The following is a 56,876-nucleotide window of genomic DNA, read 5'->3' on the forward strand; positions in this document are numbered from 1 at the left end:
TGCATTCAGACCAAGGATTTCAATACACAACCCATCACTATAACAAGCGCTTAGAGGAATATGGGATGATTGCGAGCCATTCCAGACGTGGAAATTGCCATGATAACGCCTGTATAGAATCTTTCTTTTCACATCTGAAGACAGAGAAAATTCATCTTACTCGCCCCAAAACGGCTGAGTCGCTTTACACGGCGATTGAAGAATACATCGCATTTTACAACTACAACAGATTTCAGAAAAAATTAAATAACCGTCCCCCAGTTGATTACCGGGAGACGGCCGTTGCATAGTTCGTTTTTTTCACTGTCTACTTGACGGGGGTAAGACCAGGTCCGGGGCTTTTTTTTCGCGCGGGAGCCGGCGGCGCGCATTCGCGCGCGGATCGCGGGGCGGCGCGGATCGCGGGGCTACGGACGTCGGTTCAATTTGCGGTAGCGGGTCGGCGAGGCGCCGGTGAGCTTCTTGAACGTCCGGTTGAAATGCGCGAATTGCTCGAAGCCGACGGCGACGGCGATGTCCGCGATTTTGGCGTCCGTCGCGGCGAGGAGCGATTGCGCTTCGCGGACGCGCATCAGGTGCTGGTAGCCGACGATCGTGAAGCCCGTGATTTTTTTGAACGTTCGGCTGAGATAAGCGGGGCTGAGCCCGAAGGCGGCGGACAGCTCGGGCAGCGGAAGCTTCTGGCTGAAGTGGGCGTTCAGATGCTTGACGACCTGCCCGATCTTGCGGTGAACGGGACTGAGCGGATCCTCGGCGGCGTCGGCGGGCTCGGCCTTCAGCCGGGCCGCGAGCAGCAGCAGCTCCGTCAGCAGCAGCCGCAGGGACAGCTCGAAGCCTTCTTCCCGCCGCCGCGCTTCCTCGGCCATGCGGCCCAGCAAGCGTTCGACGTGCCACTGCTCCTGCGGCTTCAGCCGGAATTGATGCGGCTCGCGCACGAACATCCGCAGCAGCTCGGGCCGGAAGAGCGGGTGGTCCTTGCCGAGGAAATCGTCGCTGAAATTCATGACGATCCGCGCGTGCTGCGGGGAGCCGAGCACGGACGTCTTGTGCACGTCGTATTTGTTGATGAAGATCAGATCCCCGGCCGCGACGGAATACGAGGCGTCCTTGATGAAGTAGTACCGCCTGCCCGCAAGCAAATAGTAGATCTCGTACGTGCCGTGATAGTGGTTGTTCCGCTCGAACGGCTCCGTCCGCTGCACCTGGCTGAGGTAGAATTCCCCTTCCTCGTGTCCGTACTCGACGATAACCTGCTCTCTTGCGCTCATGTGCTCACCCCGGGACAAAATCGATCATAAATCCGGACCATTGAACAAAATCGGCCATTCCGCCGGATGTATTTTGTCTTATGATACCATAAGAACACGATAAGAATGGAGGATTCGCGCATGAAGCCGTTCCTGGACGAACAATTTTTGCTGCATAACGAAACCGCTGTCAACCTGTATCACGACTACGCGGCATCGCTGCCGATCATCGATTACCACTGCCACCTGGACCCGAAGGAAATCGCGGAAAACAAGCGGTTCGCCAATTTGGCCGAAGCGTGGCTGTACGGCGACCATTACAAATGGCGCGCCATGCGGGCGAACGGCGTCGAGGAGCCGCTCGTGACCGGCGGGCCGGGCATCGGCGACTACGACCGGTTCGCGGCTTGGGCGCGCACGGTGCCGCAGACGATCGGCAACCCGCTCTATCATTGGTCGCATCTGGAGCTTCGCCGGCTGTTCGGCGTGCATGAGCTGCTGAACGAAGCGAACGCCCGCGCCATTTGGGAGCAGACCGGCGCCTGCTTCGCCGGCGAAGGCTATGCCGTCCGCGACCTGATCCGCAAGAGCCGCGTGGCGGTCATCTGCACGACCGACGATCCGGCCGACCGGCTCGAGCACCATCGGGCGATCCGGGCGGACGGGACCGTCGAGGCACGGGTGCTGCCGTCCTTCCGCCCGGACAAGGCGCTGAACATTCGCAAGGAGACGTTCCGGCCGTGGCTGCGGCGGCTCGAGGAGACGACCGGCCGGGCGATTTTGGATTACGGCGATCTGCTCGCCGCGCTGGAATCGCGGGTCGACTACTTCCATGAGCACGGCTGCCGGGTGTCCGATCATGCGCTGGACGAAGTCCCGCATGCGGCCGCTTCCTACGAAGACGCCGCCGCGGCGTTCAAGAAGGCGCTGGGCGGCGAGCCGTTGTCCAAGGAAGAAGAGGAGCGCTACAAAACCTTTACCCTGCTTCGGCTGGGCGCATGGTACGCGAAGCGGGAATGGGCCATGCAGCTCCATCTGCACGCCCACCGGAACAACAACGGGCGGATGTTCGCGGCGCTCGGCCCGGACACCGGGTACGATTCGATGTACGACGGTCCGCTGGCGAAGGCGGTCGTCGGGCTGCTGGACGCGTGGGAGCGGGAAGGCGCGCTGCCGCGCACGATTTTCTACTCGCTGAACGCGCGGGACAACGACGTGCTGGCGTCGATCATCGGCTCGTTCCAGGGCGGCGGCATCCCGGGCAAGTTGCAGCTCGGCTCGGCGTGGTGGTTCAACGATACGAAGGACGGCATGCTCGCCCAGCTGACCTCGCTCGCGAACATCGGCCTGCTCGGCCGGTTCGTCGGCATGCTGACCGATTCGCGCAGCTTCCTGTCGTTCACGCGCCACGAATACTTCCGCCGCATCCTGTGCAATCTGCTCGGCGGCTGGGCGGAGAACGGGGAAGCGCCGCATGATATGGCCTACCTCGGCGGCATCGTGCAGGACATCTCGTACCGCAACGCGGCGAACTATTTCCGCTTCGACGGCGTGGAAGCGGCGGGAGGGACCGCGCTATGACGGCGCCGGTCAATCCCGGCGGCGCCGTCCCCGGCTTGGCGCAGCTGCCGGAAGGGCAGGCCGGCTGCCGGCTGCCCGTGAAAGTGCTGCAGTTCGGCGAAGGCAATTTCCTGCGCGGCTTCGTCGATTGGATGGTGCAGCGCTGCAACGCGCAGGGGCTGTTCGGCGGAGGCGTCGCCGTGACCCAGCCGCGTCCGGCCGGAAAGCCGAACCTGGAGAAGCTGAAGGCGCAGCAGGGCGCGTATACCTTGCTCGTGCGCGGGCTGCAGGACGGCCGGAAGGTTGAAGAACGGGAAATCGTCTCCGTGTTCGCCCGGATGATCGATCCGTACGAGGAATGGGACGCCTTCCTGGCGCTGGCCGATTCGCCGGAGCTGGAGTTCGTCGTCTCCAACACGACGGAGGCGGGGCTTGCGTATCAGCATGCCGAATGGAATCCCGGCGCGCCCGCGGCCTCGTTCCCGGGCAAGCTGACCGTGTTCCTCTACCGCCGGTTCGTGACCTTCGCCGGCGATCCCGAGCGGGGACTGGTTCATCTGCCGTGCGAGCTGCTCGAGCGGAACGGCGACCGCCTGCTGGACATCGTGCTCCGCCATGCGGACGATTGGCGGCTCTCGGAGGCGTTCAAGCGGTGGGTGCGGGCGTCCAACCGGTTCGTGAACACGCTCGTCGACCGGATCGTCACCGGGTATCCCCGCGAGGAAGCGGACGGCTTGTTCGCGGCTTGGGGTTACTCCGATCCGCTGCTCGCGACGGCGGAGCCGTACCACCTGTGGGCGATCCAGGCGACGGACGGCCTGGAATCGCGGCTGCCCTTGGCGCAGGCGGGGCTGAACGTGCGCTGGGTCGAGGACCTGACGCCGTACCAGCTGCTCAAGGTGCGCATCCTGAACGGCGCGCACACGATGATGGCGACGCTGGGGCTTGCGGACGGGCTGTCGGAGGTGCGGGAAGCGATGGAGCATCCGGCGTGGGGCGAGGTCTGGGAGCGGGCGCTGCGGGACGAGGTGCTGCCGGGCCTGCCGCTGCCGCGCGCGGAGGCGGACGCTTACGTGAGCGGGACGCTGGACCGGTTCCGCAATCCGTACATCCGGCACCGGCTGACGGACATCGCGATGAACAGCCTGTCGAAATGGCGGGCGCGGCTGCTGCCTTCCTTGAAAGCGTACGCGCAGGCCGAAGGGAGCGTCCCGGTCGTCATCGCGCGGTCGCTGGCCGCGCTGATCTGGCTGTACCGCCCGCGGGACGCTTACGCCGCGGGCGGCGCGCCGGCCGAGCCGCGGGACGACGAGGCGCTGGTCGAAGCGATTCGCGGCGCGTGGGCGCCGGAGCCGGCCGGCGACGGGTACGATCCGGCGCGCACGGCGGCGAACATCCTGCGCCTGGAGGCGGCATGGGGCGAGGATTTGACGGCGCTGGACGGACTCGCCGAGGCGGTCGCCGCTTGGCTGGCCGAGCGTTTCGGCCGGGGGGACGAGCGCACCCGGAGCGGAGATTGACGAATGCGGATTTCAACTCAAACACCAGGCCGGCGAACCTGACTAAAGGAGCGTACGAACGAATGGCTAAGAAAAGATACGTGCAGGTCGGCATCGGCGGGCGGGCGGAATTTTTCTATTCCGCGATCGCGAACCATTACCGCGAGACGTCGGAGCTGGTCGCATTTTGCGATATCAACCAAACGCGCATGGACTACGCGAACAAGCTGCTGACCGAGAAATACGATTATCCGGCGGCGCGCACCTATAAGCACGACGAGTTCGCGCGCATGATCGGGGCCGAGAAGCCGGACGCGGTCATCGTCACGAGCGTGGACCGGACGCATCATACGTACATCATTCAAGCGCTGGAGCTGGGCTGCGACGTCATTACCGAGAAGCCGATGACCGTGGACGAGGCCAAGTGCCAGCAGATTCTCGACGCCGTCCACCGCACGGGACGCCAGGTGCGCGTCACGTTCAACTACCGCTACGCGCCGCATCACACCAAGGCGCGCGAGCTGATCGCCAAGGGCACGATCGGCGACGTGACGTCGGTGCATTTCGAGTGGCTGCTCAACACGCAGCACGGCGCGGACTATTTCCGGCGCTGGCACCGCGACAAGCGCAACGGCGGCGGCCTGCTCGTGCACAAGTCGACGCATCATTTCGATCTCGTCAACTTCTGGATCGGCTCGGAGCCGGACACCGTATTCGCGATGGGCGACCTGCTCTTCTACGGCCGCGAGAACGCGGAGAACCGGGGCGTGACGAAGTTCTACGACCGCGCGACGGGCAACCCGAACGCGAAGGACGATCCGTTCGCGCTGCATCTGGACGAGAACGAGCATCTGAAGGCGATGTACCTCGACGCGGAAGCGGAGGACGGCTACCGGCGCGACCAGAGCGTTTTCGGCGACGGCATCTCGATCGAGGACACGATGAGCGTGTTGGTCAAGTACAAGAACAAGGCGCAGCTGTCGTACTCGCTTAACGCCTATCTGCCGTGGGAGGGCTACCGCATCGCGTTCAACGGCACGAAAGGCCGCATCGAAATGCAGGTCGTCGAGCAGTCGTACGTCAACGCCGGCGGCGACAAAGCGCTGGAGGGCGCGGTGCAGGGCGTATCGATCCTCGTCTTCCCGATGTTCGGCGAGCCGTACAAAGCCGAATTCGAGCGGGGCGACGGCGGGCACGGCGGGGGCGACCCGGTGCTGCTGAACGATATTTTCGGCGTTCCGGTCGCGGACGAATTCAACCGCGCGGCCGACCACGTCGACGGCGCGCGGTCCATCCTGACGGGCATCGCGGCCAACAAGTCGATCCGCACGGGGCAGGCCGTGAAGGTCGACGAGCTGGTCAAGTTTTACGACGGCAAGTAAGCCGGGGGAAGACGGCATTGGTTTGCGGGGAGAAACGGTCCTGCGGAAACCGAGCGCAGCTAGTTGAGCGGAAACGGAAACGGAAACGGACAAAAAGCCAGTTGAGCGGAAACGGACAAAAAGCCGGCTCCCGCGTCGCGTGACGCCGGAGTCGGCTTTTTTGTGCTGGTTATGCATGGCGGAGTCGCGCGCGGACCTAGGCCCGCTCGCCGACGAGGCCGCGCAGCATGGCCAGGGAGCGGCGCACGTCCTCTTCCATGGAGCGCGCGGGCATCGTTTCCCGCGGATGCCACAGCTCGAGCGCGAGCCAGCCTTCGTAGTTGGCGTCGGCCATTGCGTCCGCCAGGGCGCGGAAATCGATGTCGCCCTCGGTCAAGTCCTCGGCCGGCACGCGCCCCCGCTGGTTGCGCAGGTGAAACGCGGCGATCCGTTCCGGGTACCGGCGAACCCAGCCGACCGGGTCGCAGCCGGCGACATGGGCCCAGCCGGTGTCGACGCAAAGGCCGACGGCGGCGTCCGCGCATTCGACGACGGATCGCAGGTCGGCCTCGGCGTTGTGACGGTCCGCCGCGTGATTGTGCAGGCTGAGGCGCAGCCCGAAGTCCGCCTCGGCCCGCGCGGCGAGCCGGCTTAGATTGTCGCCCTGCCGCTTGACGAGGTCCTCCGGCTTCGGCAGCGCCTGCTTCCAGCCGCCGTACGGGTCGGCGTTCACGAGCAGATCCTTGCCGCCCGCGGCGGCGAGCCGCTCCGCGACCGGCAGCGCGCCGGCCTCCACGGCGTCATAGTCGCCGTGGAGCTGCAGGCCGACGTAGGAAGCGGAGACGGCGAGCCCGAATTCCCGCAGCAAGGCCAGCTGCCCGGCGTCGGCGTCGATTTCGACGGCGTCCAGTCCGGCATCGGCGCAGGCCCGGAAAATAGCCCGCCAGTCGACTGCCTTGCCGTCCGATTTCCACCGTTCGCTCCAGCCGTACAGGTTGGAGGAGTACCCGATGATCTTCATGGCCGCTCCCCTTTCGCGCCGGCGATGGCGACGGTTTGCTTGTGCCCGGTCTCCGCGCAGGCGTAGAAGGCGGACAGGCAGCGGAAATGGTCGACCGCGCGGCGGCCCGTGTTCGACAGGGACTCGCCGTTTTGCAGCTCCGCCCAGAAGTGGAAGAGCGGGTTGTCGAAGATGGTCAGGTCGCCGCGCGGCCCGGTCTCGACCTGCTCTTCGACGATGCTGCCGCCTTTGTCGTAGCGGATGTAGACGGGCTGCTTCGAGTCGAACGGATGCCACCGGACGGCGCCGCGCGTGCCTTCGATCTCCGCGCGGCCGCAGGCTTCGCCGTGGGCGCAGGAGGCGCGCTCGTAATGCACGCGAACGGGTTCGCCCGCGCCGCGGAACGTCATGTACGCGCCGGCGTGCGTCTCGACGTCGAAGACGACGCCGGCCGGATCGGCCTCCGTAACCGGCCGGCGCGTCCATGCGCCGCCGAACTCGATCTCGGCCGGGTCGAGCACGTCGATCAGCGTGGCGAAATCGTACGGACCCCAGTCGATCAGAATGCCGCCGCCGCTTTTCGACTTGTCCAGAAACCACCGGCTGGCCGGCTGGTACTCGATGCCGGCGCGGCTGCGCTCGCTCTTGTGCGCGAAGGTCGCGTGGTAGACGTCGCCGAGCGCGCCGGAACGGAGCACCCGCTTGACCGCCTCCATGTGCGCCATGCCTTTGAAACGGACGCTGCAGCAGCCGAGCTTCCGGCCGTATTCGCCGGCGACGCGCAGCATCTCTTCGGCTTCCGCGTCGTTCATCGCGAGCGGCTTCTCGCACAGCACGTGGCGTCCGGAACGCAGCGCCAGCTTGACCGGTTCCAGGTGCGCGAAGGGCGGCGTGGCGACGATGACGATGTCGTCCTCGCGCGGCGGCTCCGCCGCCAGCATCGCTTCGGCATCCGCGAAGCGCAGCGCGTCCGGGAACCGCTCGGCGAACGCCTCCAGCGCCGCCGGGCTCGGGTCGGCCACGCGGAGCTCCGCGGTTACCGGGAGCTTCGCCGCCGCTTCGGCATGCGTCCGGGCGATGACGCCCGCGCCGATTAAATACAGTCTCATGATTGGATCACCCCATCGATGAATTCGCTTTCGTTCCCACTGTAGCACGGGCCCGATCCGAATTCTCGCTCGCCGCCGCCGTAAACTTGTCATTTTGTCCGCGATGCGGCTATAGTGGATACAAATTCAAAGCGAGGTGGCACCCGTGTACGTCGAGCGGCTCAAATTAACGCGATCGTTTTCGTTTATTCCGGTTACGGGCTCGGACGAGGAACATGACCTGCACGTGCACGACTGCCTGGAAATCGGCGTGCTGCTGCGCGGCGAGCTGACGTACCGGTTCGGCGACCGGACGTACGCCGGCCGGCCGGGCGACGCGTTCCTGTGCCGGCCGTTCGAGCCGCATTGGAGCTACGCGAAGCCGGGCGAGACGTTCGGGGCGGTCCTGATCCTGTTCACGCCCTCGGCCGTGCGGGCGGTGCCGGGCGGCAGCCGGCTGCTCGTCCCGTTCTACGCGGGGCGCGGGCTTGCGCCGCTCCTCCCCGCTTCGTCGCCGCGCGCCGCGCGCATCCGCGAAGCGGCGGAAGCGGCGGTGCGGGCGAAGGAGGCGGGGCAAGCCGCCGCGGAGACGCGGCAGTTCGCCGCGCTGGTCGACATCCTGCTCGAGGTGCACGATTTTGCGTCCGAGTCCGCGGGCGCTGCCGGGCCGGACGCCGCGGCCGGAAAGGGAGCGAGGGCCGGAGGCGCTTCGTCCGGCGATGCCCTGCCGCAAACCGAAATCGCGGAATCCGTCGGCTATTTGCTCGACCACTACCGCGAGGCGGTGGACGGCGAGGCGCTGGTGCGGCAATCGGGCATGGGCAAGAGCCGCTACTTCGAGCAGTTCCGCCTGCTGACCGGGGCGTCGCCGCATGAATTCGTCGTACGGCTGCGGGTGCAGGACGCGATGGATCTGCTGCGGACGACGGATCTTTCCGTCATCGAGATCGCCGAGCGCAGCGGCTTTCAGTCGCTCAGCGCGTTCAATAAGCAGTTCAAGGCTTACTGCGGCGTGTCGCCGCGCGGGTACCGGAACGGCCGGTGAGGGGGAAAGAAGCCGGCAGTGGGGATTTGCTCGCAATGTTACTTCTATGTTATATAAGTGGCAGATATTTTCGTATCCTTATCGGTTTCAGGATTTATTCAATAATATCTCAAAATTATGTAAAATTTTCTTACATAAACTATTGACTGGTCTCTCGTTTCGTTTATAATAAAATCAAATCCGCAAACTTTCCGCTAAGTTATGGAAGATAATATAACGCGAAGGAGGGCGCGATGAAGAAGTGATGACGGCAGGTCACCTGAAACAGAACATGCTCAAACTCTATAACGAGATCAATATGCAGATGTTCAATGCCGGGGTCAATCGTCAGAAGGTCGATTTTGTCGGGAACAAAATCGTCATTGTATCGATCAATCATCGCGTGCCCGTGCTGAAGCTTCTTGACGGCAAGGATCGCGCGACCACGAGGGGGCTGGACTTCCTGCTGGTCGAGCATTTCAAGGCCGAGCTCAAGAAGGCGTTCGCGCAAGCCTTTCAATTGAATATCGTCGCCATTCTGAAGGATTACGATATCGAGACCGAATATTCCGGTACGATCGTTATCCTGGACCGCGACGTGGAAAGCTATCTGAATGAAGCGTTGTAGCTCCGAGAGGAGAGCCGGCGAATCGTCAGTTCGAGGAAGGACGCCTTTGCGTCCGCCTGGAATTGGCGATTTTTTTATTGCCATAAAAAACGCGTACATGGAGGGATCGGGATGGAACATGCGGGTCGGCACAAAATCGAAATCGACGGGGTAAGCAAAATTTTCCGCAAAAACGGAAAGGACGTCACGGCGCTGCAAGAGACGAGCCTGGGCATCGAGAGAGGGCGGTTCGTCAGCATCATCGGGCCGAGCGGCTGCGGCAAGTCCACGCTGTTCAACATCATCGCGGGGCTCGTGCCGCCATCGACGGGGCGGGTGCTGGCCGACGGCGCGAACATCGTCGGGAAGACCGGACACGTCGGCTATATGCTGCAGAAGGACATGCTGCTGCCGTGGCGGACCATTCTCGACAACATCGTGCTCGGGATGGAAATCCGCGGCGTACCCCGCAGGCAGGCCGTGGAGCGCGCGCTGCCGCTGATGGAACGATACGGGCTGAAAGGCTTCGACAGGCACTACCCGAAGGAGTTGTCGGGCGGTATGCGGCAGCGGGCCGCGCTGCTGCGGACGCTGCTGTACGACCGCGACGTCATTTTGCTGGACGAGCCGTTCGGCGCGCTCGACGCGCAGACCCGGATTACGATGCAGAACTGGCTGCTGCAGCTTTGGGCCGACTTTGGCAAAACGGTGCTGTTCGTCACCCATGACATTGACGAGGCGATCTACCTGTCGGACGACATCTACGTGTTCACCGCGCGGCCGGGGCGGATCAAGACGAAGGTGACGGTCAACATGGAGCGGCCGCGCAAGCAAGAGGACCTGACTTCGCCGGCGTTCATGGAGCTGAAGAATCACCTGCTCAAGCTGCTGGCCGTCGAACAACGGACCGCGCAGGACGAAGAGAAAATATCCTGACCGTTAACGGTCCAAAGGGAGAAGGAGGGAACCGATGTGGAAATGGAAACCGACGCGACGATCCTGAAATCGGCCGTCATCGAGAACGTACTGATCAAGAAGCGGGAACGAACGGCGGAGGCTCCCGTCGTGCAGGACGAGGAAGAAAAGGAGCGCCGGGAGCGCCGGTTCGTCCTGTTGGGTCGGCTGCTCCTGACGCTGCTCGCGGTAGCCGGCTGGGAGATCTTCACGCGAATCGGCTGGCTTGATTCCTATTATTGGAGCAGTCCGTTCACGATCGCGCGGACCGCCTGGAGCGAAGCGGCGGAGCATCAGTTGGTGTCGGACATGCTGTACACGTCATGCTCAACGATCTTCGGCTTTATAGCCGGGACGGCCGTCGGCGCGCTGCTCGGCTTGTCGTTCTGGTGGTCGAAGCGGTACGCGCTCATCAGCGAACCGTTTCTCATCGTCCTGAACGCCATGCCGAAGCTGGCTCTGGCGCCGATCATCGTCATTCTGCTCGGAATCGGATTCTTCTCCAAGGTGGCGCTGGCGTTCGCCCTGACGGTCGTCGTCACGGCGCTTTCCGCCCACGCCGGCGTCAAGAGCGTCGACCCCGATATGGAGAAGCTCATGTATTCGCTCGGGGCGAAGCGCCGGCAGGTATTCGCGAAGGTCGTCGTGCCGTGGTCGATGCCGTGGATCATCAGCAGCCTGCGCATCAACATCGCGCTTGCCCTAGCCGGCGCCATCGTCGGCGAATTTATCGCGTCGAGCCGGGGCGTCGGGCGGATGATCATGTACGCCGGCACCATCCTCGACATCGATCTCGTCTGGGTCGGCGTCGTCGTGCTCAGCGTCCTGTCCATCGTTATGTATTGGGGCGTCGTCGCGCTGGAGCGTTGGCTGTCCAGGGGGTTCGTCAAGCGGTAGAACCGGCTTCGGCGAGCGGACGGGGAAGAAGTTCGCCGGCCGGAAGAATGCGAGAGAAGGCCATAGGCCCGAAAAAAGGAGAGAGAAGCCATGCGTATCCGTACGATGCTTGCCGTTCTGTTTTGTATCAGCCTGCTCGGGTTGACCGCTGCCTGCGGCGGCAAGGCCGCCGACAATGTCGCGAATTCCGGGGCTGACGCCGCCGCAGCCGGGGCCGACGAAGCCTCTGCCGCCCCGGACGCGCCGCTGAAGAAGCTCGTCATCGCGGAGCCGCTGCACTCGGTCGGCTACCTGCCGCTTTATATCGCGCAGCGCGACGGGTATTTCAAGAAACACGGCCTGGACGTCAAGGTCATTACCGCGGCCGGCGGCACGCACGTGACCGCCGTCGTCAGCGGAGACGCATGGGGGGTGATCGGCGGACCGGAGTCCAACGCGATGGCGAACAAGAAGAACGACGATCCGATTATTTCGGTCGTCAACGTCGTCAACCGGGCGAACGTCTACATGATGGCGAAGAAAGGCACCGCGCCGAAGAGCGATTCGCCGGCGGATCTCAAGGCGTTCCTGGAAGACAAGAAGCTCATCGTCGGCCGCCACGGCGGGACGCCGAACCTGCTCAGCCGCTATCTGCTGATCCAGCTCGGGCTCGACCCGGACAAGGATACGCAGCTGCTGGAGCCGGCCGACAGCTCGGCGGTCGTCGCGATGATGCAGTCCGGCGCGGGCGAAGTGTCGAACGGCGCGGAGCCGCAGGTCAGCGACGGCATGACCAAGGGCGTGTGGGACGAGCCGTTCTACAAATTCACGTCGCTCGGCGATTACGCGTATTCCGTGCTCAGTGTGAAAAAGTCCGCGATCGAAAAGGAACCGGAGACGGTGCAGGGCTTTGTGGACGCGATCGTCGAGGTGCTGCAGAAGGTCAAGGACGATCGGGCCTACGCGGCCGCGCAGGCGAAGCTGGAGTTCCCGACCATGTCCGAGGACGGACTGAAGGCGGCCATGGATCGCGCCTACGAGGACGAGCTGTGGAGTCCTGACGGGCAGATCTCCGAAGCGGCGCTCAAGAACGACATGGACGTCATGCAGAAAACCGGCATTTTTACCGATCCGTACACGTACGACGAGTTGGTCGACATGCAGTTCGTCGACAAGGCCAACGCGTCTAATTAAATCAAGCGAGGTGTGCCAACAATGAAATTCGTCAAAGAAAAGCTGGATCCCGCCAAAACCGTCCTGATCGTCGTGGACGTGCAAAACGACTTCTGCCATCCGGAAGGCGCCTGCGCCCGCCGTGGCAACGACGTCAGCGCCGTGAAGGAAATGATGCCGCATCTGCACGGGCTGCTGACCGGCGCGAGAGCGTACGGCGTTCCGATCGTGTTCATTCAAACCTTTCACGAGCAGGCGACGGATTCGGCCGCTTGGACCGGCCGCTCCGACGGCCGCTCGGGCGAGGTGTGCCGGACGGGCACGTGGGGCGCGGAATTTTACGAGGTTGCGCCGCTGCCGGGCGAAACGATCGTCAACAAGCACCGGTACAGCGCCTTTATCAACACGCGGCTCGATTCGGTGCTGCGGACGCTGAAGGCCGAGACGCTCGTCATGACCGGCGTCAGCACGAACGTCTGCGTGGAGTCGACCGCGCGCCACGGCTACATGCTGGATTACAATATCGCGTTCGTGGCGGATTGCTGCGCCGCCTTCTCTCAGGCGGAGCACGAGGCGGCACTGTCGAACATCGATAAGTTTTTCGGCACGGTCTCGGACGCAGGCAAGCTGCTCCGGACGTGGGAGGAGATGGCCCGGGAACGCATGGCGACGCCGGCCGGCTGACGCGGGATAGTGCGGGGCAGGTACGATCGGGGAGGCGTCCTCCGGGGCTTGCGGGCCGGGAGAGCGGCCTCCTTTCTTCATCCCGGTCCTTAGGCGCATTGAACGCCGCCCATTTCGCAGCAGGAAGAAGGGGCTTTCGCGTGAAAACCAAATCGATGGCAGCCGTGCAGTACGTGATTTGCCTGGGATCGTTTTTGTCCAATTTGTCGGCCGGCATGTTCAATATCGCTCTCGTCGATATCGCCGGGGATTATCATCGTTCCTTAGCGTCGGCGCAATGGATCGTCACCGTCTATCTGTTGACGATCTCCGTCTGTCTGCCGTTGATGGGCGGCATCGGGGACATGCGGGGCAAGCGAAGCGTGCATAATCTCGGGTATTTCGTCTTCATGCTCGGCAGTCTGCTCTGCGCGCTGGCGCCGAACCTGTCCGTCTTGATCGGCTTTCGCGTGCTGCAGGGCGTCGGGGCATCCATGTACCAGGCGAACAACATGGCGCTCGTCGTCTCGCTGTTCCCGCCGGAGCGTCGCGGGAGGGCGCTCGGCACGGTCAGCACGTTCGTCGCCGCGGGGGCGCTGATCGGGCCGAGTCTGGGCGGCGTCATCCTCCAGTGGGCCTCGTGGCGGTTGAATTTCTGGCTGCTTGCCGGCGCCGCGCTGGGCGCTTGGCTGCTCGCGCAGCGGCTTATCCCGCGCGACCGGCCCGTTGGCGGGGGGAAGCCGGACGGGCGGGGGGCCGTCATGTTCGCCGCCGCGTTGACCGGACTCGTCGTCGGTCTGAACCTCGGCCCGACGCGCGGCTGGTCGTCGGCCGCCGTCTGGGTGCCGCTCCTGGCGTTCGCCGTCTTCGCCGCCTTGTTCGTGCGCTGGAGCCTGTCTCCGCGCTGGGCGCGGACCGGCCGGTCGCCGTTCGTTAGGCTCGCGATGTTCAATCATCCCGCGATCGCGTTCGGCATCCTGCTGACGGTCGTCACGTACGCCGCCGCGTTTGCCGTGCAGCTCGCGCTGCCGGTATTCCTTCAAGGCGCGATGGGAATCGTGCCGGCCGCTGCCGGGCTCATCGTCATGTCTTATCCGGCTTCGCTCATCGTGTCCGCGCCAATCAGCGGCGGAAGCTCGGACAAATACGGCTCTACCCCGGTCATGCTCCTCGGGCTTGGCTGCATGGCCGCGGCGCTGGCGGCGCTCGGCCTTCTTCGGGTCGGCCGCGGCCTTGCCTATGTCGTGTCGTCCGTCGTCCTGCTAGGCTGCGCCATGGGCATGATTACGTCGCCGAATAACAGCATTATCATGAACCGGACGCCGACGCATGGCCTCGGCATGATGAGCAGCATGATCGCGCTGCACCGCAATATAGGCATGATGACGGGGGCGATCGTCGGCGGGATGATGACGGCAGCGGGCGAGGGCGGGACGGGCGGATCCGGGAGCGCGGCGGAGCTGGCGCGCGGCTTTCGGGGCGGTGCGCTATGGCTGGCCGCGGCCGTGATCGCGGCACTGTTCGGTTTCCTCTGGGTCATGCGCCTCGGCGTCAGGCGGGAGCGGGCCGAGGCACGGGCGAGTGCGGGCGCGGAGCGCGGTTCGGCGATGTGAGCGGGCGAGTTAACAGGCTGCGGGCATCTGCATGGGTAAGGGCGTTTCGGCGTAAGAGGGTGATGGAGTCACCTTCCTGTACTTGGAACGGCGCGCTAGTGCAACTAGGTGACGGGACGCTTGCATGGGCATCGCGGTAGGGCGTTCGATGGTATGTCGCACCGCTAAAAAAGCCTCCAATCACCGCCGGGTAGGCGAGATGGAGGCTTTTTGCGCTGCGCGGGGGCTCGCGCAGCGCCGCGGGCCGGCAGGACTCCCGCGGCCCGGCCGCAGAGCGTCGCTTCAGCGGCGATCTACCGCTTCCGCCGCGCCCTGCCGCGTCAGCCGCAGGAGCAGTTCAGCACCGGCTTGCGCGCTGCCGTCGCTTCGTCGAGCCGGCGGACGGCCGTGCCGTACGGCGCGTTCAGGACGACGTCCGGCGTGAGCCGCGCTTCCTCGGCGATGCGGATCATCGCGTCGATGAAGCCGTCGAGCGTTTCTTTGCTTTCCGTCTCCGTCGGCTCGATCATGATGCACTCCTCGACGTTCAGAGGGAAATAGACGGTCGGCGGGTGGTAGCCGAAGTCGAGCAGCCGCTTGGCGACGTCGAGCGTACGGACGCCGTACGGCTTCAAGCCGCGCCCGGACAGGACGAATTCGTGCTTGCACACGCCCGGGTACGGGACCTCGTAATGCGACGACAGCCGATGCATCATGTAGTTGGCGTTCAGCACCGCGCATTCGGACACGTGGCGCAGTCCCTCCGGACCGTAGGTCCGAATGTACGTATACGCCCGGACGAGGATGCCGAAGTTGCCGTAGTACGCCTTCACGCGGCCGATGGACGCCGGACGGTCGTAGTCGAAATAGTACGTCCCGTCGTCCCGGCGGCCGACGATCGGCTTCGGCAGGAACGGCATGAGCGCGGATTTGACGCCGACGGGGCCGGCGCCCGGGCCGCCGCCGCCGTGCGGGGTGCTCATCGTTTTGTGCAAATTCAGGTGGACGACGTCGAAGCCCATGTCGCCCGGCCGGGCGATGCCCATGATGGCGTTGGAATTGGCGCCGTCGTAATAGAGCAGGCCGCCCGCTTCGTGCACGATCCGCGCGATCTCGGCGATCTGTTCTTCGAACAGGCCGAGCGTGCTCGGGTTGGTCAGCATGAGCGCGGCCGTGTCGGCGCCGACGGCCGCGCGCAGGGCGGCCAGATCGACCATGCCGCGCGCGTCGGACGGCACGGTCACCGTCTCGAAGCCGGCGACGGTCGCGCTGGCCGGGTTCGTGCCGTGCGAGGAATCCGGGACGATGACCTTCGTCCGGCGCTCGCCGCGGCTCTCGTGGTAGGCGCGGATCATCATGAGCCCGGTCCATTCCCCGTGGGCGCCGGCGGCGGGCTGCAGCGTCACCCGATCCATGCCGGTCAGCGCGGCGAGATCGTTTTGCAGCGTATGGAGCAGCTCCAGCGCGCCCTGCAGGCTTTCTTCCGGCTGGTACGGGTGCAGGTTGGCGAAGCCGCCGAGGCGCGCCGCGTCCTCGTTGATTTTCGGGTTGTATTTCATGGTGCAGGAGCCGAGCGGGTAAAAGCCGTTATCGACGCCGAAATTCCGTCGCGACAGCTCCGTGTAATGGCGCACCACGTCGACTTCGTAGACCTCGGGCAGCTGCGCCGGCGTCTGCCGCAGCAGCGCTTCGGGAATGAGCGCGGAGAGTTCCTCCTCCGGCACGTCGCACGCGGGCAGCGAATAGGCGACGCGTCCCGGCCGGCTCAGCTCGAAGATGAGCGCTTTGTCCGGCTTGACCGGTCCGCCCGTGGCGCCCTCGCGTTCGGGCACATTCGTGTTCGTCATGCCGATGCCTCCTCTAACATGGCCGCGAAGCCGTCGATTTCGCCGCGCGTCCGTTTCTCCGTGACCGCGACGAGCATATGGCCCGCCAATTCCGGATAGGCGAGACCGAGATCGTACCCGCCGAGATAGCCGCCGTGCAGCAGCGCCAGGTTCGCCTCCTTGACGGAGACGCCTTCGGGCAGGCGGACGACGAATTCGTTGAAGAACGGCGCCGCGAACGGCAGCGAGAAGCCGCCGCGCGCCGTCACCGCGCCGGCCGCGTAATGCGCCTTCCGCGCGTTGAGCGCGGCGACGTCGACCAAGCCCTGCTTGCCCATCGTCGACAGGTAGATCGAGGCGCACAGCGCGAGCAGCGCCTGATTGGAGCAAATGTTGGAGGTCGCCTTCTCGCGCCGGATGTGCTGCTCCCGCGCCTGCAGGGTGAGCACGAAGCCGCGCTTGCCGTCGATGTCCTTCGTCTGGCCGACGATGCGGCCCGGCATCCGGCGCATGAGCGGCTCCGCGACCGCGAAGAAGCCGCAGGTCGGGCCGCCGAGCGACTGCGGGATGCCGAGCGGCTGCGCGTCGCCGACGACGATGTCCGCGCCGAGCTTGCCGGGCGCCTCGAGCAGTCCGAGCGCGATCGGATTCGCGCTGACGACGAACAGCCCCTTGACGCCGTGGGCGATCGGTTCGATGGCGGCCAGGTCCTCGAGGCAGCCGAAGAAATTCGGCGACTGCACAAGCACGGCCGCCGTCTCCGGCGTGACCGCCAGGCGAAGGGCGTCAAGGTCGGTCGAGCCGTCCGGGGCGTAGCCGACCTCGACGAGCTCGAGGTTCAGGCCGCGCGCCGTCGCGGCGACGACCTCGCGCGCTTCCGGATGGACCGCGCGGGAGACGACGATCCGCTTGCGCTTGGTCGCGCCCGACGCCAGCGCGGCCGCTTCCGCGAGCGCCGTCGCGCCGTCGTACATGCTGGCGTTGGCGACGGCCATGCCGGTCAGCTCGCAGATATACGACTGGAATTCGAAGATCGCCTGCAGCTCGCCTTGGCTGATCTCCGGCTGGTACGGGGTGTAGGCCGTGTAAAATTCGGACCGCGACGCCAGATGGTTGATGACGACGGGGATATGGTGGTCGTAGATGCCCGCGCCGAGGAAGCTCGCGCGGGTGCCGGTATCGGCGTTGCGTCCGGCGAGCTCCTTCAGGTGCCCGAGCAGGGACAGTTCGTCCAGCGCCGGGGACATCGGCAGAACGCCGCGGTAGCGGATGTCCTCGGGGATGTCGCGGAACAGCTCCTCGACGGAGCCCGCCCCGATCGCCGCGAGCATTTCCGCGCGGTCTTCTTCGGTCATGGGAATATAGCGATGCGCGTTGGCCATGGGAATCACTCCTTCGGGGTTCGTTTGTAAAACGGCGCCGGCACGACTTGGGCCTTCAGCAGCTTGCCGCGAACGTCGACCTGCAGCTCGGTGCCGAGCGCGGCGAAGCGGGCGTCGACGAGGGCGAGCCCGAGATTGCGCTTCAGCGTCGGCGACTGCGTGCCGGACGTCACTTCGCCGATGCGACGGCCGTCGGCGAAGACGCCATAAGCATGCCGCGGAATGCCGCGGTCGATCATTTCGATGCCGACGAGCTTGCGCGGCACGCCGCCGGCCTTTTGCGCCAGCAGCGCGTCGCGGCCGATGAAATCGCCTTTGTCCAGCTTCACGAAGAAGCCGAGTCCGGCTTCGAGCGGCGAGATCGTGCTCGACAGCTCCTGGCCGTACAGCGGCAGCCGGGCTTCGAAGCGGAGCGTATCCCGCGCGCCGAGGCCGGCCGGTACGAGGCCGCAAGGCTTGCCCGCCGCGAGCAGCGCCTGCCAGGCCTGCGGCGCGTCTTCCGCGGCGAGGCAAATTTCGAAGCCGTCCTCGCCCGTGTAGCCGGTCCGCGAGACGAGCGCCTTGGCGCCGCCGATCGGGATGCCCGTGGCGAAATGAAACGGCGCCAGGCGGCCGCCGTCGAAGTCCCCGCCTGCGGCCGAACGCAAAATCGCGGCGGCTTCCGGACCCTGCAGCGCGAGCAGGGCGAGCGCGTCGGAGCGGTCCTCGAGCGCGACGTCGCCGATCAGATGCTCGCGCAGCCAGTCGAAGTCTTTGCCGATGTTGGCGGCGTTCACGACGAGCAGGAACTGGTCGCTCGTGATCCGGTAGACGAGCAGGTCGTCGACGACCCCGCCGTCCGGGTAGCACAGGAGCGCGTACTGCGCCTGCCCGTCCTTCAGCTTGGCGACGTCGTTGGTCGTCAGCCGCTGCAGGAACGCTTCGGCGTAGCGGCCGGTCACCAGAAATTCGCCCATGTGGGACACGTCGAACAGACCGGCCCGCGTGCGGACGGCCTCGTGCTCCTTCTGAATGCCGGAGAACTGGACGGGAAGCTCCCAACCGCCGAAATCGATGCATCTTGCTTCGGGAAATTCGGCGTAGAGCGGGTAAATAGGCGTGCGTTTAAGCGGGCTATCCATACTTGAACCTCCTTGGGAAGCTGTTTTGTTCGAAATGAAACGCCGGAAACGCAAAGAAGGACAGCGGCAAAAAGAGCCGTCGCCCGCGGCGGCATAGCCGCCCGGCGTCCGTTCTTTCCGCTCTGTCCTTTGTACCTGAGAGTTGCCCCGCGGGCGGTCCTGCCCGGGGTTTCCCCGTGGGTGACGCCGCGGACTTCCCGCGTCCGTGCGGCGTGCTCTCCAGAGGCGCGTCCGATAAAGGTCCTTTTGCCTGAGAGATTCACCGTTGTCAGGTTTACTCCTTCGGCGCCGCCGATCCGCGATCCGCGATCTCTCCCGTTATCATCATCCGCATATTCGGTTGGATAATTTACTTATACATGACATCCTTGTCGAACGTCAACGGGGGAAGGCGAAAAAAATAAAATCCTTGTCAGGTATATTGACATGGGCTCGTCCGCTCCGGTAAGCTAGGCATACGTACGATCATAAGCGGATGACGATGGTTGGGAGAGACCCGGCGGGGAAGCGTTCCCTGCGGGGCACCGAAGGAGCAAGTCGACGGCTAGCCGGCCGGACGATCAATCTCTCAGGTACAAGGAACCGCCATTCGACGCGGCTCTGGAGAGAGCGTGCAGCCACCAAAGGGGTAACCGCGGTCCGTCCGGGCCGCCCAAACTCTCAGGTACCAAGGACAGGGAATTCGGCGACAGGCCGAAGCTCTGTCCTTTTTCGCATGTGCGCGGCGGCTGCCGCGAGCGCGGAGCGCGGCCGGACGACCCTTGCGGGGACGAAGCGGGCCGAGGCGCCGGGACGGCGACGAGGAGGGCGGAGCTCGAAGCAAGCCGGAGTCGATCCAATCCGAAAATTCGAAGTTATCCGAAATCGAAACAATCCGGGAATCGAAACGATCCGAGAATCGAAGCGATCCGAGAATCGAACGATCCGAAATGTCGAAATCCGAAATCGAAGCAAGCGGGAATCGGCGCATGCCGAACCAAGAGCGAGACGTATTTAAAAGCCGGCGCAAGCGGCGCCGAAATCGAAAACAAGCCAAATCATACGACGAGAGGATGCTGGACATGAGCGAAGTGAAACAAGGACTGGGCTATTCGGAGGAGCATGAATGGGCGGAGGCGGCGGACGGACGCATCCGGATCGGCATTACGGACTTCGCGCAGATTCAGCTGGGCGACATCGTGTTCGTCGAATTCCCGGAAGTCGGCGCCGAGGTCGAAGCGGCCCAGCCGATGGGCTCCATCGAATCGGTCAAGACGGTATCCGAATTGTACAGCCCGGTCACGGGCCGCGTGACGAAGGTGAACGAGGCGCTGCTGGACGCGCCGGAGCTCGTCAACGGCGATCCTTACGGCGAAGGGTGGATCGTGGAAGTCGAGGTCGACGGGGATGCGGCGGAGATCGTCGCGGGACTGCTCAGCGCCGAACGGTACGAGGCTTACATTACGGGCAAATAAGCGGACGGGCGCGGCACGGGAAGGGGCGGCCGGAACGCGCCCCGCGCCGCGCAAGGGAGACGAAGCCATGCGGTTTAAGGACGTGTTTGCCATCATCGGGCCGGTCATGGTCGGTCCGTCGAGCTCGCATACCGCGGGCGCGGCGCGGCTCGGCCGTGCGGCCCGGCAGCTGCTCGGGGACGTGCCGGAGCGGGCGGTCGTCACGCTGTACGGCTCGTTCGCGGAGACGTTCGCCGGGCACGGCACCGATCTCGCGATCGTCGGGGGGCTGCTCGATTTCGCCGCGGACGACGGGCGCATCCCGTCGGCCTTCGCCGAAGCGGAACGGGCGGGGCTGGGCGTGACGATCCGCCGGGGAGCCGGGGCGAAGCCCCATCCGAATTACGCGGAGATCGAAGCCGCGCGCGGCCCGCGCGCCGTCTCGGTGGGCGGGGCGTCGGTCGGCGGCGGCACGATCGAGATTCACGAGATCAACGGCTTCAAGGCCGGCTGCTCGGGCCATTACCCGGCGATCGCGGTCACGCACGCCGACCGGATCGGCGTTCTGGCCGCCATCGCCCAGGCGATCGGCGGGGCCGGCCTCAATATCGGTTACCTGCAGACGGGCCGGCAGGGGCGCGGCGGCGCGGCGCTGACGGTCGCCGAGTGCGACCGCATGCCGGACGAGGCGCTGCTGCGCGCGATCGCGTCGCTGCCGCACGTCGAGGAAGTCGCCGTCATTCATTTGAACTAAGGAGCTGTCGAGATGCGATTCCGTACGCTGCAAGAACTGTCGGCGCTGTGCGCGGCGGAAGGCCGCACGATCGGCGGGCTGATGCTCGCGGAGCAGGCGGCCGAAGCCGGCGTATCCGAGGAGGATGCCTTCCGCCAGATGGCCGGCTATTATCAGGTGATGAAAGAGGCGGTCCGCAAGGGGCTGGACGAAGCTCCCGTCTCGCGAAGCGGACTCGTCGGCGGGGACGGCCGCAAAATGAACGCGTACCTCGAGCGCGGCGAGCCGTCCGTCGGCAACTGGGCGGGGCTTGCGATGGCATACGCCCTCGCCGTGTCGGAGGTCAACGCCTCCATGGGGCGCATCGTCGCGACGCCGACCGCCGGCTCGTGCGGCATCATCCCCGGCGTCTTCGTCAGCTCGCAGGAACGGTTCGGCTGGCCGGACGAGAAGCTCGTCGAAGGGCTGTTCGCCGCCGGCGCCATCGGCTACGTCATCGCCAACAATTCCTTCGTTTCCGGTGCGGAAGGCGGCTGCCAGGCCGAGGTCGGCTCCGCGATCGGGATGGCCGCAGGCGCGCTGACCGAACTGCGCGGCGGCAGCGCGGAGCAGGCCGTCCACGCGGTCGGCCTGGCGCTCAAAAACACGCTCGGGCTCGTCTGCGACCCCGTCGCGGGGCTCGTCGAGGTGCCTTGCATCGTCCGCAACGGGCTCGGCGCCGTCAACGCGCTCGCGGCCGCGGACATGGCGCTGGCCGGCGTGCGGAGCGTCATTCCGTCGGACGAGGTGATCGGCGTCATGCTGGAAATCGGCTCGGCCATGCCCGCCGCGCACCGCGAGACGGCGCTCGGCGGATTGGCGCAGACGCCGACCGGACGGGAGATCGCGGAGCGGCTGCGAGGCGCAAAGCCGAAGCCGAAATCGCAAGCGGAACCGCAACCTGAATCACGACCGGAATCATAACCGAATTCAGCACCGGAACCATTACCGAAATCATAACGACAGAGGCGGAGGAAGATTCGTGAACGATTACGACATCGTCATTTTGGGCGGCGGTCCCGGCGGCTACGCGGCGGCGATTCGCGCCGCGCAGCTTGGCAAGCGGGTCGCGCTCGTGGAGAAGGAAGGCCTCGGCGGCACCTGCCTGCATAAAGGCTGCATTCCGAGCAAAACGCTGCTGCGCAGCGCGGAGCTGTTCGAGACAATGAAGCGGAGCGAAAGCTTCGGCATCCGGGCGGGCGGCGTCGAGGTCGATTTCGCCGGCGTGCTTGCCCGCAAGGACGCCGTCGTGCGGCAGCTGCGGGCCGGCGCCGAATTTCTGATGAAGAAGAACGGCATCGCGGTTTATCGCGGAACCGGTACGATCGCGTCCTGCGGGCCGGTCGGCGATCGCGCCGGCGTCGTCGAAATCGCCGACGGAGAAGGGGCTTCCGTCAGTATCGGCTTCGGCGATCTGATCGTGGCGACCGGTTCCCGCCCGCGGCGCCTCCCGGGCTTGCCGGCCGACTCGCGCATCATGACGAGCGACGAAGCGCTCGCGATGGCGGAGCTGCCGGCGTCGATGCTGATCGTCGGCGGCGGGGCGATCGGCGTGGAGTGGGCATCGCTGCTCGCGGATTTCGGCGTGCGGGTGACGATCGTCGAGACCGCGGACCGGCTCGTGCCGGCCGAGGACGCCGACGTCTCGCGGGAGCTGGCGCGGCTGTTCGTCAAGCGCCGGATCAAGGTCGTGACCGGCGCCCGCCTGGCGGACGGCGGCGTTGCGGCCGGCGCGGACGGCATAGCGGCGCGGATCGAGCGCGCGGGCAAGACCGAGATGCTCGAAGCCGAGCGGATGCTCGTCTCCGTCGGCCGGGCCGCGAACGTCGACGGCTTCGGCCTCGAACGGACCGGCGCGGCCGTCGAGCGCGGATGCATCGCCGTCGATTCGTCCATGCGGACGGCGAACCCGCGCGTGTACGCGATCGGCGACGTCATCGGCGGCTTGCAGCTCGCGCATGTGGCCAGCCACGAAGGCGTGACGGCGGTCGAACGCATCTGCGGGCTCGACGCGCACGCGCCGGATCCCGCGTCCGTGCCGAAATGCGTCTACGGCCGGCCGGAAATCGCATCGGTCGGCTTGACGGAGCAGGCGGCGATCGAGGCCGGCCGTTCGGTCAAGGTCGGCAAGTTCCCGTTCAAGGCGATCGGCAAGGCGCTCGTCTTCGGGGAGACTGACGGGTTCGTCAAGGTCGTGGCGGAGGAAGGCTCGAAAGCCGTACTCGGCGTGCACATGATCGGCCCGCACGTGACCGATTATATCGGCGAGGCGGCGCTCGCCCGGCTGCTGGAGGCGACGTCGATGCAGGTCGGCCGGATGGTTCATCCGCATCCGACGCTGTCGGAAATTCTCGGCGAAGCGATGCTGGGCGCGGACGGCCTGGCGCTCGGGATATGAGCTCCATGTGGCGATTCGTGCATACGGGCGTCCGGAGCGCGGCGGAGAACATGGCGATCGACGAAGCGATGATGACGGCGCATGCCCGCGGACTCGCGCCGCCGACTCTGCGGTTCTACGGCTGGCGCGAACCGACGCTGTCCGTCGGGCGGTTCCAGCGCGCCGAACGGGACGTCGACTTCGCGGCGCTCGAAGCGCGCGGCGTGGCTTTCGTCCGCAGGCCGACCGGCGGACGGGCCGTCCTGCACGACCGCGAGCTCACGTACAGCCTGGTCGTGGCGGAGGGCCATCCGGGCCTTCCGGCCGGGGTGGCAAAAGCGTGCGCCATGCTGAGCGCAGGCTTGCTGGGCGGCTTTCGCCGGCTCGGGCTGGACGCCCGCCCGTTCGGCGGCGGAAGCGGCGGGGACGCGCCGGCCGCGGCCAAACACGCGCAGGCGAACGCCGCCGCCGGGCCGCCTTCCCCGGGTCAAGCGTCCGCGGCCTGCTTCGACGCCCCGGCCGAATACGAGATCGTCGTCGAAGGCCGGAAAATCGCCGGCAGCGCCCAGATGCGCGCGGACGGCGTTCTGCTGCAGCACGGCTCGGTTCCGATGGAGTTGGACGCCGGGCTGCTGCACGACGTCCTGCGCTTCCCGGACGCGGAGCGAAGGCGCCGGATGCGCGCGGCGTTCGAGCGCCATGCCGTGGCGATTAATCCCTGCCTGCGCCGCAAAGGTTTGGCCCCTGCGGCCATCGGTGACTTGGAAGCGGCGTTCCTCGCCGGCTTCGCCGAGCTTCTCGGCGTCGAGCCCGAGCCCGGCGCGCTGACCGCGTTCGAGACGGAGCTGGCCGGACGCCTCGCCGCCGAGAAGTACGGCGCGGACGCCTGGAACCTGCGAAGATAAAGGAGGGATCGCATGAGGAACCCCGCGCCGGATACGATCGACCGGGAAACGTCCGCAAGCCGCCGGAGCCGCCTGCCCGGCCGTCCTGCCGTCCTGCTCTTCGTCGCGCATTTCGCTTACGCGGCGCTGCTCGTCTCCGTCGCCTGCGCGCTGATCGCCGGCCGCGGGCTGTCGCCCGTCGAGGCGGGCACGCTGCTGCTGCCGGGCCTCCTGCTCGCGATCGGCGCCTACGTGCCGGACAACATGCTGTCGCGCTCGGCCTGGATCTCGGTCCGGCCGGGGCTCGCCTTGCTCGCGGCCGCGCTGCTGGGCCTGCTCGCGTGGAGCGGGGCCGACGCGACGGCGGCCGCGGTCGCGATGCTCGGCGCCGGCTGCGGATTCGCCGGCGTGACGTTGGGCGCGGCCGGAGAGCTGAACGGTCCGGCCCGGCCGGAGCCGAGCCACGCCGCCCGCGCGCCGCTGCCGTCCCGCGCGCGCGCGCCGCTTCCGCGTCCCAGGCTGTACGGCGGCCTCGGCGGCGCCGCGTTCGGGGCCGCGTTCCTCCTGCTCCGGCAGGCGGCGGAACTGCGGCCGTCGCGCGCGGAGCTAGCCCTGCTGCTGGCGGCCGTGCTCGCGGCGGCGCTGGCGGAAGCGTTCGGCCGCGGGAGAGAAGAAGGCGTCTTCCGGGAATAATACCCGCGATCCGCTATAAGCGGCAACGAAAGGGAGTTCGCCCATGAAAGACGCCAAACGCTATGCCGTGTTCGCGCTGCTGTTTCCGAGCGCCGTCGCCTTGATGCTGGGGATGGACGTCCTGCAGCGGCTATCCCCGGAGCGGATGCTGCGCAACCTCTATTTCCCGTTCACGCTGTACGGCGCGGTCGAGAAGACGATGATGGCCGCGCTTCTCCTCCTCTTCTTCCGCGTGCCGCTCGCCGCCGCGTTCCGGCGATTGTTCGGCGGCGGGAAGAGGCCGTCAGGAGGAAGCGGACGGACGTCGTCTGCCCCGCCGGATCAGCCCGATAATCAATAAGAGGATCGGAATGCCGAACTGCAGCGGCAGGTGCAGGTAATACGGCACGATCTTGAGCCCTTCCTGCAGATGCTCCGTCAGGCTGCCCGCCATCGTCAGCGAGAGGAACAGGACGATCAGGCCGATCGGCATGATCAGCGCGCGGAGATTGCGGACGCCGAACAAGTCGCCCGCGGCGAGGACCGCCGCGAACAGAAACGTGGCGATCTTGAAGAAGCTCGTGATGACGAGCAGGAACAGCACGACGGAGTCCATCCGCTGGATCATTTCCGCGAGCCGCAGCCGGCTGAGGGAGGTGAATAGGGGAAACGTCGCGCGCGAGGCGATCTCGATGCCGAGCACCGAGATGTTGACGAACGTCGCGAGACAGAGCAGCACCGCGCTGAACGCCATCGCGCTTACGCCGACGCCGACCGCCTTGCACCCTTTGCTCAAGTACGGCAGAAACATCGTCATGACGACCATTTCCCCGAACGGGAACGTCAGGTTCGTCGGAAACAGGGCTTTCAGGACGGGCTTCCAGCCTTCGCCGAGCACCGGCAGCATCCGGTTCGCCTGCGACATGTCCGAGAAGATCGCGAGCGTCACGATGAACAGAAACAAGAAGCAGCTGAACAAGAAGAACAGGAAGGCCGTCCGCCCGAATACTTCGATGCCCAGCCGAATGACGTACCCGACGACGAGGAGCATGAACATGGCGATCGCGAACATCGGGGTCATATCGTAGACGGCCGCCGTCAACAGGTCGCTGAAGTCGCGCGTATTGCGCCCGGATATGTAGATGAAATACAGCAAGTACCCGAAGCCGATCAGCCAGCCCGGGACCGGGCCGACGATGCGGCGGATGTACGCCGTGAGCGGCAGCTCGGGATAGAGCCGGTACAGCGTGCCGAACACGCCCCCGAAGAAGGCCATGCCGATCAGGCAGCCGATCACGATGACGATCCACGCGTCCTGCTTGGCTTCCATGCCGACCGGGATGACGACCGCGGATCCGAGCTCGAACAGCGTAATCCACGCGAACAAGTGGAGCGGGCCGATGCGCGCCGTTTTGCTGTCCATCGCTTATTCGCCTCCGTTTCTCAAGATTTCTCCAACAACGACTTGGCCCGCATGCCCGTCCTCAGGATCTGCCCTTTGAACGTGATGGCGACGTCCGCTTCCGCGAAGACGTCGCCCCATCGGCCCGCCACGGACTTCCACGCCTTGGGCTGGCTGCGCTGCAGCGCTTCGCCGAAGGCGAAGACGTCCGACCGGAGCGTCTGCGCCCGCTTGACGGCCGCCATCATATCCGCCTTCACCGCTTGGCTCCACTCGTGCTCCAGCTTGTCGATTTCCTCCAGCTTCTGCAGCGGGACGCCGCATTGCACCTCCGCCACGTTGCCGACCGCGTTGACGGCGATCTCGACCTTCGCCCGGCCTTCGCGGAACGTCACCTTCGTCCTGGTCCGGCTTCGGACGACTTCGAGCGCGATGCCGTCCGGCTTGTCCTCGCACGGGAGGTTCATGACGGTGCTCCGCATCCGGTCGGCGATGAACATGTAGCCGCGCGCCTGGCCGTTGTCCAGCCAGCCCGCCAGCTTGCCTTCGCGAAACGCGGCCACGCCGGAAATTTCCAGATGATACGGAAGGCGCGTCTGCATCAGCCGCTGCTTGTTGTCGGTGGGCATGCCGTCGCCGACGAGCCGCAGTCCGCTGATGGAAGGCTCCGCCCCGGGATTGATCAGCTTCCGGATCACGTCGTCGATGCCGATGACGGGCGAACCGGACCAGATCCTCGCCGAAAATTCGCTCGCGCCCATCAAGGCTTCCGACTGCAGCGGCGCGAGCGGCACGATCGTGCTGATCAGTTTGTCCGTCGGGTCGCCGCGCGCGACGAGCAGCATCGACGTAAGCCGGACCTCGTGCGAGCGCTCGAAGAAATCGAACAGCTCCGCGATTCCCGACTCGGCGAGCCGCTCGCCGAGAATGACGACCTCGATATGGGAGAAGAACAGCTGCCGCGGCACCTGCTTGGACGCTTTGCGGATGCCTTCGAACAAGGTTTTGGACCGCACGGTGTAGACGGAGAACGGCGCGTTTCCGCTCCCGCTCTTGCTCGAGCTCATGATCTCGCCGGGCATGACGACCTGGAAGGCCAAGTCGTACTGGTCGGAGCCCTCCGCCTTGTCCACGGACATGGCCGTCACGATCGCTAATTGGTTCAGCTCCCGGCTGTTCCAGCAGCCCGTCACGGCCAGAAGGAAGAGCAGGGCGGCGATCGACAGCAGCGCGCTTCTCCACCGGCGTCCGGCGTTTCGTCCGGAGTCCGTCTTCATCGGCCCTCAGCCCCTTTCCCTCTTCGCGCCGTCATGGCTGCGGCTTCTGGCCCGGCGGCATGCGGCTCGTATCCGCCGCGGTATCGTCGGGCCGCTCGTCGGCATACCAGTGCGGCAGCCGAACGAGCGCGTCCTTCATCTGCTTGTATTTGAGCGGCACGAGCGGCGACAGGAAGGAGACGCCGAACGAGCGCAGCGAATTCATGTGCGCGACCAGCATGAGCATGCCGAGCATGATGCCGTAGAAGCCGAGGAAGCCGGCCGCGAGCATGAACAGGAAGCGCAGCATGCGGGCGGTGATCGCCAGGTTGTACGCCGGGATCGAGAAGTTGGCGATCGCGGTGATGGCCACGACGATGACCATGATCGGCGATACGATGCCGGCCTGCACGGCCGCTTCGCCGAGGACGAGCGCGCCGACGATGGAGACGGCCTGGCCGACCGCCCGGGGCATCCGGATGCCGGCCTCCCGAAGGATCTCGAAGCTGATCTCCATCAGGAACGCTTCCACGATGGCCGGGAACGGGACGCCCTCCCGGGCGCCGGACAAGTTGATCAGAAGCGTCGTCGGCAGCATTTCCTGATGGAACGTGGTCAAGGCGATATAGCAGGCCGGGCCGAACAGCGAGATGACGAACGCGACGTAACGGAGCAGCCGAATGAACGTGCCGATGTCGTAACGCTGGTAATAATCCTCCGCCGCGGTGAAAAACTGCGACAGCACCGTCGGCGCGACGAGCACGAACGGCGTACCGTCGACCACGATCGCGACGCGCCCCTCGAGCAGGTTGGCCGCGACCACGTCGGGCCGCTCCGTATGGAAAACCGTCGGGAACGGCGAATACCAGCTGTCCTCGATGAATTCCTCGATGTAGCCCGATTCCAGAATCGCGTCCGTGTTGATTTTCTCGAGACGCCTGCGGACCTCTTGGCGAATGTCGTCCTTCACGATGCCGTCGATGTAGAGCATCGCGACGGTCGTCTGCGTCACCGTGCCGATCTTGAGCGACTCGAAGCCGAACTTGGGGCTGCGAATCCGCCGCCGCACGAGCGCGATGTTCGTCGCGACCGATTCGGAGAAGCTGTCCTTCGGGCCGCGGACGACGGCCTGCGTGCTGGCCTCGGAGACCGCCCGCTTCTCGCCGCCGATCGTGCTGCCGCAGATGCATTGGTTCCAGCCCTCCAGCAGCAGGAGCGTCTTGCCCGAGAGCAGCTCGAGCAGCAGCGACGTCCAGTCGTCGAGCATCTCGATGTGGCCGACCGCGAGCGCGTTGTCGCAGACGTAACGGAACGCCGCCTCGGGCGAGTCCGCGGCTTCCGGGACATCGGCGGCATACGGCGGCATCAGCGACCGCATGACGAAATCGTTCACCGTATCCTTGTCCGTTACCGTCTCCAGATACACCGCCGCTACGGGGAGCCGTCCCGCGATTCGCAGGGTGAATTTGCGCACGACCAGATCGGGACTCCCCGCGAGCTCGCCGCGGATGCGGTCGAGATTCGCGTTCAAGTCCGTATCGAGCCGTCCGCCGCGGGCGGCGAAGGCTTGTCCGGCGCCGCCCGCGTTATTGCCGCCGCCGTTGCCGCCGCCGTTGCCGCCGCCGTTGCCGCCGGCGTCGCCGTTCGCGCCGAAGGGCGTTCTTCGCATTTTCACCTCGCGCACCTCCCGGATTTTTCGCTGCATGCCGTCGCGCTTGGTTAGTATGCCTCATTTCTCATTTTTTACCTATCCGTCGGAAACCGGCGCTTCGAACGCGGTCAAGTCCGCGAACGATTGGATAAACGGACAAAAAGTCGGCGGAAACAACAAAGACGATTCGTCCGACCGGTTCTATAATGGAACTAAATGTATACGGTTACAATGCCGCCTCCCGTTTAGAGGACGGGTCCTCAAACTCCGTACAAAGGATGATGATCCTTGAACCGTACCTGGCTGCGCAAGACGATCTGGTCCTATCTGCCGATCTTCTGCATCATCTTCTCCCTCCTCTTCTTCGTCTTCTTCCAGACGCTCGTCGAACAGAACAACCGCAACACGAAGGATTCCAGCGAAGTGTTCCTGAACCAGCTGCTGCAGTCGCTGGACGTCGGCCTGCGTTCGATCGACAACACGCTGATTCGCGAGATGTCGTCCGGCAAACTGCTGAACGATTTTTTCCTGGCGAGCGGCGAGGACGACGTCTTCCTGAACTACCAGGTCGTGAACCGGATGCTGCAGCTGAAGCAGGCCATGCCGATGATCGACTCGTATTATTTGGTCCGCTACCGGGACGGCATTGTCTTCAGCGGCGTCACGACCAAGCTGGACAAGTTCTCGGACTACGACTTCATCCACAGCCGGATGAGCGGGCATCCGACGTACACGTCGTCCTGGAGCGCGTTCCGGCCGTTCCGCGAATTTCCGAACCAGCGCCCGAAGGAGGTCGTCAGCCTCGTCCGCAACGTCTCGCTCAGCAGCGGCATGGACGGGATGATCGTCGTGAACGTCAGCCTCCCGGAGATCCGGAGCATGCTCGGCGAAGCGTTCGACGCGAAGCGCGCGTTCGTCCAGGTGTACGACCGGGCCGGCCGGCCGTTGTTCGATCCCGGCGGCGCGCCGTCCGGGGGCAAGGTGCTCGCCACGCAAACCTCGTCCTACACCGGGTGGAAGGCGGAGACCGGGGTGGCGAACGGGATGGCCGTCGCGGTCATGTCCAGCCTGTCGAGCGCGTGGCTCATGATCGGGCTGCTCGTCTTCCTCGCCGGCGGCCTCTCGATCGTCTACATCGCGCGGAAGAATTATAAGCCGATCGCCGATCTCGTCTACCGCATCCAGGATCAGTTCGGGCCCGGCAAGCCCTCGCTCGGACGGCTGGCGGTAGACGAATTCACGTTCATCGAGACCGCCATCGACAACTTCGCCGAGCAGTCGAAGCGGTTCCGCAAGGAAGCCGAGGAGACGGCGGCGCGCAGGCGGAAGTCGCTGTTCCGGGAGCTGCTGCAGGCCGAGCACGGGCCGCCGGAGGAGCTGGAGCCGCTCGCCCTGCCGCCGCATGACCGGATCCAGGCGTTCGTCGTCGAGATCGACGAGCCGGAGCTGGCATTCGGCCGGTATTCCGGCCGCGACCGGTCGTTGTTCCAATACGTCGTCGGCAGCGCGGCGCACGAGCTGTTCGCCTCCCGGCATCCGGTCCAGCTCTGGCTGGAATGGACGTCGCCGGTGCGGATGACGGGCATTCTGTTCCTGGAGGCGTCGGCCGGGGAAATCGCGCGCGAGACGGCGGCGCATATCACGTCCTGGGTACGCGAGCATCTGGCGTTCACGGTGACGATCGGCATCGGCGGCGCGGCCGATGCCGGCTCGGGCGCGGGGCCGTCGCACCGTCAGGCGCTGGAGGCGCTGACGTTCAAGGCCGTGCTCGGCCATGACCGCGTCATCGTGCACGGCGAGACGGCGCGCGCGGCCGTCAAGGAGACGAACAAGCATTTGCAGGCGATCCACAAGCTGAGCCAGCAGCTGCGCCTGCGGGAAGAAGAGTGGCGGACGCGCTTCGAGGACTTCTTCCGGGGGATGCGGGAATGCTGTCTGCCGAGGGGCGACATCGCCGAGCTGTGCCGGTACTTCCTGGCGCTCATGGATTTGCAGCTGTCGGAGGCGTCGAAGGAATATTACGAGCTGTGGCAGCACGAGGCCGCCGGGCCGCTGCTTCAGGCCGTCGACGAATTCGATGCGCTCGACCGGCTCCGGGAGCGGTTCGGCGCCGTGCTCGGCGAGTTCGCGGCGCGGCTCGACCGGCTCTCGGGCCATCGCCAGCACCGCCAGCTGCTGCAGGATATCCGGGATTACATCGCCGAGCATTACGCCAATCCGGATCTGTCGCTCGACCACCTCGGCGAGCGGTTCGGCCTCGGCGCCAAATACGTCAGTCAGCTGTTCAAGGAAGAGTTCGGGGAGAATTTCCTGGATTATTTGTCCCAGCTGCGCATCATGGAAGCAAAGAAGCGGCTGCTGGAGCAGCCGGATTCCATCCAGGAGGTCGGCGAGCGGGTCGGGTACGCCAACGCCGCGACGTTCCGCCGGGTCTTCCGCAAGGTCGAAGGCATCTCGCCCGTCGATTTCCGCAAGCGCAACGCCGCGATCTGAGCGCGGCGGCGGGACGGGCACGGAAGAAGGGCCGGACGCTAGCAGGCGAAGCTGCTCGCGTCCGGCCCTTTTGCCATGCGCCCCGGCGGGGCGGGGGATGGGTTCTTTCGGCCGCGGGGGGCGTCCGCCGGAAAGCTGAGCGGCGCCGGAAAATTGATCGTCCGCGCCCCGGAGCCCAAGCGCGGCGCGGCTTCGGAAAATTGATCGCCCCGCGGATAATCGGCGGTTGTCCGTCTGTCCACGCTCCTTTATCGTGAAAGTCAATCCAGGCCGAATCCGCCGAATCGTCAGATCCGATCGAAAGGCCGAAACCGAAAGGATGTGGGGAAGCAACATGCCGTCTACCACGGGAGTGCTCGAAAGAAAGGACGCGACGACGACGCCCGCCCGGCGCGGCACGCTGGCGCTCAGGGACCGGGGCAAGCGGGTGAAGCGGCATTGGCAATTGTACCTGCTCGTGCTGCTGCCGCTCGCCTACCTGATTATTTTCAAGTACATTCCGATGTACGGGGCCCAGATCGCCTTCCGGGATTTCAGCCCGGTGAAGGGCATACTCGGCAGCGACTGGGCCGGGCTCAAGCACTTCCGGACGTTCTTCGAATCGCCGAACTTCTGGGTGCTCATCAAGAACACGCTGGTCATCAGCCTGTATTCGCTGCTCGTCGGGTTTCCCGCGCCGATTCTGCTGGCGCTCGCGCTGAACGAGGTGCGCGGGATGCGCTTCAAGCGGCTCGTGCAGATGGTGACGTTCGCGCCGTACTTCATCTCGACGATCGTCATGGTGTCGATGATCATCCTCTTCCTGTCGCCGCGGCTCGGCTTCGTCGACCACATTCTGAACGCGTTCGGGATGGAATCCGTGAACTTCATGGGCGTCCCGAATTACTTCAGCAGCATCTTCGTCTGGTCGAACGTCTGGCAGGGCATCGGGTACGGGGCCGTCATTTACCTCGCGGCGCTCTCCGGCATCAACGTCGACCTGTACGAAGCGGCGAGGGTGGACGGGGCCTCCCGGATCCGCAAGGTGTGGCACATCGACCTGCCGGGCATCATGCCGGCCGCGACGGTGCTGCTCATCCTGAACGTCGGGCAGATCATGAACGTCGGCTTCGAGAAAATCTACCTCATGCAAAACCCGCTCAACACGAGCGCTTCGGAGGTCATCTCGACGTACGTGTACAAGATCGGCCTGCTCGGGGCGAACTTCAGCTTCTCGGCCGCCGTCGACCTGTTCAACTCGGTCATCAATCTCATTCTGCTGCTGACCGTCAATTACGCGGCGCGGCGCTTGTCCGAAAGCAGCCTATGGTAAAGGAGGATCGGCCATGACACGATCGAACGCCATCCGGGAATCGTTCGGCGACAAGCTGTTCCTGACGCTGGTCTACGCGTTCCTGATCCTGATTCTGCTCATCGTGCTTTATCCGCTCGTGTACATTCTCAGCTCGTCCTTCAGCTCGCCGCAGGCGGTCATCAGCGGCCGGGTGTGGCTGCTGCCCGTCGATTTCAGCCTGGCGGGGTACCGGGCGATTTTCTCCAATCCCCAAATCATGACGGGCTACGGCAACTCGCTCTTTTACACCGTCTTCGGCGTGCTGATCAACGTCGGCCTGACGGTCATGATGGCTTATCCGCTGTCGCGCTCGACGTTCTACGGCCGCCACCTCCTGATGGGGGTGCTGGTGCTGACGATGATGTTCAGCGGCGGCTTGATTCCGTACTACCTGACGGTCAAGAACCTTCACCTGCTCGACACGCGGTGGTCGATGCTGCTGCCGAGCGCGATGGCCGTCTGGCAGGTCATCATCGCCCGCACGTTCTTCCAGTCCAGCATTCCGAAGGAGCTCGGCGAGGCGGCGGAGCTGGACGGCTGCAGCGACCTCGGCTTCCTCTGGCGCGTCGTGCTGCCGTTATCCAAGCCGATTCTGGCGGTGCTCGTGCTCATGTACGCGGTCAGTCAGTGGAACGCCTACTTCGAGGCGCTCATCTTCCTCAAGTCGCCGGACCTGTTCCCGCTGCAGATCGTGCTGCGGAACATTCTCATCCTGAACTCCATCGACTCCAGCATGATGGTGGACGCGAACAAAATGGCGGCGATGCAGGGGCTGCGCGACCTGCTGAAGTTCTCGCTCATCGTCGTGGCGACCCTGCCGGTGCTGGCGATCTATCCGTTCGTGCAGAAGTATTTCGTGCAGGGCATCATGATCGGCTCCCTGAAAGGATAAGAAGCAAGAAGGATAAGGAACGCGGCCGGTCAGGGGGTGATGCCGCCGATCGGGGACGAGAGGCACGGCCGGCATGCCGGTGGAACGGCAAGGTTTCGCACGATATGACCAAGGAGGCGTCTGTCTTGAGAACAAAGAAGAGAAGCGCGCAATGGTTCGGTTTGATCCTGGCGACGGTCCTGCTCCTGACCGCTTGCGGCAACGACGGCGGCGACAACGGCGGCGGAGCGGCGAACGGCGGCAACGCCGGGAACGCCGGGAACGGCGGCGGGGAGAGCAGCGGCAAGGCCGTCACGCTCGATACGTTCATCAGCGTGTCCCCGCGCATCGAGGACATCTATACCAACGACGTCACGAAGGCCGTCGAGAGCAAGCTGAACATCAAATTCAAATTCGACGCGACCCCGAGCGCCAACGCCGCGGACAAGAAGAAACTCATCCTGGCGAGCGGCGACTATCCGGCGGTCTTCCTCTCGGGCGACTTCACCCAAGCCGAGCAGATCTCGTACGGCAAGCAGGGCATCCTGCAGCCGCTGAACGACCTGATCGACAAGTACGGCAACGAAATCAAGCGCGCCTTCGCCGAGGACAAGGACCTGCAGGCGGCCATCACGGCGCCGGACGGCAACATTTACGCGCTGCCGCACATCAACGATTGCTTCCACTGCTGGTATTCGCAGAAGCTGTGGATCGATCAGACGTGGCTCGATAAGCTGGGGCTGAAAATGCCGACGACGACGGACGAATATTACGAGGTGCTGAAGGCGTTCAAGACGCAGGACCCGAACGGCAACGGCAAGGCCGACGAGATTCCGCTGTCCGGCGCGTTCAACACGTGGCACGGCATTCCGTCGAACTTCCTGATGAACGCGTTCATCTACGACAACGACGAGGATTTCTTCTTCATGAAGGACGGCAAGGTGCAGCTGGCCGCGAACCAGCCAGAATGGCGCCAAGGCCTGACGTACATCAACAAGCTGTTCGCCGAAGGGCTCATCGACAAGGAGGCGTTCACGCAAAACAACGACCAGATGGCGCAGGTCGGCAACAAAGAAGGCGACAACGTCAGCGGCAGCGTGGCCGCGGGGCATATCGGCATGTACTTCAGCTTGGCCGAAGGGCAGAACCGCCACAAGGAATACGTGACGGTCGCGCCGCTCAAGGGACCGGGCGGCGTCGCGTACGCAGGGTACTACAAGGCCTACGGAAACGGCCAGTTCGCCATCACGAACAAGGCGACGGAGGAGCAGGCCATCGCGGCGATCAAGATGGCGGATTACATGTATTCCGAGGAATTCGCGATCATGAACGAATACGGCCTCGAAGGCAAGTACTGGACGAAGGCGCAGCCGGGCGAGAAGGACGTGCACGGCAACCAGGCGAAGTATACGCTGAAGCCGGAATATTGGAACCTGAGCACGACGTTCAACGACAACTGGGATCAAATGGGCATCACGCGGCGGACGCGCGCGATCCGCGAATCGTGGACGGCCCCGGCGGACATGATGTCGCAGCAGGGCTACGAATTCCGGCTGTTCACGGAGACGGCCAAGAATTACGAGAACCGCCAGCCGGAGGAGACGTTCCCGCTCACGATCTTCATGGACGAGAACGACGCCAACGAGGCGATCATGCTGCGCACGCAGATCAACGAGTACGTCCGCTCCAACATGGCGCAGTTCGTAACGGGCTCCAAGAAGCTGACCGACGGGGAATGGGACAGCTACGTGAAGGGCTTCGACGGCTTGAATTTGAAGAAGTACCTCGAAATTTATCAGAAGGCCTACGATACGCAGAAGCAGAAGCAGCAATAGGCGGACGCACGATCGACCGTCCGCGCGGCCGGGAGCGCTTGTCCCGCCCGCGCGGGCGGTTTTATAATGAAACGAATCGCAGCCGGCACGTCCCGGAAGCGGGACCGGATTCCGCTCGAGGAGGAGTCAACGGATGAGCGCTGCCACCCGCGGCAACGAGACCGCAGGATTCGATCCTGCCGCCCTTCACCCTTATTTGCTTTTCGCGAGGCGGTACGCGTACTGCCCGCAGGAGACGACGCCGGGCCGCTCCGCGTACACGAACGCCGTCATCATCGTGGAGACCGGCGAGGGACTGCTGCATCTGGACGACCGGGAATACGCGCTGAAGCAAGGCGCCCTCGTCTATATTCCGGCCGGCCGGGTTCATCGCTGGCGGGCGGACGGGGCAGACCCCATGATCCATCGGGAGGTTTATTTCGATTGGCAGCCGCGGCGCCGCCCGTTCGCCGGCGAAGGCGAATTCTTCCATTACGTCGCCGGGCCCGGAGAGCCGGTGATGGCGTACATGGACGAGCAGCCGGCGATGCGGATCGAGTCCGTGACCGCGGCCTCCGACTTGGGGCTGTGGCTGTCGTACCATGACCGGTTCCTCGAAGCGCCGAGCAAGCGCGGCGGGGATGCCGTCGGGGAGACGCTCCGGTGGCGCGGCGAATTTCAGGTGTTTCTGTCGTTGTTTCTGTCGGCGGCGCATCGCGACGTCGGCGGCGGGGGCGATCCCCGCATCCGGGAGCTGCTGCGGCTGGTCGCGAGCCGGCAGGAGCTCGAGGAGCGGGAGCTGCTGCGGTACGCGGCGGAGGCCGGCCTGAAGCGCAGCCGGTTCTATGCGTTGTTCCGCGAAGAGACGGGCCTCTCGCCCAAGCATTACATGATGCTGCGCAAGCTGCAGCGGATCAAGTGCGACCTGCGCCAGTCGGACGCGTCGATCACGCAGATCGCGGAGAAATACGGCTATTCCAGCATCCACGTGCTGTCCAAAAACTTCCGCAAGCATATCGGCGTGACGCCGTCGGAGTACCGGCGGCAGAGCCGGCTGTAGCGGCGCGGCTTACGCCGGGAGCGCCGGCGGACCGCGCGGATGGAAGACCGGGCGGCGGAGCGGGACCGGGCATGCCGGCTCTCGCGCCAAAAAGCCCCGGGCAAGCTTGAACTTGCCCGGGGCTTTTTGGCGCGCCCGCGGAATGGCGTGCCGCGGAAGGTGACGCCACGCCGGCGCGCGGCGCGGGTTACGGCTTGGCGGCAGCCTCGCCGCCGCGCGCCGGCGCCCGCTCCGCCAGCACGCCGCCGGCGAGGAACGCGCCGAGCGAGAGCAGCAGGCAGACGGCAGAGAAGAGGCCGATCGCCGCATAGCCGCCGAGCTGCGCGTACAGCAGGCCCGCGATCCAGGCGCCGATCGTGTTGGCGCCGTTCATGGTCGCGTTGGCCAGGCTGGAGATCGTGCCCCGGATGGAAGCGTTCAGCGACGTCAGCGCCTCCATGACGACGGGGAAGACCATGCCGAGCAGCGCGAAGATCAGCAGGTAGAGCGCCGTCGCGGCCGGCAGGCTGCCGAGATGCGGCCCGAGGACGTACAGCGCGGCGATCGGCGCCATTCCCGCGGCCGCGGCGTTCGCGCGGCCCAGCTTCCGGGCCGGGTACGCGCCGAGCAGGCTGCCGAGCAGCGTGCCGAGCCCGAGGAACATCATGACCGTGCCGATCTGGCCGACCGGCAGCGCGAAGCGGTCGGCCATCCACTTGCCGGCGAAGGCAAGCGACGCGCCGCTGCCGAGATGGAGCAGCAGGTAGGCGAGGAAGCCGGATCTCGCCCGGCCGCTCGCGGCAAGCGGAGCGTACCGGCGCAGGATCGCGGCGCGTCCGCCCGGCGGCGCGTCCGCCCGGCGGCGCGGCCGCCGGCTTCACGTCCGGCATGAGGCGGAAGACGGCCGCGGCAAGCAGCAGCGAGGCGGCGCCGATCGTCCAGAACGGGACGGACCAATGGGCGGCCGCGAGCCAACTGCCGATCGGCACGCCGAAGGCCTGGGAGGCGGCGAGGCCCGAGAAGGCGACGCCCATCGCCTTCGGAATGCGGGATGCCGGCATGACGGCCGGGATCGACGCCCACACCTGCGGCGCCGTGAACGCGGCGCTGACGCCGGCCAGGAAGCGGAGCAGGCACATCGTCCAGAAGCCGTCCGCGAAGCCGCACAGCGCGGTCGCCGCGGAGAAGCCGAGCAGGCCGCACAGCATGACGGTGCGGCGGTTCCAGCCGTCGGACAGCGGCCCCGCGATCAAGGCGAAGAGGGCGGAGCCGAGCGTATAGGCGCCGATCATCCAGCCGGCATGGCCCGTCGAGACGCCGAATTCGGCCTGCAGCGTCGGAATCAGGGGCGAGATGAGGAAGGTGTCGGTGCCGATCATGAACATGACGAGGAAGAAAAGGGCGGTGAATTTGCCCATCGTCGAACACTCCTAACGGGTTGAAGTTGCTTGCGCGTCCAGCGTACCGCATAATGGTGACGGAAACTGTCATGAACGCCTGATAAGCTATTGGGGCAATCGAACGAAAGGAGGCGGCCTGCATGCCGAAGTCCAAACGGCTGATGGAACTGATGATGACCGTGAACCGGAAGCGGCGCTTCAAGGTGCGCGAGCTGGCCGACGAATTCGGCGTGTCGACCCGCACGATCCTGCGGGATCTGCAGGAGCTGAGCGAGCTCGGGGTGCCGCTCTATTCGGAGGTCGGCCCGCACGGCGGGTATCAGGTCGTGCGGGAGCGGGTGCTGCCGCCGATCGCGTTCACCGAGGAGGAGGCCGCGGCGATGTTCTTCGCCGTGCACGCGCTGCGCCATTACGCGTCGCTGCCGTTCGAGACGGAGTCCGCCTCCGCGCTGCGCAAGTTTTACCTGCACATGCCCGGGGACGTCCGGGAACGGATCGACCGGATGAAGGACCGCGTGGACTTCGTGACGCCGGCGCGCAGGGGCGAGACGCCGCATCTGGCGCTGCTGCTCGACGCCGCCGTCTGCCGGAAGGCGCTCGCGATCGACTACGCGCCGAAGGAAGCGGACACGGAACGCCGGCGGATTCAGCCGGTGTGCCTGTACGCGAACAACGGCTTCTGGTACTGCACGGCGTATTGCTTCGAGCGCCAGGGCTACCGCGTGTTCCGGTGCGACCGGATCCGCGCCGCGGCGCCCGATCCGGACACGGAGCCGCTGGAGCTGGGCGACGTCCGCGACAGCCGGAAGGCCGCCTCCGCGCCGGAGGCGCCCGTCCGCCTGCGCGCCGGGCTGACGCGCGCGGGCGTGCAGCGCTGCGAGAGCGAGCTCTGGCTCGCGCCGCTCTTGGACGTGCGCGAGGACGGAAGCGGAACGATCGACGCGGACGTGCCGGGCGGCGACCTGGCGTTCTTCGCGGAGTTCTTCATCGGGCTCGGCGCCGAAGCCGAGCTGCACGGGCCCGCAGAGCTGAAGGAAGCGATCCGGCGGAAGCTGACCGAGCTGCTGGCGCGTTATTCGTAATCGTCCGGGCGGCGAGCCGGCGATCGCGTGCCGGCGGATCGGCGGGCCTTCAGGACGCGCGGCCGCGGCGGCGGCCCGCGGGGAGCGGGGCGGCGGCGGTCCACACGCCCGACAGGACGAGGAGCGCGCCGACGGCTTGCGCCGCGGTCACCGGCACGCCGTCCGCCACCGAGACGGCCATCGTCACGACCGGAACCGCGTTGAAGAAGACGGAGGTCGGGCCGGCACCGATTTCCGCCATGCCCTTGTTCCACCACGAGTAGCCGAGCACGCTCGTGAAGAAGGCCATGAAGGCGATGGCGCCCCAGGAGCCAAGCGGCACGCGTTCGAGCGGCGCGGGGCTCGGCGCGAACTGCGCCGCGGCGATCAGGCAGATCGCGCCGGCGAGCGTCGAATACGCCGTCGTCGACAGCGCGCTGCCGTCCCGGACGAGGCGCCGCCCCAAGACGCCGTAGCCGGTCCAGCACAGGTTGGCGGCGAGGAGCAGGAGGTCGCCCGCGGAGAACGACAACGTCCGGATCGCGCCCGGCGAGCCGTGCAGGACGACGATCGCGACGCCGATCAGCGCCGCGCCGAGTCCGGCGGCCTGCCTGGGCGTCATGCGGTCCTTCAGTAGGAATCGCCCCGCGACCGACGTCAGCAGCGGATTCAGCGCCATGATCAGCGCGCCGTTGACCGGCGACGTGTAGCGAAGGCCCCAGAAGAACAGCGCGCTGAAGCCGAAGATGCCGACGACGCCGAGCGCGGCGTACGCGAGCGCGTTCCGCCTGACGGGAGCGAAGCGGATGCCTTCCGTGACGTGGAGCAAAGCGAGCAGCGCCGGAGCGGCCAGGCCGAACCGCCACGCCGCGGCGGCGAGCGGCGAGAAATAGCCGGCCGTGTATTTCGCCAGATCGAACGATGCGCCGGTGAAGACGGAAAAGCCGGCGAGCATCGCGTAAATGTTCAGTCGTTTCATGCGTCGGCGTTCCCCTTCCGGACGGCCGGGCCGTCGAGGCCGGGCCGTGCTTGCATCAAAAAAGCCGGATTGCTCCGGCTTCGGCCGTGCGAACGGCGCGCATGCCCGGTCCTAAAGACCGCGCGCGCCGGTCCGCCCGTAGTCCTTTCCCCGCGCCTTACCGGCTGGTGAAGATTTGAAACGTCACGCCGAACCGGTCCGTTACCACGCCGTAGGACGGGCTGAAATGGATCTTCTGAAGCGGCATGACGATCCGCCCGCCATCGGCAAGCGCGCCGAAGAACCGGCGCGACGCCTCGGCGTCGGGCACCGTGAGGCAGACCTGGACGCGGCCGCCGTCCGGTCCGGCGGCGCCGGGGAACGCGTCCGCGACGAACAGGTCGGCGCCGCCGAGCTTCAGGACGGCATGCGCGACGCGGTCCTTCGCGGCGTCCGGGACGGGGTGGCCGGGATCGGCCGGTCCCTCGCCGAACGTTTGGGTAAAGGCGATCTCCGCGTCCAAGGCGCGCGCGTAGAACGCGATCGCGGCCTTCGCCTCGCCGTCCAGCAGAATGAACGGAGTAGCTTGATAGGTCATGCTGAATCATCTCCTTCGCGAGTTGTGAGCTGCCCGCAGCCGCTTGGCCGGGGCTTGATGTCGAGTATAAACCGCAATCGTGACAAGGTTTGTCATGGATTATCGGATTCGGGAATAAAGCGGACGTTCAGGATAACCGCCTGTCCGATATATGCCTTGACAGGAATTTCGAGGTATATATAAGTAGAACCCCGAGCTAATCGGGAAGGCTACATCCATTACGCAGATACGGAGGTTTGATCATGAGCGACAACCACGGGGCCGCCGGCGCCGCGGCCAACGAATTCGTCGTTGCGCGCACGTTCGGCGCGCCGCGCGAGCTGGCGTTCCGGGTATGGGCGGAGGCGAAGCACTTGGAGCGGTGGTGGGGACCGAAGGGGCTTGCGGTCAGCGCCGCGCAGCTCGATTTCCGGCCGGGCGGCCGGTTCAATTACGTCATGCGCACCCCGGACGGCCATGAAAATGGGGGCTTGTTCCGTTTCCTGGACATTGCCGAGCCGGAACGGATCGTGTTCGTCAATTCCTTCTCCGACGCGGAGGGCGCCGTCGTCCGTCCGCCGTTCGAGGAGGACTGGCCGCTCGAAATCCTCCACAGCGTCACGTTCGCCGAAGCGGGCGCCCGCACGACGATCCGGCTCAAGAGCAGCCCCCTCAACGCGACGCCGGAAGAGGAACGGGTCTTCCGAAGCGGCTTCGCTTCGATGGAGGAAGGCTACGGAGGCACGTTCGATCAGCTGGAGGCTTATTTGGCCGAAGCGTTACCCCTGCCGCCGGCGACCGGAGTTTTGCCGGCGATCGGAACTTTAAACTTTTAAGGAAAAAGCGTTCACCCTGCATGCGTTTTCGGAATCCGCAGCCGCGCCCGGCTGCGGATTTTTGCGCTTTCTTGCGACTTCGCCCGTCGAAAGCCGCGCGGAAACGGCTATGGTTCGACAGCGGCTCGAAAGCGGGGTGTGGGTCGCTCGGCTCAGGCGCGATGCCGATGTTCGCAATTGCCGTCCGAAACAGCCCCGCGGCGCCGCCGCGTCAACGATCCGGCAGGCAACGCGCCCGAATCCGATAGGCGCTTTTAGGGGGAATGGGCGTGGACATCCGGAGGGGTGGGACGTTCTCCCCAATTTATTTTCGTGTCAGGTTTCGAGCAATTTATCGCCGACTTCTTTATATAATGCGGAGGTACGCGGGCGGACGGCGGCGTTAAGCCGCCGACGGCCGCGATTCGAAGGGAGGAGGCCGGCACGTGTTGGACGAGATCCTCAAGTTGAAAGAAGAAGGGCTGACGCAAAAAGCGATCGCGGATAGGCTGGGCCTCAGCATCGGGAAAGTGAAATACCGGCTGGCCAAGCTCGGGGGAACGAGGAACGGACGCGGCGGGGACGAAGGCGAAGCGGCGGGACCGACTGCCGCGCCGGTCGACGCCGCTCCGGTCGGCGGCGAGGCTGCCGACCAAGCGTTCGCGGAGGCGGCTCATGCGGCAAACGAAGCCGCGGCGGCGTCCGCGCAGCCGCCGGTCGAGGACGAAGCCGCGGGACAAGCGCTCGCGGAAGCGGCCGATGCGGCGATGGAAGCCGGGGCGGTAGCCGGGCCGGGCGCCGGCGCTGCGGCGGCTTCGGCAGAGGCGCCGGCCGCCAGCGAATACGCGGAACAAGCGCTCGCGGAGGCGGCCGGGACGGCAAGCGAGGCCGCGGCGCTGTCCGCCCCGGCGGCGGCCGACGGCGAGTCCGCTTGGCGGGCCATCGTCGATGCGGCCTACGCCGAAAGCGCTGCCGCCGCTGCCGCGCAGGCGCCGGCAGACGGCGAGGCCGCGTGGCACGACGCCGCCGACGCCAACCGCGGAACGGCCCGCGACGAGGACGACCGGCTCGTCCTGCTGCCGAAGGACCCCGGCACGCTGTACGTCTACTGGACGCTCACGGAGCGCCGCATCCGGATGATCGAGGAGCATTTCCACTGCGCGTGGGACGAGCTGCCCAAGCTGCTGCGGGTTTACGACGTGACCTATACGTCGTTCAACGGAGACAACGCGAACCATTGCCGCGACGTTCGGATCGACGGGCGCGCGGACAATTGGTTCGTGCGCGGACTCTCCGCCGGAACCGTCTTCTGCGTCGATCTCGGCACGACGGCTTTGGACGGCCGGTTCGTCGCCGTGCTTCGTTCCGGCACGGCGGAGACGCCGGCCCTGCACGAGCGGCTTCGGCGTTGACGCGCCTTTCCCGCGGACGCCGCGGGCGGAGATCGATCGCATCGCACCTATACGACTCGACCATGGAAAGGAAGGCGCTTGTGGAAAAAGGATCCCTTTCGATCGTGCTTCACGCCCATTTGCCGTTCGCGCCGCAGGCGCAGCCCGAGGGCAGCGCGGAGGAGCGCCGGCTGTTCGAAGCGGCGACGGACGTCATGCTCCCGCTGCTGGAAGTCTTGGACGGGCTTGCCCGCGACCGCGTGCCGGGGCGGCTCGCGCTCGCGCTGTCGCCGACGCTGCTCGCCATGCTCTCCGATCCGTCGCTGCAAGCGCGTTATCTCGCGCATCTGGACCGTTTGATCCGACTCGCGGAGCAAGAACCGCTCGTCCGTGAAGAGGCGGACAAGCTCCGCCAAGCCCGGACGCGCTTGACCGATACATACGGCGGCAGTCTCGTCGCCGGCTTCAAGGCGCTGGCGGACGCGGGCCGCCTGGAGCTGCTGACGTCCGCCGCCACGCATGCCTTCCTGCCTTATCTCCGAACGGAGCAGGCGCTCCGCGCGCAGATCGGCGCCGCCGTCCGGGCGCACGCCGCGCTGCTCGGCTCCGCGCCGGCCGGCGTCTGGCTGCCGGGAGGCGGCTACGCGGACGGACTCGACCGCGTGCTGCGGGAATGCGGGCTCGGCTATTTCATCGTCGAGGCCCATTCGTTCCGGTACGCCGACCCGCAGCCGGCCGGCGGTCTTCACGCGCCGGTCCGGACGCCCGGCGGCATGCTCGCGTTCGCGCGGGATCCCGAGACGGACCGCGAAGACTTCGCCGCCGCATGGGCCGGACGGGCGGAGGCGGCACAGCCGGGGACCGGCAAGGCGCCGGTCGTCACCGCCTGCTTCGACCTCCTGTCCGCGTCCTGGCGGCTTGGCGGCGCGGCGCGGCTGGACCGGCTGTGCCGGACGCTCGCCGAAGCGGGCGGCCCGCTCGCGCCGACTTCGCCCGGCGCGTATCTGCAGGCGCAGGCCGGCACGCGGTACGAGGAATGCCGCCCGTCGTTCGCGAGCGCCGGAAGCGGCGGCTACGGCGACGCGTGGCTGAACGGCGCCAACCAATGGATTTACCGCCGGCTGCACGAAATGGAAGCGCAGATGATCGAGCTGGCCGACCGGCACGCGGACGCGCGGGGACTCGTCCGCCGGGCGCTCGACCAGGCCGCGCGCGAGCTGCTGCTCGCCCAGGAAGGCGATCTCGCGCTGCGGATGGGCGACGCCGGCACGAAGGACGATGCCGAGCGCCGTTTCGACGCCCACGCCGGGCGTTTCCGCACGCTTCGCTGCATGCTGCGGGGCGGCATCATCGACGAGCGCTGGCTGCACGGCATCGAACGGCGCGACGCGGCGTTCCCCGCGCTCGATTATCGGCTGTACGCGTCCGGCGCCGAAGTCCGGACGTTCGACGCGCGGGTGCCGGCATCTTCGGGACGGGCGCTCCGGGTGCTCATGCTCGCTTGGGAGTACCCGCCGTTCGTCGTCGGCGGCTTGTCCAGACATGTCTATGATCTCGGCCGCAAGCTGGCCGAGCAGGGAACCGAAGTCCACGTCGTCACCTGCCATGCGGACGGCCGCCCGGCGTACGAACGGGACGGCGGCGTCCGCGTGCACCGGCTGCGGACGTACCAGCATGAAGGGCTGCCGTTCATGGATTGGATTTTCCAGCTGAATCTCGCCATGGCCGACTACGTCGCCGCCTTGATCGCGGACGGCGCCGCGTTCGACGTCGTCCACGCCCACGACTGGCTCGTGCACCAGGCGGCCAAGACGCTGAAGCACCGCTTCGGGCTGCCGCTCGTCGCGACGGTCCATGCGACCGAGCACGGGCGGAACCAGGGCATCCGGACATGGCTGCAGCGCACGATCCACCACCGGGAATGGGAGCTGTCCTACGAGGCGTGGCGGGTCATCGTGTGCAGCCATGCCATGGAGCGGGAGCTTAGGGAGCTGTTCTCCGTGCCCGCGGACAAGCTCGACGTCATTCCGAACGGTGTCGAGCCGGCGCTCGTCCAAGCCGCGGACGACGGGTCCGCCGATCGCGCGGCCTTCGCCCTGCCGCACGAGAAAATCGTCTTTTTCGTCGGGCGGCTCGTGCGGGAGAAGGGCGTGCACGTGCTGCTCGAAAGCGCGCCGGAGGTGCTCGCGGCCTGTCCGGACGCGAAATTCGTCATCGCGGGCAAAGGACCGATGCAGGAGGAGCTGCGCGCCCGCGCGGCCGAGCTCGGCATCGGGGACAAGGTGCTCTTCGCCGGCTTCATCGACGACGCGGCGCGCAACCGGCTGCTTCGCGCGGCGTACGCCGCGGCGTTCCCGAGCCTGTACGAGCCGTTCGGCATCGTGGCGCTGGAGGCGATGGCGGCGAACGTGCCGGTCGTCGTATCCGGCACCGGCGGCCTGGCGGAGATCGTCGCGGACGGCGAGGACGGCTACACGGCGCTGCCCGGGGACGCGCATTCCCTGGCGTCCCGGCTGATCCTGCTGCTGCGGGACGAGAACAACGCCGCGGCGATGGCGGCGAACGCGCTGCGCAAAGCCGCGACCGTGTACGACTGGGGCGCGATCGCCGAACGGACGGCGGCCGTATACCGCCGCGTGCTGCGCGAGCAATCGCAGCTGTACTACAGCCGGGAAGCGGCTGCCGCAATCGAACCGACGGAGGGATCGCGATGAAAGCAGTCATCATGGCGGGCGGCAAAGGCTCCCGTCTTCGCCCGCTCACGAGCAACACGCCGAAGCCGATGGTACCGCTGCTGGACCGCCCGGTCATGGAATACACGATCGAGCTGCTGAAGAAGCACGGCATCGCGGACATCGCGGTCACCGTGCAGTACATCCCGGAGGCGATCCGCCAGTATTTCGGCGACGGCTCGGATTTCGGCGTGCGCCTGCACTACTTCGAAGAGCATTCGCCGCTCGGCACGGCCGGCAGCGTCAAGAACGCCGAAGCGTTCCTCGACGAGACGTTCATCGTCATCAGCGGCGACGCATTGACGGATTTCGATCTGACCCGGGCGATCGCGTACCACCGCGAGAAGGAGGCCGTGGCGACGCTCGTGCTGACGCAGGTGGACAGCCCCCTGGAGTTCGGCGTCGTCATGACGGATCCCGCGGGGCGGATCGTCCGCTTCCTGGAGAAGCCGAGCTGGGGCGAAGTGTTCAGCGACACGGTGAATACCGGCATCTATATTCTCGATACCGAGATCTTCGGCTATATGGAGAGCGGACGGGAAGTCGACTTCAGCAAAGACCTGTTCCCGGCGCTCATGAAGCGCGGCCGGCCGATGTACGGGTATGTGGCCGAAGGCTACTGGTCCGATATCGGCAACCTGGGGCAGTACCGCCAAACCCAGTTCGACATGCTGGAGGGGAAGGTCGACGTCGCGATCGCCGGACGGGAAGTCGCGCCCGGCGTCTGGGCCGGCGAGCACGCCCTGATCGATCCGACGGCCTCGGTGATCGGACCGGCGTTTATCGGCGACCACGCGTCGGTCGGCCGGGGCGCCTCGGTGTCGGCGCATTCCGTCGTCGGCGCGGGCTCCATCCTCATGGACGGCGTCGCCCTGGACCGGGCGGTGCTGTGGCGCAACAACGTGCTCGACCGGCAGGTGGAGATCGTCGGCGCCACGCTGTGCCGGAACGTGCTCGCCGGCTACGGCGCGTCGGTCAAGGAAGGCGCCGTGCTGGGCGACCACTGCAGCATCGGCGTGAACAGCATCGTGCAGCCCGGCGTGAAAATTTTCCCGGACAAATCGGTCGAGGACAACGCCGTGCTGAAGCATTCGCTGATCGTGGAAGAGCGCGCCGCCAAGACGATTTTCGGCCGGCGCGGGGTCAAAGGCGTCTGCAACGTCACGATGACGACGGGCTTCGTCGACCGGCTGGCGACCGCGCTCGCGTCTTCGCTCGCGATGGGATCGACGGTCGGCATCGGCCGCGACGCGGCGCCCTTCGCCGAGCTGATCGCGGACACGTTCGCGACCGGCCTGCATGCCTCCGGCATCCATACGTACGATTTCGGCGCGGTGACGTCCTCCATCACCCGCTACGCGACGCGCCATCTGGACTGCGCCGCCGGCATTTACATCCGGGTGTCGGATGCGGACGGCGAGGATCAGCTCGTCATCGAGTTTCTGGACGGGCAGGGCCTGCCGATTCCGAAGGCGGCGGAGCGGAAGATCGAGAACGCGTTCGTGCAGGAGGACCGCCGCCTGATCAAGCGGGACAAGCTGGGCCGCAAACGGACCTCCCCGCATGCCGGCGCCCTCTACCGCAAAGATCTGCTGGAATCGGTCGACGCCGGCCTCGTCGCGAAGCGCTCCTTCAAGGTCGTGACGGTGTACAACGGCCAAAACCTGAACCAAGTGCTGCCGGAGCTGCTGCACGAGCTGGGCTGCCGCGTCATCCAGCTGAACGGCGTCGTCTCGACGGCGGCCGAGCTGGCGCGCTGGGTCCGCGACAACGAAGCGGACTTCGGCGTTCTGCTGGACGCGAACGGCGAGCGGCTCGAGCTGGTCACGGAGCGCGGCGGCGTCGCGTCGGACGAGCTGCTGCACATGCTGCAGCTGATGATCCGGCTGCGGACCTCGGCCGACGAGATCGTGCGCGTGCCGGTGCACTTCCCGGGCACGGCGGAGCTGCTGGCGGAGCGGCAGGGCCGGCGAGCGGTCCGCTCGAAGGCGGATACGCGCTCGCTGCTGGAGAGCTGCCAGCATAACGGCTTCCATGCGTACGCGGACGGCATCTACACGGTCGTGCACGCCATGGCGACGCTCGCGGAGCTGGGCCTGTCGCTGTCGCAGCTGGTCGCGACGATCCCGAGCTTCGCGCTGTTCAAGGAGGAGGTCGACTGCCCGTGGACGGAGAAGGGCAAGGTGATGCGCTTCCTGATGGAGGAGACGAAGGGACAGGACGTCGAGATGATCGACGGGCTCAAAATCTTCCACGATCAGGGCTGGACGCTCATCCTTCCCGACAACGAGGAGCCGATCTTCCAGGTATACACGAACGCGGAATCGCAGCAGGCGGCCCGGGAGCTGGCGGCGGCGTACGCGGACAAAATCCGGCATTACCGCAACGGCTGACCGCATTGGCAGCCGCAAGCGGCAAGCGTCCGGCGCCTTCCCTCATCGGGTCGGCGCCGGACGCTTGCTTTCTCGGCGGCCCTTACTTCGCGGCCGCGGCACGACGCACGGCGGGCGCGACGTCGGCCGCCAGCAGCTCGATCGCCTTCGCGACTCGGGCGAACGGCATGCCGCCGATGTCCAGCTGGACGATATGGCGGTCGTGTCCGAACAGCTCCCGCTGATGCAGCATCTTCTCGAAGATCTGCTGCGGGCTGCCCACGGCGAGCGCCGTCTCCGGGCCGGCCATCCGTTCGAAGTCCTGCCGGTCGACGCCGCCCCGGCCGCGCATGGCGAGGAAGCGGTTCATGTACGCGGCGTAACGCGGGAAGAATTCGTCCTTCGCCGCGCGGGTCGTCTCCGCCGCGTACCCGTGGCTATGGACGCGCGGGGCGAACGCCATCTGGCGCATTTGGAGCGGCGGCGGGAGATCGGCGAGACGACGGCGCGCTGATGCACCGGGAAGGCGGGCGCCTTTTCGCGCTTCATTAAAAAAGCCCTTACAACCCGGAGAGCGCGTCCTTTAATGACGGCGCTTCGGCAACTCCGCCTCTCGTCCGGCCCTCTTCTCCGGGGTGGCGGACGGACGCGGCAGCGGTCTTCAAGCCTGTGCGAGCTCGTCAAATTTGTATTATTGTACATATTATATATGTATGATATATTCTGGTTGACCGAACGCGTTTGGAGGTGATTCGGCTGCCCTTCCGACGGCGCAGCAATCCTCTGTCCGCGCTGACCTCGTACGTCCACGAAGAAGCAAGCTTGCCGGTCGGCGCCCACAGCCAGTTCTCAATTCATGATAACGGGAGGTTGTCCGCATGGCTGCTGAACCGCATCAAGGACTTCAGGCTGTTTCCGAGCCCGGCGCATTCACCGAGCTTGACCGGTTCATGTTCGAATCCTGGGGGTATCTCGTCATTCCGAACGTCTTGACCGCCGATCAGGTCCAGGCGTGCCTCGAAGCGTCCGTCCGTCTGCACGAGAAGGAAGGCACGGAAGGCTGGGCCCAGGTCGGCCGCGGCTTCGAGACGGAGCCGGCGCTCGACGCGCTGGTCGATCATCCGTCCGTCCTGCCGAAGGTCCGGGCGCTGTACGGCGACCGCTTCATTCTGCAATCCGCCTGGTGCACGAAGCAGCCGGCGTTCGGCGGCTTCGGCGGCTGGCATCAGGACGGCTCGGGCGCGTACGATTTCAAGAAGCTCGGCTATCCGATTCCGCTGCTGCAGCTGCGGGCGTCGTATCTGCTGACCGATCAATCCCTGCCCCGCATGGGCAACATGGAGATGATCCCGGGCAGCCACCGGGCGCAGGTGCCGCTGCCGCCCGACCTCCGCAAGGAGAAGGGCGACCTGCCGATCGGCCATGTCATCTGCGCGCCGGCCGGTTCCGTGCTGCTGTTCCACAACGCCGTCTGGCACCGCACCTACGCGCACGACGGCGATTACGACCGCTATACCATGCATTATATTTATAGTCCGCCGTGGGTCCGGTTCTCCGACCGGTTCGCGAACGACCCGGATTACCTGGCGCGGGCGACGCCCGTCCGCCGCTATCTGGCCGGCGAATACGAGCGGCCGGACGCGCCGTTCGGAGCGGGGTACCCGGCGAGCGTCTTCGACGACGAGTAGCGCGCGGCCAATCGCGCGGAAAGGGGAACGCTGCCATCATGAAAGTTCTTTTTATCGGCGGAACCGGCTTGATCAGCACGGCCGCTTCGGAGCTCGCGGTACGGCAGGGGGTCGAGCTCTATCTGCTGAACCGGGGCAACCGGGGGGCGCGCGTGCCGGCGGGCGCGCGCATCCTCCTCGGCGACATCCACGACGAGCCTGCCATGCGCGAGCTGCTGTCGGACATGCGCTTCGACGCGGTGGTCGATTGGATCGCCTTCAAGCCCGAAGACATCGAGCGCGACGTTCGGCTGTTCGCGGGCAAGACGAACCAATATATCTTCATCAGCACGGTCGCGACGTACCAGCGCCCGCCGAGCCATTACGTCTTCGACGAGTCCGCGCCGCAGCATAATCCCGGCTGGGACTACGCCGTCGACAAAATCGCCTGTGAGGAGCGGCTGCTTCGGGCATACCGCGACACGGGCTTTCCGGCGACGATCGTGCGCCCCTCGCATACGTACGGCGAGACCGCGATTCCGTTCGCCGTCGCGAGCGGCGCGCATCCGTGGACGCTGATCGACCGCATCCTGCGGGGGAAGCCGGTGATCGTGCCCGGCGACGGCACGTCGCTCTGGACGATCACGCACAACACCGACTTCGCCAAGGGGCTGGTGGGGCTGCTCGGCAACGACCAGACGCTCGGCCAGTCGTTCCATATCACGTCGGACGAAGTGAAGACGTGGAATCAATACCTCGCCGCCATCGGCCGGGCCGTGGACGCGGAGCCGCGGGCCGTCCATATGACGTCCGAGTGCATCTCCCGGTTTCTGCCCGAATTCCGGGCGGGGCTGTTCGGCGATGCCAGCAACAGCTACGTGGTCGACAACCGCAAGATCAAGACGTTCGTGCCGGGCTACTTGGCGACGACGAACTTCGAACGCGGCATCCGGCAGTCGATCGCGTATTTCCGGTCGCGGCCGGAGCTGCAGACGATCGACGAGGCGCTGAACGCGCGGATGGACCGGGCGATCGCCGCGTACGAGCGGTTTTTGGCGGAGATCGTGTAAGACGGCGCCGCCGGCGCCTTTCGAGTTGGGGAGAGGAGTTGTCATATTCGTGCACGGCTTGAAACCGACCTACCATTTTCGGCCCGAACGCAACTGGATGAACGACCCGAACGGTCCGATCCAGGCGGGCGGGGTGTATCACCTCTTTTATCAATACAATCCGAACGGGGACAAGTGGGGCGACATTCATTGGGGTCACGCCAAGAGCCTCGACCTCGTGCATTGGGAGCGGCTTCCGATGGCGCTCCATCCGTCGCCGGAGCGGGGCGAAGCGCACTGCTTCTCCGGCTGCGCCGTCATGCAGGACGGCCGCCCGGCGCTGATCTACACGAGCATCGGGCCGGAGCGCGGCTCCGAGTCGGGCGCCGAGCAGTGGATCGCCTTCGGCGACGCGGACTGGACGAACTGGCGGAAGCCGGACGCCAACCCGGTGCTGGCCGGATCGATTCACGGGGACCTGACGATCAAGGAATGGCGGGACCCTTACGTCTGGCGGATGGACGGCGATTGGTACATGGTGACCGGCGGATCGCTGGGCGGCGAAGGCTGCGTGACGATTTATCGTTCGCCCGACCTTCTCTCGTGGACGTTCCTGAACGTGCTGGCGAAGGGCGAAGGCAAGGTATGGGAATGCCCGAACTTCTTCCGTCTGGACGGCAAATGGGTGCTGACGTATTCGCCGCAAGGGCGCGGCATTCCGTACCGGACCGGCACGCTGAGAGATGATTTCGCGTTCGTGACGGAGACCGAGGGCATCCTCGATTACGGCCATTTGGACGGCTATTACGCGCCGACGTCGTTCGAGGACGAGCAGGGCCGGCGCATCATGTGGGGCTGGATGCCCGAGAGCGGAAGGGGCGAGAGCGCGGCCATCGAAGGCTGGGCCGGCGTTCAGGCGGTGCCGCGCATCCTTCGCCTCGATCCGGAGACCGGCGAGCTGCTGATCCGGCCGATCCCGGAGCTGGAACGGCTCCGGGGCGAGCGGGCCGAGCTCGGTTCGGCCGAGCCGCTCTCCGGCGAGCGGGCGCTGCCGGTGTCCGGCAAGGCGATCGAGCTGGAGCTGACCGCCGAGACGGGGCCAAACGCGGCATGGGGCATCCGCTTCTTCCGTTCTCCGAACGGCGAAGAGGAATGCGCGCTGGAATTCGACCGCGCGGCGGGCGTCGTGCGGCTCGTTCGCGAACGCATGAACGGCGACGCCGCGATGCACCGGTTTCCGCTCGAGGCGCCGCTGCCGGCGTCCGCGTCCGGGCGCTTCGACATCCGGGTCTTCCTGGACCGTTCGACGGTGGAAGTGATCGTGAACGAGCGGACCGCGCTGTCCGGCCGCGTCTATCCGTTCCGCGAGGACAGCGAGGGACTCGCCGTCTACGGGGACGGCGCGGCGGCGCTGCCCGTGCTGAACGCGTACCGGCTGGCGCCGGTATGGAGCGAAGAGGATTAAGCAGGCCTATGCAGGCCTAAGCAAGCGGCAGACCGGAGGCAGCGCTCCCGGTCTGCCGCTTTTTTAGCTTTGCTTAGGGCAGGCGTACGCGCTATTCCGTCCGAGGGGTCAGCATAGCCCCGGGAGCTCCCGCCTTCCGCAGCCAAGCCGCGGCCAGCAGGAGGAGCGGGAAGACGACGGCGTACAGCAAATAATAGGTGAACAAATACTTCTGCACCCATTCCATGTTCTCGATGACGTTGTGGAACAGCAGGGAATAGGCGGACAAGATCCAGATCAGCGGGAAGGCCACGACCTCCCGCCGCTTGACGCGGAACAGCTGGCAGATCGCGAGCAAGGCGCAGTAGAACAGGATGCTCAGCTTCAGGCAGACGATGAACAGGACGTTGATGGCGAGGAACGTTTCCAGATGCTCCAGGAAGCTGGCGAATTGCATTTCGCGAAACAGCATGAATACCGGGTAGATCAGGCGCGAGCCGCGATTGACCCCGAGGATGCCGATGTTCGCCAGCACGCTGAGCGCCAGGCTGAGGCCGCTCGCGGCGATGCCCAGGATGTACGAGGTGTTGAGCCGCTTCTGCACGTACGGAAACAGCATCATGAGCGCCACCGTCTCCATGAACGGGAAAGCGAAGGCGTAATTCGTCCGGGCGATCGCGGCGGCGAACGACCCGATATGGCTTTCGTGAAAGTTCTGCCAATCCCACTGCCGGAGCGCGACGAGAATCGGCACCCAGTAGGCCAGATGCAGGTAGGGCGTCAGCAGCTCCGACACCATCGCGATGGAGGCGATGCCCTTGACGACGGCGTAGGCGCACGTGAACAGCACCATGATGCTGAAGAAGGCGACCGGCGTCTGCGGCATCATGTTGGTATGCAGGAAGTCGCCTAGGTTCCGGGTGACCCAGGACGCGATCTGCACGAAGTACAGGACGTAGAACAGCGCGATGACCCCGCCGGCCCAGCGGCCGAGCGCGGCGACCGCGATTTCCACCAGGCTCTTGCCGGGGTAGCGGCTCGACAAGTACAGCCACAACAGCGCGAGCAGGATGCCGTAGGCCAGCGCGCCGAGGCAGACGAGCCAGGCGTACTGCTTGGCGTCGCCGATGACCGGGCCGGTCAGCACGATCCATGTCGTTCCCGTCGTGAAATAAAAAGTGACCAGGAACATCTGCCACGCGCTCAGCCGTGCTTGCTCCACGTTCAGTTCCTCCCTTCGGACCGCAGCGGTCCGTTCGTATTGCCGACGGAAGAGGTTTCGGACCGCATGTCGAACGTCACCTTCGCCGATCGCCAATCCTTCACGCCGTGATCCTGCAGGCCGAGCAGGTCCCAGCCCTTGTCCGCGCTTAAGCGGAACAGCGCGTCCGCTTTGCGCTCGAAATAGCGGTCGAACGCCTGCTCGACCTCCCGCATGTTGCGGATCGTCACGGCGGCCGACTGCTCGTTGTTGACGATCCGCAGATCCGCGCGCAGCCGGTACTCGGCGCCGCCGGCGCGGAAGCGGCGCTTGACCCGTATCCCGTCGGCTTCGACGTCCACGTTGCCGCCGCCTACCCGGAGCGTGACGAGGGTGCTCGTGACGTCCTTGTTCAGGATGAAATAGAATTCCTTCTCGTCGAAATCGATCTTCCCGACCATGCGCCCCTGCAGAAGCACGGCTCCTCCCGCGAACAGGAACGATTGCTTGCGGATGTTCACGTCCTCCAAGCGGTCCGTGACCTCCGCGGGACGCGGCGACGTATACCGGATCAACGGGACGACCATCGCCTGCTTGCGGTACAAGCCGATGACGAGGTTTTTCACCCGGATGGGCTCCGGCGTGCCGAAGCCGTAGCCGTTGTTCGACAGGTCGAGAAGCGACCGGATATATCGCCCCGGCATCCGTTCGAGCGGCGAGAAGCTGTTCAGGATCGTCTCGACGGGGCTCTCCGCCACGAGGAAGAGGATGTTCGTCCGGCGGTCGGGACTCATTTCGACGAAATTGATCATGTCCTCGATGCCCTGCTTCGCGTACCGTTCCGAGAGGATGAGCACCTGCATGTGCGGCATGAACAGGCGCCGGGGCATCAGCGTCGTCGTCTGTTTGGTGAACCGGCCGAGGCTGTAATCCTCGAACTTGAACGTATAGACCGCGGCCTTGTCGGCGCCCGGCCGGTTGGAGAGCGAGCTCGGATTGATCACCTGGTAGTACGCCGTGATCTTCCCGGTCTCGGGATCCTTGTCGGCCGCTCCGAGATTGACGATGGCCAGCTCGTTGATTTCTTTCATATCCCAGCAGCCCGCGCAGAGCGGAAGGCAGAGCAGCAGGCAGAGAAGGACGGTTATCGGTTTCATGCGCTCACCTTGTGTTGTTTTTCGCTTTGAATTCCCGGGGCTGGCCGCGCATGAATTTGCGCGGCAGCCGGACGAGCGTGTCCTTGAAGTCGGACGGCATCATCGGCGCGAGCGGCGCCATGTAGTGGACCCCGAACGACCGGATCGACACCAGGTGGATGAACAGGACGAAGACGCCGCAGAGCAGGCCGAACAAGCCCATGACCCCGGCCAGCAGCATGAACACGAATTGGACGATCCGCTGGGCGATGCCGAAGCCGTACATCGGCGAGATGTAATTGGAGATGGCGGTCAGCGACACGATGATGACCATGGCCGCCGTCACGAAGCCGGCTTCGACCGCGGCCTGTCCGATGACGAGCGCCCCGACGATCGAGATCGCCTGGCCCGCGATGCGGGGCATGCGCAGGCCCGCCTCCCGCAGAATCTCGAAGGTGATGAACATGATCAGCGCTTCGATCACGGCGGGAAACGGCACCTCCTCGCGCTGCGCGGCGAGGCTGATGAGCAGCTGCGTCGGCAGCAGCTCCTGGTGGTAGCTGACGATCGCGATGTACAGGGAAGGGACGAAGATGGACAGGACGAACGCGAACATGCGCAGCCAGCGCAGCAGCGTCGCGATATCCGCGCGCTGGTAATAGTCCTCCGGCGAGGAGAACAGCTGGAAGAACGTCAGCGGGCCGGCCAGCGCCATCGGCGAGCCGTCGACCAGCACGGCCACATGCCCCTCGAGCAGCTTGGCGGCGACGGCGTCCGGACGCTCCGTGCTGGCCAGCTGCGGGAAGGGGGACAGCGTCTTGTCCTGAATCCATTCTTCGATATAAGCGCTTTCCAGGATGCCGTCCGTCCGCACCGCCTCGATCCGGCGGCGGAATTCCCCGACGACGGCGTCGTTCGCGACGTTGCTTAGGTACGCCATATAGACGTTCGTCGCCGTTTCCGTGCCGATGACGAAGGGCTCGAAGACCAGATGCGGGGTCTTCAGCCGCTTCCGGATCAGCGCCATGTTGACCTGCAGGTCCTCCACGAAGCCTTCCCGCGGTCCGCGGATGACGGCTTCCGTCTCGGGCTCCGCGACGGCGCGGTAATCGCTTCTTGCCACGTCGCAGCTCAAGAAGGCCGCCGTTCCCGCCGTCAGCAGCAGGCATTGGCCGTCCAGGAGGTTTTTGGCCGCTTCCCGGACGCCTCCGCCGAGCGACTTCCGGGCGATCGGAATATAGTCGGACAGCCGTTCCGGGTCCAAAGCCGGTTCGCCGGCCAGGCGCGTCCGCGCTTCCAAGAGCGGCTTCAGAATCTGCTCCTCGATCATGGCGCATTGCGTGATGGAGGCCAGGTACAGGCAGTAGACGGCCGTCTCGCCGCCGATCGGGACCGGCTGACAGTTGAAGTCCGGGGACGTGCCCAGTTCCTGCTTGAGCCGCTCCACCGCTTGATCGCCCGCTTTCAACGCCGCCGCCCCCTTTTCCATGAAATGACTGTTTTCAGAATGCCCCGGCCTTGTTTCTTCTATGCGCGCGGGCAGCCGGGGAGGAGCGGGAGAGGCGGGCTTCGGGCGTGCATGAAACCGGTGCTTCGGGCCCATCTTATCGGAGACGGGGGTGATTAGCATGACGGGCAGAAACAACAAGCCGAAGCGGAGAGGGCCGGAATCCCATCCGGGGCGGCTCGACCAATACGGCGAGAAGCTGGCCGAAGACAGCGGCGCGAAGGCGATGCGGCCGAACAACGGCGGCAACGGCTAAGACGCGCGAAAACGAAAAAAGCCTCCCGCTAAGGGGAGGACGGCGGCCCTGCTCAGGGAACGGCCGATGCGGCAAGCCGCCTTCCCGACCGAAGGCGGCTTGTTCGCCGTTCGCGCGGTTTCTGCGCGGTTATGGAGAAGAAGAAGGAGAAAAGAGAAAGAGGAGCGCTACTCGCGAAGCAGCCGGCGGAGCATCTCGTCCGTGACGACGACGTTCTCCGCGGGCACGCGGCCGAGATGAAAGCGCGGAATCAGCTCCCGCGCCGGGACCGGCTCGTCCGTGTCGGCGAGCCCGCTGACATGCGCCAGCCAACCGACGACCTGCTCGGGCGCGGCGCCGG

General features: G+C 65.8%; 49 protein-coding genes, 1 pseudogene and 2 riboswitches (1 of these 52 running past the window's edge). Of the genes and pseudogenes, 32 read left to right on the forward strand and 18 right to left on the reverse strand.

Annotated elements, in window-relative coordinates; genetic code table 11:
- On the forward strand, nucleotides 1-290 hold a 290-nt coding region (locus BMZ79_RS11735), incomplete at its 5' end, for an IS3 family transposase (RefSeq protein ID WP_143088937.1).
- Between the two features lie 117 nt (nucleotides 291-407).
- Here BMZ79_RS11735 and BMZ79_RS11740 read toward each other — a convergent pair.
- On the reverse strand, nucleotides 408-1,268 hold the full coding sequence (locus tag BMZ79_RS11740; protein ID WP_090640235.1) for an AraC family transcriptional regulator: 861 nt from the start codon (nucleotides 1,266-1,268) through the stop codon (nucleotides 408-410).
- A 120-nt stretch (nucleotides 1,269-1,388) separates the two neighbouring features.
- Here BMZ79_RS11740 and uxaC point away from each other — a divergent pair, with 120 nt between their 5' ends.
- The 3 genes from uxaC to BMZ79_RS11755 all read left to right on the forward strand — a co-directional run bounded on the left by uxaC (nucleotide 1,389) and on the right by BMZ79_RS11755 (nucleotide 5,688).
- Nucleotides 1,389-2,828, forward strand: a complete 1,440-nt coding sequence (gene uxaC, locus BMZ79_RS11745; protein ID WP_090640238.1) for a glucuronate isomerase — start codon at nucleotides 1,389-1,391, stop codon at nucleotides 2,826-2,828.
- Nucleotides 2,825-4,327 carry a tagaturonate reductase gene (locus BMZ79_RS11750; RefSeq protein ID WP_090640242.1) on the forward strand — a complete coding sequence of 501 codons (1,503 nt, stop codon included), beginning with the start codon at nucleotides 2,825-2,827 and terminating at the stop codon, nucleotides 4,325-4,327. Before uxaC ends, BMZ79_RS11750 begins: the two co-directional genes overlap by 4 nt.
- A 62-nt stretch (nucleotides 4,328-4,389) precedes the next feature.
- Nucleotides 4,390-5,688, forward strand: a complete 1,299-nt coding sequence (locus BMZ79_RS11755) for a Gfo/Idh/MocA family protein (protein ID WP_090640245.1) — start codon at nucleotides 4,390-4,392, stop codon at nucleotides 5,686-5,688.
- 196 nt (nucleotides 5,689-5,884) lie between these two features.
- Here the strand turns inward: BMZ79_RS11755 and BMZ79_RS11760 are convergent, their stop codons facing one another.
- Both BMZ79_RS11760 and BMZ79_RS11765 read right to left on the reverse strand, forming a co-directional pair.
- Nucleotides 5,885-6,688, reverse strand: coding sequence for a sugar phosphate isomerase/epimerase family protein (locus tag BMZ79_RS11760; RefSeq protein ID WP_090640248.1), 804 nt, complete (start codon nucleotides 6,686-6,688; stop codon nucleotides 5,885-5,887).
- Nucleotides 6,685-7,776 carry a Gfo/Idh/MocA family protein gene (locus tag BMZ79_RS11765; RefSeq protein WP_177222114.1) on the reverse strand — a complete coding sequence of 364 codons (1,092 nt, stop codon included), beginning with the start codon at nucleotides 7,774-7,776 and terminating at the stop codon, nucleotides 6,685-6,687. The genes BMZ79_RS11760 and BMZ79_RS11765 overlap by 4 nt, the downstream gene beginning before the upstream one ends.
- Nucleotides 7,777-7,912: 136 nt before the next feature.
- Here BMZ79_RS11765 and BMZ79_RS11770 point away from each other — a divergent pair, with 136 nt between their 5' ends.
- The 7 genes from BMZ79_RS11770 to BMZ79_RS11800 all read left to right on the forward strand — a co-directional run bounded on the left by BMZ79_RS11770 (nucleotide 7,913) and on the right by BMZ79_RS11800 (nucleotide 14,665).
- Nucleotides 7,913-8,800 carry an AraC family transcriptional regulator gene (locus tag BMZ79_RS11770; protein WP_090640253.1) on the forward strand — a complete coding sequence of 296 codons (888 nt, stop codon included), beginning with the start codon at nucleotides 7,913-7,915 and terminating at the stop codon, nucleotides 8,798-8,800.
- Between the two features lie 244 nt (nucleotides 8,801-9,044).
- Nucleotides 9,045-9,407, forward strand: a complete 363-nt coding sequence (locus BMZ79_RS11775) for a Na-translocating system protein MpsC family protein (protein WP_256252727.1) — start codon at nucleotides 9,045-9,047, stop codon at nucleotides 9,405-9,407.
- Between the two features lie 111 nt (nucleotides 9,408-9,518).
- Nucleotides 9,519-10,322, forward strand: a complete 804-nt coding sequence (locus BMZ79_RS11780) for an ABC transporter ATP-binding protein (RefSeq protein WP_090640260.1) — start codon at nucleotides 9,519-9,521, stop codon at nucleotides 10,320-10,322.
- 42 nt (nucleotides 10,323-10,364) lie between these two features.
- Nucleotides 10,365-11,237, forward strand: a complete 873-nt coding sequence (locus BMZ79_RS11785; RefSeq protein ID WP_090640979.1) for an ABC transporter permease — start codon at nucleotides 10,365-10,367, stop codon at nucleotides 11,235-11,237.
- Nucleotides 11,238-11,327: 90 nt separating this feature from the next.
- Nucleotides 11,328-12,410, forward strand: a complete 1,083-nt coding sequence (locus BMZ79_RS11790) for an ABC transporter substrate-binding protein (RefSeq protein ID WP_090640263.1) — start codon at nucleotides 11,328-11,330, stop codon at nucleotides 12,408-12,410.
- Between the two features lie 21 nt (nucleotides 12,411-12,431).
- Nucleotides 12,432-13,073: a cysteine hydrolase family protein gene (locus BMZ79_RS11795; RefSeq protein WP_090640266.1), complete on the forward strand. Its 642-nt coding sequence runs from the start codon at nucleotides 12,432-12,434 to the stop codon at nucleotides 13,071-13,073.
- A gap of 140 nt (nucleotides 13,074-13,213) precedes the next feature.
- Nucleotides 13,214-14,665 (forward strand): MFS transporter, encoded by a 1,452-nt coding sequence (locus tag BMZ79_RS11800; protein WP_256252692.1) that lies wholly within the window; start codon nucleotides 13,214-13,216, stop codon nucleotides 14,663-14,665.
- Nucleotides 14,666-14,985: 320 nt separating this feature from the next.
- Here BMZ79_RS11800 and gcvPB read toward each other — a convergent pair whose 3' ends face one another.
- From gcvPB to gcvT, 3 genes are read right to left on the reverse strand one after another with little or no spacing between them, the layout of a single operon-like run.
- Nucleotides 14,986-16,491 (reverse strand): aminomethyl-transferring glycine dehydrogenase subunit GcvPB, encoded by a 1,506-nt coding sequence (gene gcvPB / locus BMZ79_RS11805; RefSeq protein ID WP_090640271.1) that lies wholly within the window; start codon nucleotides 16,489-16,491, stop codon nucleotides 14,986-14,988.
- Complete coding sequence (gcvPA, locus tag BMZ79_RS11810; protein WP_090640274.1) at nucleotides 16,488-17,852, reverse strand: aminomethyl-transferring glycine dehydrogenase subunit GcvPA; 1,365 nt, start codon at nucleotides 17,850-17,852, stop codon at nucleotides 16,488-16,490. Before gcvPA ends, gcvPB begins: the two co-directional genes overlap by 4 nt.
- A gap of 5 nt (nucleotides 17,853-17,857) precedes the next feature.
- Complete coding sequence (gene gcvT / locus BMZ79_RS11815; RefSeq protein WP_090640277.1) at nucleotides 17,858-18,973, reverse strand: glycine cleavage system aminomethyltransferase GcvT; 1,116 nt, start codon at nucleotides 18,971-18,973, stop codon at nucleotides 17,858-17,860.
- A gap of 228 nt (nucleotides 18,974-19,201) precedes the next feature.
- Nucleotides 19,202-19,301: riboswitch (glycine riboswitch) on the reverse strand.
- 148 nt (nucleotides 19,302-19,449) lie between these two features.
- Nucleotides 19,450-19,567, forward strand: a riboswitch (glycine riboswitch).
- A gap of 467 nt (nucleotides 19,568-20,034) precedes the next feature.
- On the opposite strand from gcvT, the gene gcvH reads away from it, so the two are divergent.
- The 7 genes from gcvH to BMZ79_RS11850 all read left to right on the forward strand — a co-directional run bounded on the left by gcvH (nucleotide 20,035) and on the right by BMZ79_RS11850 (nucleotide 25,472).
- Nucleotides 20,035-20,427: a glycine cleavage system protein GcvH gene (gene gcvH / locus BMZ79_RS11820; protein ID WP_090640983.1), complete on the forward strand. Its 393-nt coding sequence runs from the start codon at nucleotides 20,035-20,037 to the stop codon at nucleotides 20,425-20,427.
- 67 nt (nucleotides 20,428-20,494) lie between these two features.
- The gene (sdaAB, locus tag BMZ79_RS11825; protein WP_090640279.1) at nucleotides 20,495-21,160 is read left to right on the forward strand and encodes an L-serine ammonia-lyase, iron-sulfur-dependent subunit beta; all 666 of its coding nucleotides are present in this window, start codon (nucleotides 20,495-20,497) and stop codon (nucleotides 21,158-21,160) included.
- 12 nt (nucleotides 21,161-21,172) lie between these two features.
- Nucleotides 21,173-22,102, forward strand: a complete 930-nt coding sequence (gene sdaAA / locus BMZ79_RS11830; RefSeq protein WP_090640282.1) for an L-serine ammonia-lyase, iron-sulfur-dependent, subunit alpha — start codon at nucleotides 21,173-21,175, stop codon at nucleotides 22,100-22,102.
- A gap of 58 nt (nucleotides 22,103-22,160) precedes the next feature.
- Nucleotides 22,161-23,576 (forward strand): dihydrolipoyl dehydrogenase, encoded by a 1,416-nt coding sequence (lpdA, locus tag BMZ79_RS11835; RefSeq protein ID WP_090640285.1) that lies wholly within the window; start codon nucleotides 22,161-22,163, stop codon nucleotides 23,574-23,576.
- Between the two features lie 5 nt (nucleotides 23,577-23,581).
- Entirely contained in the window at nucleotides 23,582-24,460 is an 879-nt protein-coding gene (locus BMZ79_RS11840) for a lipoate--protein ligase family protein (RefSeq protein WP_371263688.1), read from the forward strand.
- A gap of 12 nt (nucleotides 24,461-24,472) precedes the next feature.
- Entirely contained in the window at nucleotides 24,473-25,132 is a 660-nt protein-coding gene (locus BMZ79_RS11845) for a hypothetical protein (RefSeq protein WP_090640290.1), read from the forward strand.
- Nucleotides 25,133-25,175: 43 nt separating this feature from the next.
- On the forward strand, nucleotides 25,176-25,472 hold the full coding sequence (locus BMZ79_RS11850; RefSeq protein ID WP_090640293.1) for a YczF family membrane protein: 297 nt from the start codon (nucleotides 25,176-25,178) through the stop codon (nucleotides 25,470-25,472).
- On the opposite strand, the gene BMZ79_RS11855 is transcribed toward BMZ79_RS11850, so the two are convergent.
- Genes BMZ79_RS11855 through BMZ79_RS11865 form a run of 3 tightly spaced genes read right to left on the reverse strand, consistent with a single transcriptional unit; the run spans nucleotide 25,416 to nucleotide 29,438 of the window.
- Nucleotides 25,416-26,534 carry a GerAB/ArcD/ProY family transporter gene (locus BMZ79_RS11855; protein ID WP_090640296.1) on the reverse strand — a complete coding sequence of 373 codons (1,119 nt, stop codon included), beginning with the start codon at nucleotides 26,532-26,534 and terminating at the stop codon, nucleotides 25,416-25,418. The genes BMZ79_RS11850 and BMZ79_RS11855 overlap by 57 nt on opposite strands.
- A 20-nt stretch (nucleotides 26,535-26,554) precedes the next feature.
- Nucleotides 26,555-27,790: a Ger(x)C family spore germination protein gene (locus BMZ79_RS11860; RefSeq protein ID WP_090640298.1), complete on the reverse strand. Its 1,236-nt coding sequence runs from the start codon at nucleotides 27,788-27,790 to the stop codon at nucleotides 26,555-26,557.
- A 31-nt stretch (nucleotides 27,791-27,821) separates the two neighbouring features.
- Nucleotides 27,822-29,438, reverse strand: a complete 1,617-nt coding sequence (locus BMZ79_RS11865; protein WP_090640985.1) for a spore germination protein — start codon at nucleotides 29,436-29,438, stop codon at nucleotides 27,822-27,824.
- A 270-nt stretch (nucleotides 29,439-29,708) separates the two neighbouring features.
- Here BMZ79_RS11865 and BMZ79_RS11870 point away from each other — a divergent pair, with 270 nt between their 5' ends.
- The 5 genes from BMZ79_RS11870 (at nucleotide 29,709) to BMZ79_RS11895 (ending at nucleotide 36,991) form a co-directional block, all read left to right on the forward strand.
- Complete coding sequence (locus BMZ79_RS11870; protein WP_090640301.1) at nucleotides 29,709-31,913, forward strand: AraC family transcriptional regulator; 2,205 nt, start codon at nucleotides 29,709-29,711, stop codon at nucleotides 31,911-31,913.
- Between the two features lie 352 nt (nucleotides 31,914-32,265).
- The gene (locus BMZ79_RS11880) at nucleotides 32,266-33,225 is read left to right on the forward strand and encodes an ABC transporter permease (RefSeq protein WP_371263691.1); all 960 of its coding nucleotides are present in this window, start codon (nucleotides 32,266-32,268) and stop codon (nucleotides 33,223-33,225) included.
- A 13-nt stretch (nucleotides 33,226-33,238) separates the two neighbouring features.
- Nucleotides 33,239-34,138, forward strand: coding sequence for a carbohydrate ABC transporter permease (locus BMZ79_RS11885; protein ID WP_090640311.1), 900 nt, complete (start codon nucleotides 33,239-33,241; stop codon nucleotides 34,136-34,138).
- A gap of 125 nt (nucleotides 34,139-34,263) precedes the next feature.
- Nucleotides 34,264-35,952, forward strand: coding sequence for a type 2 periplasmic-binding domain-containing protein (locus BMZ79_RS11890; RefSeq protein ID WP_143088939.1), 1,689 nt, complete (start codon nucleotides 34,264-34,266; stop codon nucleotides 35,950-35,952).
- Nucleotides 35,953-36,085: 133 nt separating this feature from the next.
- Nucleotides 36,086-36,991 (forward strand): helix-turn-helix domain-containing protein, encoded by a 906-nt coding sequence (locus BMZ79_RS11895; protein WP_090640316.1) that lies wholly within the window; start codon nucleotides 36,086-36,088, stop codon nucleotides 36,989-36,991.
- Nucleotides 36,992-37,178: 187 nt separating this feature from the next.
- Here BMZ79_RS11895 and BMZ79_RS35075 read toward each other — a convergent pair whose 3' ends face one another.
- On the reverse strand, nucleotides 37,179-37,682 hold the full coding sequence (locus tag BMZ79_RS35075; RefSeq protein WP_256252693.1) for an MFS transporter: 504 nt from the start codon (nucleotides 37,680-37,682) through the stop codon (nucleotides 37,179-37,181).
- A gap of 172 nt (nucleotides 37,683-37,854) precedes the next feature.
- A pseudogene (locus BMZ79_RS35080) lies at nucleotides 37,855-38,388 on the reverse strand (MFS transporter); the annotation flags it as partial.
- A gap of 122 nt (nucleotides 38,389-38,510) precedes the next feature.
- On the opposite strand from BMZ79_RS35080, the gene BMZ79_RS11905 reads away from it, so the two are divergent.
- A complete protein-coding gene (locus BMZ79_RS11905; protein WP_090640319.1) occupies nucleotides 38,511-39,452 on the forward strand; it encodes a helix-turn-helix transcriptional regulator in 942 nt (313 codons plus the stop codon).
- A 49-nt stretch (nucleotides 39,453-39,501) separates the two neighbouring features.
- On the opposite strand, the gene BMZ79_RS11910 is transcribed toward BMZ79_RS11905, so the two are convergent.
- Both BMZ79_RS11910 and BMZ79_RS11915 read right to left on the reverse strand, forming a co-directional pair.
- The gene (locus BMZ79_RS11910) at nucleotides 39,502-40,410 is read right to left on the reverse strand and encodes a DMT family transporter (RefSeq protein ID WP_090640322.1); all 909 of its coding nucleotides are present in this window, start codon (nucleotides 40,408-40,410) and stop codon (nucleotides 39,502-39,504) included.
- A 157-nt stretch (nucleotides 40,411-40,567) separates the two neighbouring features.
- On the reverse strand, nucleotides 40,568-40,987 hold the full coding sequence (locus BMZ79_RS11915) for a VOC family protein (protein WP_090640327.1): 420 nt from the start codon (nucleotides 40,985-40,987) through the stop codon (nucleotides 40,568-40,570).
- Nucleotides 40,988-41,229: 242 nt separating this feature from the next.
- On the opposite strand from BMZ79_RS11915, the gene BMZ79_RS11920 reads away from it, so the two are divergent.
- The 4 genes from BMZ79_RS11920 to BMZ79_RS11935 all read left to right on the forward strand — a co-directional run bounded on the left by BMZ79_RS11920 (nucleotide 41,230) and on the right by BMZ79_RS11935 (nucleotide 48,297).
- Nucleotides 41,230-41,802 (forward strand): SRPBCC domain-containing protein, encoded by a 573-nt coding sequence (locus BMZ79_RS11920; RefSeq protein ID WP_090640330.1) that lies wholly within the window; start codon nucleotides 41,230-41,232, stop codon nucleotides 41,800-41,802.
- 425 nt (nucleotides 41,803-42,227) lie between these two features.
- Complete coding sequence (locus tag BMZ79_RS11925; RefSeq protein WP_090640333.1) at nucleotides 42,228-43,193, forward strand: DUF4912 domain-containing protein; 966 nt, start codon at nucleotides 42,228-42,230, stop codon at nucleotides 43,191-43,193.
- Between the two features lie 80 nt (nucleotides 43,194-43,273).
- Nucleotides 43,274-45,886, forward strand: a complete 2,613-nt coding sequence (locus tag BMZ79_RS11930) for a 1,4-alpha-glucan branching protein domain-containing protein (protein WP_090640335.1) — start codon at nucleotides 43,274-43,276, stop codon at nucleotides 45,884-45,886.
- The gene (locus tag BMZ79_RS11935) at nucleotides 45,883-48,297 is read left to right on the forward strand and encodes a sugar phosphate nucleotidyltransferase (protein WP_090640338.1); all 2,415 of its coding nucleotides are present in this window, start codon (nucleotides 45,883-45,885) and stop codon (nucleotides 48,295-48,297) included. The genes BMZ79_RS11930 and BMZ79_RS11935 overlap by 4 nt, the downstream gene beginning before the upstream one ends.
- A gap of 82 nt (nucleotides 48,298-48,379) precedes the next feature.
- Here BMZ79_RS11935 and BMZ79_RS11940 read toward each other — a convergent pair whose 3' ends face one another.
- Nucleotides 48,380-48,748 carry a hypothetical protein gene (locus BMZ79_RS11940; RefSeq protein ID WP_143088940.1) on the reverse strand — a complete coding sequence of 123 codons (369 nt, stop codon included), beginning with the start codon at nucleotides 48,746-48,748 and terminating at the stop codon, nucleotides 48,380-48,382.
- 406 nt (nucleotides 48,749-49,154) lie between these two features.
- Between BMZ79_RS11940 and BMZ79_RS11945 the strand changes: the two genes are divergently transcribed.
- The 3 genes from BMZ79_RS11945 to BMZ79_RS11955 are packed head-to-tail and all read left to right on the forward strand — an operon-like array spanning nucleotide 49,155 to nucleotide 52,457.
- Nucleotides 49,155-49,964 carry a phytanoyl-CoA dioxygenase family protein gene (locus tag BMZ79_RS11945; protein WP_090640344.1) on the forward strand — a complete coding sequence of 270 codons (810 nt, stop codon included), beginning with the start codon at nucleotides 49,155-49,157 and terminating at the stop codon, nucleotides 49,962-49,964.
- A gap of 38 nt (nucleotides 49,965-50,002) precedes the next feature.
- Nucleotides 50,003-51,013, forward strand: a complete 1,011-nt coding sequence (locus BMZ79_RS11950; RefSeq protein ID WP_090640347.1) for an SDR family oxidoreductase — start codon at nucleotides 50,003-50,005, stop codon at nucleotides 51,011-51,013.
- A gap of 49 nt (nucleotides 51,014-51,062) precedes the next feature.
- Nucleotides 51,063-52,457, forward strand: a complete 1,395-nt coding sequence (locus BMZ79_RS11955; RefSeq protein WP_090640348.1) for a glycoside hydrolase family 32 protein — start codon at nucleotides 51,063-51,065, stop codon at nucleotides 52,455-52,457.
- Nucleotides 52,458-52,548: 91 nt separating this feature from the next.
- Here BMZ79_RS11955 and BMZ79_RS11960 read toward each other — a convergent pair whose 3' ends face one another.
- The 3 genes from BMZ79_RS11960 to BMZ79_RS11970 are packed head-to-tail and all read right to left on the reverse strand — an operon-like array spanning nucleotide 52,549 to nucleotide 56,262.
- A complete protein-coding gene (locus tag BMZ79_RS11960) occupies nucleotides 52,549-53,658 on the reverse strand; it encodes a GerAB/ArcD/ProY family transporter (protein WP_090640351.1) in 1,110 nt (369 codons plus the stop codon).
- Between the two features lie 2 nt (nucleotides 53,659-53,660).
- Nucleotides 53,661-54,794, reverse strand: a complete 1,134-nt coding sequence (locus tag BMZ79_RS11965; RefSeq protein WP_090640353.1) for a Ger(x)C family spore germination protein — start codon at nucleotides 54,792-54,794, stop codon at nucleotides 53,661-53,663.
- A 4-nt stretch (nucleotides 54,795-54,798) separates the two neighbouring features.
- Entirely contained in the window at nucleotides 54,799-56,262 is a 1,464-nt protein-coding gene (locus tag BMZ79_RS11970) for a spore germination protein (protein ID WP_090640356.1), read from the reverse strand.
- A gap of 139 nt (nucleotides 56,263-56,401) precedes the next feature.
- On the opposite strand from BMZ79_RS11970, the gene BMZ79_RS35085 reads away from it, so the two are divergent.
- Nucleotides 56,402-56,536 (forward strand): hypothetical protein, encoded by a 135-nt coding sequence (locus BMZ79_RS35085; protein WP_256252694.1) that lies wholly within the window; start codon nucleotides 56,402-56,404, stop codon nucleotides 56,534-56,536.
- 167 nt (nucleotides 56,537-56,703) lie between these two features.
- On the opposite strand, the gene gluQRS is transcribed toward BMZ79_RS35085, so the two are convergent.
- Nucleotides 56,704-56,876, reverse strand: partial view of a tRNA glutamyl-Q(34) synthetase GluQRS gene (gene gluQRS / locus BMZ79_RS11975; RefSeq protein ID WP_090640357.1) — the 3' portion only. Its footprint extends 790 nt past the window's final position; only the last 173 of its 963 coding nucleotides appear in the window; its start codon lies off the right edge, out of view; it ends in the stop codon at nucleotides 56,704-56,706.

This window comes from Paenibacillus sp. UNC496MF, assembly GCF_900113915.1.
GTDB lineage: Bacteria > Bacillota > Bacilli > Paenibacillales > Paenibacillaceae > Paenibacillus_Z > Paenibacillus_Z artemisiicola.

Coding starts and splice junctions, on each gene's coding strand:
- sdaAB (WP_090640279.1), top strand. CDS start 20,495: ATGCGGTTTAAGGACGTGTTTGCCATCATCGGGCCGGTCATGGTCGGT.
- BMZ79_RS11935 (WP_090640338.1), top strand. CDS start 45,883: ATGAAAGCAGTCATCATGGCGGGCGGCAAAGGCTCCCGTCTTCGCCCG.
- gcvPB (WP_090640271.1), bottom strand. CDS start 16,491: ATGACGAACACGAATGTGCCCGAACGCGAGGGCGCCACGGGCGGACCG.
- BMZ79_RS11850 (WP_090640293.1), top strand. CDS start 25,176: ATGAAAGACGCCAAACGCTATGCCGTGTTCGCGCTGCTGTTTCCGAGC.
- gcvH (WP_090640983.1), top strand. CDS start 20,035: ATGAGCGAAGTGAAACAAGGACTGGGCTATTCGGAGGAGCATGAATGG.
- BMZ79_RS11855 (WP_090640296.1), bottom strand. CDS start 26,534: ATGGACAGCAAAACGGCGCGCATCGGCCCGCTCCACTTGTTCGCGTGG.
- sdaAA (WP_090640282.1), top strand. CDS start 21,173: ATGCGATTCCGTACGCTGCAAGAACTGTCGGCGCTGTGCGCGGCGGAA.
- BMZ79_RS11920 (WP_090640330.1), top strand. CDS start 41,230: ATGAGCGACAACCACGGGGCCGCCGGCGCCGCGGCCAACGAATTCGTC.
- BMZ79_RS11865 (WP_090640985.1), bottom strand. CDS start 29,438: ATGCGAAGAACGCCCTTCGGCGCGAACGGCGACGCCGGCGGCAACGGC.
- BMZ79_RS11845 (WP_090640290.1), top strand. CDS start 24,473: ATGAGGAACCCCGCGCCGGATACGATCGACCGGGAAACGTCCGCAAGC.
- BMZ79_RS11945 (WP_090640344.1), top strand. CDS start 49,155: ATGGCTGCTGAACCGCATCAAGGACTTCAGGCTGTTTCCGAGCCCGGC.
- BMZ79_RS11765 (WP_177222114.1), bottom strand. CDS start 7,776: ATGAGACTGTATTTAATCGGCGCGGGCGTCATCGCCCGGACGCATGCC.
- BMZ79_RS11895 (WP_090640316.1), top strand. CDS start 36,086: ATGAGCGCTGCCACCCGCGGCAACGAGACCGCAGGATTCGATCCTGCC.
- BMZ79_RS11790 (WP_090640263.1), top strand. CDS start 11,328: ATGCGTATCCGTACGATGCTTGCCGTTCTGTTTTGTATCAGCCTGCTC.
- BMZ79_RS11910 (WP_090640322.1), bottom strand. CDS start 40,410: ATGAAACGACTGAACATTTACGCGATGCTCGCCGGCTTTTCCGTCTTC.
- gcvT (WP_090640277.1), bottom strand. CDS start 18,973: ATGGATAGCCCGCTTAAACGCACGCCTATTTACCCGCTCTACGCCGAA.
- BMZ79_RS11840 (WP_371263688.1), top strand. CDS start 23,582: ATGTGGCGATTCGTGCATACGGGCGTCCGGAGCGCGGCGGAGAACATG.
- BMZ79_RS11915 (WP_090640327.1), bottom strand. CDS start 40,987: ATGACCTATCAAGCTACTCCGTTCATTCTGCTGGACGGCGAGGCGAAG.
- BMZ79_RS11750 (WP_090640242.1), top strand. CDS start 2,825: ATGACGGCGCCGGTCAATCCCGGCGGCGCCGTCCCCGGCTTGGCGCAG.
- BMZ79_RS11780 (WP_090640260.1), top strand. CDS start 9,519: ATGGAACATGCGGGTCGGCACAAAATCGAAATCGACGGGGTAAGCAAA.
- BMZ79_RS11940 (WP_143088940.1), bottom strand. CDS start 48,748: ATGCGCCAGATGGCGTTCGCCCCGCGCGTCCATAGCCACGGGTACGCG.
- BMZ79_RS11795 (WP_090640266.1), top strand. CDS start 12,432: ATGAAATTCGTCAAAGAAAAGCTGGATCCCGCCAAAACCGTCCTGATC.
- BMZ79_RS35075 (WP_256252693.1), bottom strand. CDS start 37,682: ATGGCCGACCGCTTCGCGCTGCCGGTCGGCCAGATCGGCACGGTCATG.
- BMZ79_RS11785 (WP_090640979.1), top strand. CDS start 10,365: ATGGAAACCGACGCGACGATCCTGAAATCGGCCGTCATCGAGAACGTA.
- BMZ79_RS11965 (WP_090640353.1), bottom strand. CDS start 54,794: ATGAAACCGATAACCGTCCTTCTCTGCCTGCTGCTCTGCCTTCCGCTC.
- BMZ79_RS11950 (WP_090640347.1), top strand. CDS start 50,003: ATGAAAGTTCTTTTTATCGGCGGAACCGGCTTGATCAGCACGGCCGCT.
- BMZ79_RS11740 (WP_090640235.1), bottom strand. CDS start 1,268: ATGAGCGCAAGAGAGCAGGTTATCGTCGAGTACGGACACGAGGAAGGG.
- uxaC (WP_090640238.1), top strand. CDS start 1,389: ATGAAGCCGTTCCTGGACGAACAATTTTTGCTGCATAACGAAACCGCT.
- BMZ79_RS11760 (WP_090640248.1), bottom strand. CDS start 6,688: ATGAAGATCATCGGGTACTCCTCCAACCTGTACGGCTGGAGCGAACGG.
- BMZ79_RS11755 (WP_090640245.1), top strand. CDS start 4,390: ATGGCTAAGAAAAGATACGTGCAGGTCGGCATCGGCGGGCGGGCGGAA.
- BMZ79_RS11970 (WP_090640356.1), bottom strand. CDS start 56,262: ATGGAAAAGGGGGCGGCGGCGTTGAAAGCGGGCGATCAAGCGGTGGAG.
- BMZ79_RS11860 (WP_090640298.1), bottom strand. CDS start 27,790: ATGAAGACGGACTCCGGACGAAACGCCGGACGCCGGTGGAGAAGCGCG.
- BMZ79_RS11885 (WP_090640311.1), top strand. CDS start 33,239: ATGACACGATCGAACGCCATCCGGGAATCGTTCGGCGACAAGCTGTTC.
- BMZ79_RS11905 (WP_090640319.1), top strand. CDS start 38,511: ATGCCGAAGTCCAAACGGCTGATGGAACTGATGATGACCGTGAACCGG.
- BMZ79_RS11775 (WP_256252727.1), top strand. CDS start 9,045: ATGACGGCAGGTCACCTGAAACAGAACATGCTCAAACTCTATAACGAG.
- BMZ79_RS35085 (WP_256252694.1), top strand. CDS start 56,402: ATGACGGGCAGAAACAACAAGCCGAAGCGGAGAGGGCCGGAATCCCAT.
- gcvPA (WP_090640274.1), bottom strand. CDS start 17,852: ATGGCCAACGCGCATCGCTATATTCCCATGACCGAAGAAGACCGCGCG.